Source organism: Anabaena sp. 54 (assembly GCF_017355725.1).
Lineage (GTDB): Bacteria > Cyanobacteriota > Cyanobacteriia > Cyanobacteriales > Nostocaceae > Dolichospermum > Dolichospermum heterosporum.
The window spans coordinates 1-41,962 of the sequence record NZ_JAAVWA010000039.1 but is presented as its reverse complement, the minus strand read 5'-3'; the positions used below and the strand labels follow the sequence as shown (position 1 = coordinate 41,962).

At 38.9% G+C, this 41,962-nt stretch carries 38 protein-coding genes; 25 read left to right on the top strand and 13 right to left on the bottom strand.

Annotated elements, in window-relative coordinates:
* A partial coding sequence (locus HEQ36_RS23295; RefSeq protein ID WP_290708560.1) for a Uma2 family endonuclease occupies positions 1-543 on the top strand: 543 nt, incomplete at its 5' end.
* Between the two features lie 100 nt (positions 544-643).
* Here HEQ36_RS23295 and HEQ36_RS23290 read toward each other — a convergent pair.
* Both HEQ36_RS23290 and HEQ36_RS23285 read right to left on the bottom strand, forming a co-directional pair.
* Complete coding sequence (locus HEQ36_RS23290) at positions 644-1,810, bottom strand: hypothetical protein (RefSeq protein WP_053537633.1); 1,167 nt, start codon at positions 1,808-1,810, stop codon at positions 644-646.
* A gap of 326 nt (positions 1,811-2,136) precedes the next feature.
* A complete protein-coding gene (locus HEQ36_RS23285; protein WP_071992818.1) occupies positions 2,137-2,328 on the bottom strand; it encodes a CbtB-domain containing protein in 192 nt (63 codons plus the stop codon).
* 328 nt (positions 2,329-2,656) lie between these two features.
* Here HEQ36_RS23285 and HEQ36_RS23280 point away from each other — a divergent pair, with 328 nt between their 5' ends.
* From HEQ36_RS23280 to HEQ36_RS23260, 5 genes are all read left to right on the top strand, one after another.
* The gene (locus HEQ36_RS23280) at positions 2,657-3,676 is read left to right on the top strand and encodes a multicopper oxidase domain-containing protein (RefSeq protein ID WP_053537632.1); all 1,020 of its coding nucleotides are present in this window, start codon (positions 2,657-2,659) and stop codon (positions 3,674-3,676) included.
* A 302-nt stretch (positions 3,677-3,978) separates the two neighbouring features.
* Entirely contained in the window at positions 3,979-5,181 is a 1,203-nt protein-coding gene (locus tag HEQ36_RS23275) for a 2-deoxy-scyllo-inosose synthase (RefSeq protein ID WP_168635802.1), read from the top strand.
* A gap of 339 nt (positions 5,182-5,520) precedes the next feature.
* Positions 5,521-6,732, top strand: coding sequence for an MFS transporter (locus HEQ36_RS23270; protein WP_233455451.1), 1,212 nt, complete (start codon positions 5,521-5,523; stop codon positions 6,730-6,732).
* A 96-nt stretch (positions 6,733-6,828) separates the two neighbouring features.
* Complete coding sequence (locus HEQ36_RS23265) at positions 6,829-7,644, top strand: sugar phosphate isomerase/epimerase (protein ID WP_053537629.1); 816 nt, start codon at positions 6,829-6,831, stop codon at positions 7,642-7,644.
* An 89-nt stretch (positions 7,645-7,733) separates the two neighbouring features.
* Complete coding sequence (locus HEQ36_RS23260) at positions 7,734-8,501, top strand: SDR family NAD(P)-dependent oxidoreductase (protein WP_053537628.1); 768 nt, start codon at positions 7,734-7,736, stop codon at positions 8,499-8,501.
* A gap of 44 nt (positions 8,502-8,545) precedes the next feature.
* Here the strand turns inward: HEQ36_RS23260 and HEQ36_RS23255 are convergent, their stop codons facing one another.
* Positions 8,546-8,683 (bottom strand): type II toxin-antitoxin system PemK/MazF family toxin, encoded by a 138-nt coding sequence (locus HEQ36_RS23255; RefSeq protein WP_234413266.1) that lies wholly within the window; start codon positions 8,681-8,683, stop codon positions 8,546-8,548.
* Positions 8,684-9,006: 323 nt separating this feature from the next.
* Here HEQ36_RS23255 and HEQ36_RS23250 point away from each other — a divergent pair, with 323 nt between their 5' ends.
* The 5 genes from HEQ36_RS23250 to clpP all read left to right on the top strand — a co-directional run bounded on the left by HEQ36_RS23250 (position 9,007) and on the right by clpP (position 13,663).
* Entirely contained in the window at positions 9,007-9,180 is a 174-nt protein-coding gene (locus HEQ36_RS23250) for a hypothetical protein (RefSeq protein ID WP_199924358.1), read from the top strand.
* Between the two features lie 266 nt (positions 9,181-9,446).
* Positions 9,447-10,475 (top strand): helix-hairpin-helix domain-containing protein, encoded by a 1,029-nt coding sequence (locus HEQ36_RS23245; RefSeq protein WP_053537627.1) that lies wholly within the window; start codon positions 9,447-9,449, stop codon positions 10,473-10,475.
* 180 nt (positions 10,476-10,655) lie between these two features.
* Positions 10,656-11,090 carry a ferritin-like domain-containing protein gene (locus HEQ36_RS23240; RefSeq protein ID WP_027403547.1) on the top strand — a complete coding sequence of 145 codons (435 nt, stop codon included), beginning with the start codon at positions 10,656-10,658 and terminating at the stop codon, positions 11,088-11,090.
* Between the two features lie 351 nt (positions 11,091-11,441).
* A complete protein-coding gene (locus HEQ36_RS23235; protein WP_053537626.1) occupies positions 11,442-12,410 on the top strand; it encodes an FTR1 family protein in 969 nt (322 codons plus the stop codon).
* Between the two features lie 647 nt (positions 12,411-13,057).
* Positions 13,058-13,663: an ATP-dependent Clp endopeptidase proteolytic subunit ClpP gene (gene clpP / locus HEQ36_RS23230; protein ID WP_027403550.1), complete on the top strand. Its 606-nt coding sequence runs from the start codon at positions 13,058-13,060 to the stop codon at positions 13,661-13,663.
* 117 nt (positions 13,664-13,780) lie between these two features.
* Here the strand turns inward: clpP and HEQ36_RS23225 are convergent, their stop codons facing one another.
* On the bottom strand, positions 13,781-14,488 hold the full coding sequence (locus HEQ36_RS23225; protein WP_053541150.1) for a hypothetical protein: 708 nt from the start codon (positions 14,486-14,488) through the stop codon (positions 13,781-13,783).
* A 1,433-nt stretch (positions 14,489-15,921) separates the two neighbouring features.
* Between HEQ36_RS23225 and HEQ36_RS23220 the strand changes: the two genes are divergently transcribed.
* Positions 15,922-18,276: a ribonuclease R family protein gene (locus HEQ36_RS23220; protein ID WP_053537625.1), complete on the top strand. Its 2,355-nt coding sequence runs from the start codon at positions 15,922-15,924 to the stop codon at positions 18,274-18,276.
* A gap of 101 nt (positions 18,277-18,377) precedes the next feature.
* Positions 18,378-18,998: a flavin prenyltransferase UbiX gene (locus HEQ36_RS23215; protein WP_053537624.1), complete on the top strand. Its 621-nt coding sequence runs from the start codon at positions 18,378-18,380 to the stop codon at positions 18,996-18,998.
* 190 nt (positions 18,999-19,188) lie between these two features.
* Here HEQ36_RS23215 and HEQ36_RS23210 read toward each other — a convergent pair whose 3' ends face one another.
* Positions 19,189-19,410, bottom strand: coding sequence for a hypothetical protein (locus HEQ36_RS23210; RefSeq protein ID WP_290708557.1), 222 nt, complete (start codon positions 19,408-19,410; stop codon positions 19,189-19,191).
* A 50-nt stretch (positions 19,411-19,460) separates the two neighbouring features.
* On the opposite strand from HEQ36_RS23210, the gene HEQ36_RS23205 reads away from it, so the two are divergent.
* The 3 genes from HEQ36_RS23205 (at position 19,461) to HEQ36_RS23195 (ending at position 22,252) form a co-directional block, all read left to right on the top strand.
* On the top strand, positions 19,461-20,096 hold the full coding sequence (locus HEQ36_RS23205) for a LapA family protein (RefSeq protein ID WP_168635179.1): 636 nt from the start codon (positions 19,461-19,463) through the stop codon (positions 20,094-20,096).
* Between the two features lie 52 nt (positions 20,097-20,148).
* Entirely contained in the window at positions 20,149-20,685 is a 537-nt protein-coding gene (locus tag HEQ36_RS23200; protein ID WP_168635180.1) for a shikimate kinase, read from the top strand.
* A gap of 400 nt (positions 20,686-21,085) precedes the next feature.
* The gene (locus HEQ36_RS23195; RefSeq protein WP_168635181.1) at positions 21,086-22,252 is read left to right on the top strand and encodes a hypothetical protein; all 1,167 of its coding nucleotides are present in this window, start codon (positions 21,086-21,088) and stop codon (positions 22,250-22,252) included.
* Here HEQ36_RS23195 and HEQ36_RS23190 read toward each other — a convergent pair.
* Entirely contained in the window at positions 22,249-24,582 is a 2,334-nt protein-coding gene (locus HEQ36_RS23190) for a putative PEP-binding protein (RefSeq protein ID WP_168635182.1), read from the bottom strand. The genes HEQ36_RS23195 and HEQ36_RS23190 overlap by 4 nt on opposite strands.
* Before the next feature lie 107 nt (positions 24,583-24,689).
* Between HEQ36_RS23190 and HEQ36_RS23185 the strand changes: the two genes are divergently transcribed.
* Positions 24,690-25,148 carry an MgtC/SapB family protein gene (locus HEQ36_RS23185; RefSeq protein ID WP_168635183.1) on the top strand — a complete coding sequence of 153 codons (459 nt, stop codon included), beginning with the start codon at positions 24,690-24,692 and terminating at the stop codon, positions 25,146-25,148.
* A 452-nt stretch (positions 25,149-25,600) separates the two neighbouring features.
* Here the strand turns inward: HEQ36_RS23185 and HEQ36_RS23180 are convergent, their stop codons facing one another.
* Positions 25,601-25,744, bottom strand: a complete 144-nt coding sequence (locus HEQ36_RS23180) for a hypothetical protein (protein WP_205748406.1) — start codon at positions 25,742-25,744, stop codon at positions 25,601-25,603.
* Between the two features lie 367 nt (positions 25,745-26,111).
* Between HEQ36_RS23180 and HEQ36_RS23175 the strand changes: the two genes are divergently transcribed.
* Together HEQ36_RS23175 and HEQ36_RS23170 are read left to right on the top strand one after the other, a co-directional pair.
* A complete protein-coding gene (locus HEQ36_RS23175; RefSeq protein ID WP_168635184.1) occupies positions 26,112-26,348 on the top strand; it encodes a type II toxin-antitoxin system Phd/YefM family antitoxin in 237 nt (78 codons plus the stop codon).
* Entirely contained in the window at positions 26,348-26,734 is a 387-nt protein-coding gene (locus HEQ36_RS23170; RefSeq protein WP_028090203.1) for a type II toxin-antitoxin system VapC family toxin, read from the top strand. The genes HEQ36_RS23175 and HEQ36_RS23170 overlap by 1 nt, the downstream gene beginning before the upstream one ends.
* Before the next feature lie 266 nt (positions 26,735-27,000).
* On the opposite strand, the gene recF is transcribed toward HEQ36_RS23170, so the two are convergent.
* From recF to HEQ36_RS23155, 3 genes are all read right to left on the bottom strand, one after another.
* Positions 27,001-28,116, bottom strand: coding sequence for a DNA replication/repair protein RecF (gene recF, locus HEQ36_RS23165; protein WP_168635185.1), 1,116 nt, complete (start codon positions 28,114-28,116; stop codon positions 27,001-27,003).
* Between the two features lie 115 nt (positions 28,117-28,231).
* Complete coding sequence (locus tag HEQ36_RS23160) at positions 28,232-28,666, bottom strand: hypothetical protein (RefSeq protein WP_015083152.1); 435 nt, start codon at positions 28,664-28,666, stop codon at positions 28,232-28,234.
* Between the two features lie 182 nt (positions 28,667-28,848).
* Positions 28,849-31,719 carry a cation-transporting P-type ATPase gene (locus tag HEQ36_RS23155; protein WP_168635186.1) on the bottom strand — a complete coding sequence of 957 codons (2,871 nt, stop codon included), beginning with the start codon at positions 31,717-31,719 and terminating at the stop codon, positions 28,849-28,851.
* A 192-nt stretch (positions 31,720-31,911) separates the two neighbouring features.
* On the opposite strand from HEQ36_RS23155, the gene HEQ36_RS23150 reads away from it, so the two are divergent.
* The 3 genes from HEQ36_RS23150 to HEQ36_RS23140 all read left to right on the top strand — a co-directional run bounded on the left by HEQ36_RS23150 (position 31,912) and on the right by HEQ36_RS23140 (position 34,722).
* Positions 31,912-33,594, top strand: a complete 1,683-nt coding sequence (locus tag HEQ36_RS23150) for a transglutaminase domain-containing protein (protein WP_205748451.1) — start codon at positions 31,912-31,914, stop codon at positions 33,592-33,594.
* Positions 33,595-34,058: 464 nt separating this feature from the next.
* Positions 34,059-34,310 (top strand): type II toxin-antitoxin system Phd/YefM family antitoxin, encoded by a 252-nt coding sequence (locus tag HEQ36_RS23145; RefSeq protein WP_168635187.1) that lies wholly within the window; start codon positions 34,059-34,061, stop codon positions 34,308-34,310.
* On the top strand, positions 34,303-34,722 hold the full coding sequence (locus tag HEQ36_RS23140; protein WP_168635522.1) for a putative toxin-antitoxin system toxin component, PIN family: 420 nt from the start codon (positions 34,303-34,305) through the stop codon (positions 34,720-34,722). Before HEQ36_RS23145 ends, HEQ36_RS23140 begins: the two co-directional genes overlap by 8 nt.
* A gap of 143 nt (positions 34,723-34,865) precedes the next feature.
* Here HEQ36_RS23140 and HEQ36_RS23135 read toward each other — a convergent pair whose 3' ends face one another.
* Positions 34,866-35,723: a hypothetical protein gene (locus HEQ36_RS23135; protein ID WP_027403533.1), complete on the bottom strand. Its 858-nt coding sequence runs from the start codon at positions 35,721-35,723 to the stop codon at positions 34,866-34,868.
* A 57-nt stretch (positions 35,724-35,780) separates the two neighbouring features.
* Positions 35,781-37,673, bottom strand: coding sequence for an ATP-binding protein (locus HEQ36_RS23130; RefSeq protein ID WP_168635188.1), 1,893 nt, complete (start codon positions 37,671-37,673; stop codon positions 35,781-35,783).
* Between the two features lie 344 nt (positions 37,674-38,017).
* On the opposite strand from HEQ36_RS23130, the gene HEQ36_RS23125 reads away from it, so the two are divergent.
* The 3 genes from HEQ36_RS23125 to HEQ36_RS23115 all read left to right on the top strand — a co-directional run bounded on the left by HEQ36_RS23125 (position 38,018) and on the right by HEQ36_RS23115 (position 40,581).
* A complete protein-coding gene (locus HEQ36_RS23125) occupies positions 38,018-38,701 on the top strand; it encodes a RibD family protein (RefSeq protein ID WP_053537606.1) in 684 nt (227 codons plus the stop codon).
* Between the two features lie 86 nt (positions 38,702-38,787).
* Positions 38,788-39,957: a GNAT family N-acetyltransferase gene (locus HEQ36_RS23120; protein ID WP_053537605.1), complete on the top strand. Its 1,170-nt coding sequence runs from the start codon at positions 38,788-38,790 to the stop codon at positions 39,955-39,957.
* Positions 39,958-40,191: 234 nt separating this feature from the next.
* Positions 40,192-40,581, top strand: a complete 390-nt coding sequence (locus tag HEQ36_RS23115; RefSeq protein ID WP_053537604.1) for a DUF4346 domain-containing protein — start codon at positions 40,192-40,194, stop codon at positions 40,579-40,581.
* A gap of 466 nt (positions 40,582-41,047) precedes the next feature.
* On the opposite strand, the gene HEQ36_RS23110 is transcribed toward HEQ36_RS23115, so the two are convergent.
* Positions 41,048-41,791 carry a TPM domain-containing protein gene (locus tag HEQ36_RS23110; RefSeq protein ID WP_053537603.1) on the bottom strand — a complete coding sequence of 248 codons (744 nt, stop codon included), beginning with the start codon at positions 41,789-41,791 and terminating at the stop codon, positions 41,048-41,050.
* Between the last annotated feature and the right edge of the window lie 171 nt (positions 41,792-41,962).

The following is a 41,962-nucleotide window of genomic DNA, read 5'->3' as shown; positions in this document are numbered from 1 at the left end:
CTGTGGACTGTTGATGAATACCACAGAATGGCTGAAGCAGGAATATTTGAACCAAGTGAACGGGTAGAATTATTAGAAGGGAAAATAATTTTGATGGTTGCTAAAGGAACAGCCCACCGTTCAGCAGTGGGAAGAACATATAAGTTGTTGGAAAATAGAATTGGTCATAAAGCTTGCATAGCTATTCAAGACCCTGTAAAATTAAATGAAAGGTCTGAACCAGAACCAGATATTGCTGTGGTGAAAATAGATCCGCTAGACTATGCAGATCATCATCCTACCCCAACAGAAATTTATTTAATTATCGAAGTTGCAGATAGCAGTTTAAAACTAGATACAGAAATCAAAGCTAAAGCTTATTCTCAAGCAGGAATTAAGGATTATTGGGTATTAGATGTAGTGAAACGCGAATTAATTGTATTTAGAAATCCTACAACAGAAGGTTATCAAAATCGAGAAATTATCACAGAACATCAAAACATATCTCCTTTAGATTTTCCTGATTTAGAAATTGTAGTTTCCCAGATGCTACCTCTTGTCTAAATAAGGATTTAAGGATTTACAGGATATTATAGCGGTATGTCACTCAACAGATAACCGCTATAGTTAAATTTAACTATTAATTCAACTCTTTTATATCTACTTAATTTCCCCTAACTGGCAATTCTTTCCGATGCTGAATTAACAACCCAATCGCCATACCCATACCCACAATAGCCGTAAAATAAAATAACCCAATCAACCGAATATACATTGGTGGTGCAATTCCCTCAACTTCCACAGATTGCGCTACCTTCACCGCTGGAAATTGACGTTGAGATTCAGCTAAAGAAATAGCTTCTACCTCTACCTTATGAGGTGAACCATCAAAAAATTGTTCTTGCCATATTAACCTCCCTTCTGAATTAGGAAATCCCTGATAAGCAAATACAGTTAAATTATCTTCCAATGCGATCGCTTTTACTCGCAATCCGACATCCTTAATAGCTGCCCCTGTCGTGCTATCCTTGACCTCAACCGCTAAATTTGCCAATCTCCCCACAGTCGCCAGTTTATCCCCTGTAATCCTCACTTCCATGCCCTGAGATTGGCTAATTGATGGGGCAATCTTCTCATTTTTGGGAGAATGTGCATCACCATGAGCCTCCGCAACTTCCGCCGTGATATTAATAAATAATAGCGTCACAATTGCCACTACAGTTAATGCACTTAACAACAACCGGACAGACTGCGGTGCAATTTCCCCCTCTTTGATTTCCTCTTGTCCACCAATTACCCAACCGCCTAACAATCCTAATGATAATAAAATCGCTGCAAGCACAACAAAATATTTATATTTAACAGGATTTTCTCTCACATTCAAATTCAAAGTTTGCTGATAACTAGCAAAAGCATTAGCAACTAAAGGAGAAACATTAACTTGAATTTGATAATTACCCCGAATTGGTAACATTTGCTCAAATTCTAATTTACCATTCGGTGCAGCCGCCTCCAGTTCTAATAATTCTGTTCCCTCAACAATTGGAAAATCTGTAGTTAAGAAAGGATTGCGGGGAGGTGTGGAAATCTGCAATTTAATTAAGGCATTTGTTAACAGTTTTCCGCCAGCATCAACAGCTTGTAATTTGAAAGTCACCGGAGATTGTTTCCTATCTGTACCAGCTTCAAAAGGCAGAATTTTTTCTAAAGGTGGATTTGTCGAAAGTAAAACTTGAGATTGGGACGTTTGAGAAACTCCCACCAAAGAATATAAAATTGATAAACAAATACAAGCAGAACTAACAACAGCAAACAGACGATATTTTCTCATAGGAAATTAGAATTTAACTGGGCGTTGCTGAACTGAGGTATGAAATTGAAAAATCAAAAAATGAAACTCTTACTCTCTGCGACTGGAGCGCCTCTGCGTGTTCGCGCAGCGTGCCGTAGGCATAATAAAATCATACTCTTAATCAGCAACGCCGAATATTTTAGATTTAGCAAATGAATTTGAGTCTAACTTATTATTTATCTGGGCGATTGTAAATCGCAGCTACACAGGATGAACCCTTAATTTTTCCTTAGTCCACGCAGGTGGACTTTGTTTGTGTAGAAGTGATTTCTAATCGCCCAATACGTTTAAAACTTTATGATAGTTTAATGACAAGCAACGCCCAAAGCATGGTGACGCGCTGAGTGTGCTGTGTTATGCGCTGGTGGATAGGTAGAGAAAAACACAGTCCAAATCAGCAAAGAAGATAACATCATGTAAAGACTTACCTGTACAGGCTTAGAAAGGGTAATGCCCGCAGTTTTTTGTAATACTGAAGTCCGAGAAAAAGCAGTCATTTGTGAACTCCTATAAATAGTTGCGCTACTTGGTGACAAAAAGATATTGTTAACATCAGCAGCTATTGTCAAAATCCTAGCACCTTATTCCATTTACTAGGCTGCAAGCATCATCTGTTCTCTAGTCAACGGTAAATCAACCAATATATCAGGAATACTTCTGAAAATTACTATAGCAAGATCCCCGACTTCTTAGAGAAGTCGGGGATCTGAATCCTGAAAATCATTTTTCCAAGTTATTGACAATGATTCTTAATTTTCATATTATACATAAAGCTAATTGCAAATTATTCGCAATTTCTCACATACGCATATTCCTATTAGTCTCATGTCTGACAACTTTACTTTCAGTAAAGATAAAATTTGGAGTCGTCGCCAACTGTTGCAAATAGGATTATCCGGCGCTGGAGTCCTAAGTGCAGCGACAATTTGGCAGATATTGAATACCAAAAATCATCCCAGTGTCAGAGTACCACCGATGGAAATGGCAGCATCTAATGGTGCTACTAACCCTATGCAGGTATTACGAGATTTTGATTATGGGACAATTAAGCAGGAAAATGGGCGCACAGTCCGCGAATTTCAGCTAACTGCTGGTACTTCCACCATTCAGCTTAATAGTGCTGTCTCTTACAACATTTGGGACTTAAACGGGCGGATTCCAGGACCGACACTCCGGGCTAAAGAAGGAGAAAGAATAAGAATACTTTTTCTCAATAATGCTGGACATTCCCATTCTTTACATTTTCATGGAGTTCATCCTGCTGAAATGGATGGAATAAGACCTGTAAGTAATGGTAGAGCAACCATATATGAATTTGATGCCGAACCCTATGGTGTTCATTTATATCACTGTCACGTCGCCCCGGTTACTCGCCACATTGCCAAGGGTTTATATGGGATGTTTATCATTGACCCGCCTAAGCCTCGCCCACCAGCAGATGAAATTGTTTTAATTATGTCTGGGTATGATGTAAATGATGATAACAAAAATGAATATTATGCTTTTAATGGTGTGCCACATCATTATATGCACCATCCCATTCAGATTTATCAAAATCAGCTAATTCGGGTCTATGTTTTGAATATTATTGAATTTGATCCTGCTGTGACGTTTCATCTGCACGCTAACTTCTTTGATGTTTATCGTTCCGGTATGACAATGACCCCCAGCGAGAAAACCGATGTTTTAACAATGGGTGTAGCAGAAAGGCACATTTTAGAGTTTGCTTTCCGCTATCCAGGTAAATATATGTTTCATCCTCATCAAGATGCGATCGCTGAAAGCGGGTGTATGGGACAGTTTGAAGTAATCGCAGAAAAGGATTCCCAAATGATTGGAGTGTAAAAAAAATGAAGAAAATTGGCGACGATTACATCAGTTAACCTGGGCAGTTACAATTTTTCTTTAAAACTAGACGGTTTAGTTTACTCACCCTCATAGCTTCTTCAGACTACCTCATTATCGGGATTATCGTTACAACAGTTCAGCGATAATAAAAATGTTATTGCGTGTTTAAACGAATTTGTTATGAAAAAATTTAATTAGTGAAAATAATTTGCAATTAGCTTGACGAAATATGCATGTAAGTGATACTAATATTATTGGCTGTTGATAAGAAAGATTATCAATAAGTTTACAGGTGCAAAGTGAGAACAGTAATCACAAAAAAACAAAACATGAATCATAATCAACCCTTCGATTTCGTACCAGGAAAAGTCATCACACTCAGTACTCATCTAGAAAAACCCAGCCCATTTTATTTTGGATATGGCATTCATCAAAGTTTTTTATCGGAACTAGAGAAATATAGTTTTGACAAAATATTTTTCTTTACGGAGCCACATCTATTTGAGAGTTACGGCAAAGAATTGTATGATCAAATAAGTGCAAAATATCCTTGTTCAGTTGAATTTGTACCTGCTGGTGAGAAATGTAAATACTTCCCTGTTCTGGAAGAAACCTGCGAAAAGCTAATTGCTAAAGGTGCATCCAAAAAATCTATTTTGTTAGCATTTGGTGGCGGAACAGTTGGTAATGTTGTCGGTTTAGCAGCTGGATTAATTTACCGTGGGATTCGTTTTGTTGAAATCCCTACAAGTATGACAGGTCAAACTGACAGTACATTAAGCAATAAACAGGCGGTTAATGGCGGCACGGGTAAGAATCATTTTGGTCTCTACCATGCACCCTTATTTATCTGGGCAGATACCAAATATCTCAAAACAGAACCTCCTTTTTCTCGACGTAGCGGCATAATTGAAGGTATCAAAAATGGGTTCATCTCCGATGAAAATTTTTTGGAATACTTAGAACAATCCCTCAATCCTGAGTTAGATTTTACGGACGCAAAATTAACGGAAATTGCCTATAAAATCATTCTCTCCAAATTACCAATTCTCCAGCAAGATCCCAGCGAAAAAGGTTATGCTATTACCCTTGAGTATGGTCATACATTTGGTCATGGTATTGAATGGTTGGAAAAAATATCTCACGGAGAAGCAGTTTCGTATGGCATGAAAATTGCCTCACATCTTGGCAAAGAACTTGGATTAATTTCACAAAAAGATGTGGAGCGTCATTACTATGTCATTGAAAAGAAACTAGGGTTTAACAATCCTTTCCCTGAAACAATCACAACTGAAAAACTCATGGATGCGATGATTGCAGACAATAAAAAAACAGGAGCAGCCCTGCGCTTTGTTTTATTGGAAGGAATCGGTCAATGTTATAACCCTGAAGGAGATTTTTTAGTGACAGTTGACAAAGAATTAGTAATAAAAGTTGTCGAAGATTTCATTCAGCAGGAGCGTCAGAGAAAGAGTGCTAAGACTTACGCATTTGCTGTATAGAACACAACACAATCTTATTTGGATGTGTAAGCCTTAACTACTCGAATCAAAAGTACCCTAATCATGATGCTGATCTCGGCTCTGGCAAGCTGGGATCGGCTTGGATACATTAGTCAATCATAACAAAGTTTGCACAAATTTAGTTTTTAGCTAGTTGATAATATTAGCTTCAATTGTCAGCAGATACGTAGGCAAGTTTCGACTAAGCTGTTGTGCATCGCAAATAAGCTACCCATTTTAAATGTCTAAAACCTTTGCTCTCTGGGATCGCTTTACTGAAGCAGAGGGTAGTTTTTCTCCTGCTTCCCTCGATCAACCACTCGTAGAGAGATCAAACTATTGAAAACATCAACAAATCGTGATCAACCGCCACAGAAACTCTATCAAGACCAAAATCTTCAAATTGTTATTGCTGTAACTTTAATGGCAGTTTTGGGTTCTAGCAGCATAGGTCCAGTATTACCAACCGTGGCAGAGGACTTTAAAATTTCTCCCGAACGCATTGGATTAGTCATATCAGCCTTTGTTTTACCGATCGCAATCGGTACTCCAGTCTGTGGGGTACTGGCGGATCGCTTTGGGAGGAAACAAATCTTAGTGCCTTCTCTGCTATTGTTTGCGATTGCAGGATCTGCCTGTGCAGTGGCTCCGAATTTTCGCACCCTGCTGGAGATGCGTTTTCTGCAAGGCATCGGTGCAGCCAGCTTAGAATCTCTAGCACTGACTATCATCAGCGATCTTTATACGGGCAAAATGCTGACATCTGCAATGGCATTCAATGGCAGCATGATCGGCATCAGTTTAGCAGTGTATCCCTTAATTAGTGGAGGATTGGCAGCACTAGGATGGCGGTATCCTTTTCTCCTACCTTTGACGGCTATTCCTGTAGCATTTTTGGTGTTATTTTCTCTAAAAATACCCAAGTTGCCAAAGCAAGAAGAGTTTCATCTTAAAGCTTATCTACAAAATATTGGACGCAGTATCAACAATCGTAAAGTGATTGGACTGCTGTTTGCAGTAATAGCCTTATTCATTCTCCTTTTCGGCGCCTACTTCACCTACATTCCCATCTTAGCCAGCAATGTTTTAGGTGCTTCTAATGTGGTAATTGGCATCATTTTGGCAAGTATGGCGCTTTCGCTGGCTTTTGTTTCTTCCCAACTGGGACTATTTGCCCAAAAGCTTTCAGAGCTAACACTGATCAAAGTCTCGTTTATTCTCTATGCACTGGCATTAGTTATTACCCCATCTATACAGAATGTCTGGCTGCTATTCATTCCCAGTTTGCTATTTGGAGCGGCTCATGGCATGGTGTTTCCGGCAACTCAGGCTTTATTGGGTGGATTGGCACCAAAGGAGTATCGAGGGGGATTTATGGCGGTGAATGCCACGTTATTGTCACTGGGACAGGCGTTGGGACCTCTTTTGGCAGGTGTTGCCTTTGGACTGTGGGGAATGCCGGGGGTTTTTTACTCTAGTGCCGTTTTTGCGATCGCTACATTGGTATTGCTCAGTGGGCTTTTTGCTAAAAACCGTAACAAAAGAAAATAAGAAAAAATGCTCTGTGAGAATCTTTTAAGTTTTCGATAGAGCCAAAAATATGTTGATGAAAACAAACTCTACATTGTAATTAAAAGTGAGATTACTATGAAAAGACAAATTGGTGTAACCACATGGATATTTGGTAATCTCAATCTTGTTGATACCGCAGAAATAATTGCTCAAATGGGATTTAATGGAGTGGAATTGTATGTAGATATTGATTCTGTTTCGGTGAAAGATGTCAAAAATATTTTTGCAAACGAAGGTTTAGAAATTTTTTCTCTCACACCTGGAAATGTAGATTTAGCCAGCAGCGATCAAAAAATTAGAAAATTTGCTATTGATTACTACAAAAAGTTAATTGATTACGGCGCTGAACTGGGTCAGCCAGTTATTACCTGTCATGAATACATCCAGAACCAAATGGGAAGTATTTATTCGGGGTCGATTGAGCTTTTAGTAGAATCATGTCGAGAGATTGCTCTTTATGCTTCACAAGCTAATCTCAAATTAGGCTTTGAACCTTTGAATCGTTATTTATGTCGTTTCATTCTCAAAAGTACTGATGTCCTTTCTCTGCTTGCCCAAATTAATACCTCGAATCTGACCATCGTTTTAGACGCTTTTCACATGAATCTTGAAGAAGACGATCCAGTTAAAGCCATAATACGATGCGGAGAGCAACTCAGCGCTTATCAAATAGCTGATTCTAATAGGAAAGGTATCGGGTTTGGACACATTGACTTTGAGCGGCATTTCGCAGCCCTTGATACTATTCAATATACTGGACCAATTGTGTTTGAATGTGCCGCTCCTCGACAAACACCAGGTTCCGATTCAGAAGACAACTTGGATGAACTCAAGTTACATCTCTCAGCTAGCAAAGACTGGCTGACTAATAGAAAACAAGCATTAGTATAACCTGAGTTTGCCAAGCTAAATTTGAGTAATTAAACATTTGTAGAGATGTTATAGGTAACGTCTCTAATAGATAAATACTGGAGAAAATCATGCATCCAATCTATCCCGATTTGAAAAATAAGCACGTTTTGATTACAGGTGGTAGTCAGGGTATTGGAGAAGCTTTAGCTCGAACCTTTGCAGAACAGTCAGCTGAGGTAACTATTTTAGATATAAACTACGACAAGGGGTTATTAATAGCTACAGAATGTGAACAATTAGGATGTAAAGTTAATGTATATTCTGTAGATTTAACTGATACCTCAGCACTAACTGCAACCTTGGCACAGGTTAAAAAAGAAAGACCTGTGGTGAATGTTTTAATTAATAACGCTGGTTATGATCCTAGATATCCCTTATTGGAAATGTCAGAGAACCAGTGGAACGACTTGTTTCAGTTAAATGTGGTGCATTATTTCGTGACTTGCCGTGAACTTTTGCCCGACATGATCGCTGTTGGTGGAGGTAGCATCATTATGACTAGTTCTCATGTAGTGTGGGTTGCTAAACCAGATATGATTGCCTACAACACAACTAAGGCAGCAATTATCGGTATGGTTCGCAGTCTGGCGACGGCAGTGGGGAAACACCATATCCGGGTGAATGCTGTAGCACCAGGTTGGATTATGACCGAAAGACAGATAGATCAATGGGTGACACCAGAAGCCAAACACAAAAATCTACACGAGCAACAATTGATTCCCATCGAACTTACACCAGATGAATTAGTGGGAACTTATCTGTTTCTGGCCTCGGACACCTCCAGAGCAATCACTCGTCAGACATTGGTTGTGGATGGTGGATATGCCCAAAGCTAAGATTTTAGATAGAAATATTTCTTTCAATCTCCCAAAATTGTAATTCACTCTAAAGAGAGATGTAATTTGAGCGCAGCATTCACTAATTCTATCAATTCTGTACTCAAACTACCCATAGCATCTCCTAAAATCCGCTGTTTAGAAATTGTGCGTACTTGCTGGGCTTGAACTTTAGAAACCACATTCCGCAGGTATTTTTTGAATTTTCGGAATTATCTATAACCCAATGATAATAAGGCTTTCAGACAATTACACGCAATTCTATATTAGGGCGATGCCTTCGGCGCGGCGTAGCCATCGCAGCTTTAGGTAGAGCTAGAATCAAGCTTATTGAGAATAATGTCAATAAATTAGTTGGTTTGAGATTAAATTCATTGAATACCGACCTAGATTGCAAAAAGCATGAAGTTGTTATTATGATTGGGTTTTAGCTGTTTTATGAAATTCTTTTTTTGACAAAATAACCTGCTGGGAAAAATATTTTGAGTATATTTACTCATGCTGAATGTGGGCTTTACAGCAATGGCAACAAGTTGTTAATACTTGGCAACAAGCTACAAGACTCATGCAAACTATTCCAGTTTCTAGTATTCATTATCCAGTTGCCCAAAAAAAGATGATTGAATATCAGCATAATTTGCATTATGCTCATAAAAACACGCTCTTTAGTAAAAAATAATATAAGTACATAGGCAAATAATTTAGAATCCTAGATAAATTATTTGATAAAACCTCTCATTTGTGATAGATCAAAAGTAAGAGGTTATTAAAAAAGCTATTAAGTAGGTGAACGTAAAATAACCAAAATGTGTAACGATATGTAAATCTACCCTTATGCGTTATTGTGGTTGAGTTTCAGCCATTTTACAAAACGGAATATATTTTGATTTTCCTCCGCCCACCTACTTAAGCTGGTTAGAACTATTCAATTTACCAGGAGTAAAAATGATCAAATTCCGTTATTTATTCTTATCTATCGCGGCTTGTGCGATGATTTCCCTGAGTTCTTGTACCAGCGACTCACCCACAGCAGATGTTAAATCAACACCAAGTACAGCCCAAGTTGCCGAAACCAGCGCCCATAGCGGTCATAGTGGTAAAGCTAAAATTAATATCAATAATGCAATTTTATCCCAATTAGATAAATTAGAAGCTACATTAGGAATTCCGGCTTTATCCAACAAAATCCAAGCTAATCGTCCCTACGCTAATCCAACGGATTTGGTCAGTAAAAAAGTGATTACTCAACCACAGTTTGACCAAATTAAAGACATGGTGACAGTTGAGGAAGTGGTACTTACAGGTGAAGCTAAAGATATTGACTACATGACCAAATTGGGGTTAATGAAAGGACATCTTTTAGTAGCCAAAGAACTACTAGATCAAAATCAACCCAAACAAGCTCAACCCCATATTGGACATCCAGTAGAAGAGATTTATATTGATATTGAAGAACAATTAGATGAGCGCAAAGTTAAAGAATTTAAAAGTAATTTGGTCAGTTTAACCGATTTAGTTAAATCTAATCCCAAGGATGCCAAAATAAAAACTAACTTTACCACTTCCGTGCAAGCTGTGGATAGTGCGATCGCCGCTTTACCAACCGAAGAACGTAGGAAACCCGAATTTGTTCTCCAAGTTATCAACGGTTTACTAGATGCTGCTAACTCAGAATATGGCGCAGCAATTGCCAACGGCAAAATTACCGCCCCCATTGAGTATCAAGATTCTCGTGGCTTTATAGTCTACTCTCAAGAACTATATAAAGGTATTTCTAGCCAAATGACTCAAGAACATCCTGAGTCGCACAAAGCCATAGATACAGCTTTTATGGAATTGGTGAAAGTTTGGCGTACTGCTATCCCTCCAGTCCAAGCAGTCAGCACTCCAGAAGATGTTACCAAGCTAGTAAAAATCATCGAGGAAAATACCCAAAAAGTGCGAACAAAAACCAGCACTAAAGCACAAAATTAGTATTTTCACACCATTGGAAGTCCAGAATAAGACGTTTAAAATGGTGAATAAGAGAGAAAATAGTTAAAAACCAAAAGTGAAACCAGTTTGGGGTTTTAAAACCTGAAAAAAGTATAACTGCTCACTAATAATTGGTATCTAAAAACTCTCCTCATGTAACTTTGCTCAACTTAACAACTAATGCAAGAACTCGACCACCAAAAGACCATTGATATTCTCAACTCCATCATGGAATTTGAACTAGCAGGGGTAGTTCGTTACACCCATTATTCCTTAATGGTGACAGGTCCTAATCGTATCCCCATTGTGGCATTCTTCAAAGCACAAGCCGCAGAATCTTTACTTCATGCTCAACAAGTAGGAGAAATTCTCACAGGCTTAGAAGGGCATCCTACGTTGAGAATTGCTCCAATGGAAGAAACTTTCAAGCATAATGTTAAGGACATATTACAAGAAAGTTTATCCCATGAAAAGAAAGCTTTGGATATGTACAAAACTCTTCTAGAAACCGTCAATAATGCCAGTATCTATTTAGAAGAATTTACTCGTGGTATGATCGGACAAGAAGAGATGCACAATCTCGAACTCAAGAAAATGTTACGCGATTTCAGCTAATAAAGCAGGAGTCAGGAGTCAGGAGTCAGAAGTTAGACCTTAGACGTTAGACGTTATAAATCACGAGAAGCAAAATCTACAACTAACAACTAAGAGGGTGTTTGAAAAGTTATGGTTGATGTATCAAATATTTTTTACCCCTCCCTAACCCTCCCCTTTACAAGGGGAGGGAACTGGATTTTTATTGTTTCCCCCCTTTACAAGGGGAAAGGGGGGGTAGCAATGTGATGAAAATTACGGAATACCACTTTTAAAACATCCTCTAACAACTGACAACTGACAACTGACAACTGACAACTAACAACTGACAACTGACAACTGACAACTGACAACTAACAACTGACTAATAAAATGAATTTTAGTACCGCTCTACCTACTTTTGTAATTACCCTCAGAGAAGGTGTGGAAGCCGCTCTAGTTGTGGGTATTGTCCTCGCATTATTAAAAAAAGCCAAACAATCTCGATTGAACCCTTGGGTTTATGCTGGTGTTATTGTTGGTATTATAGTTAGTGGCTTAATCGGTATTTTATTTACGGGGATCATTAAATTCTTAGGATCTATTAATCCTCAATATACCTCCGTTGTTGAGCCAACATTAGAAGGTATATTTAGTGTTTTAGCTATAGTTATGCTCAGTTGGATGCTTATCTGGATGACAAAACAAGCCAGATTTATGAAAGCACAAGTTGAGGGAGCAGTCACAGACGCATTAGGCAAAAACTCAAATGCTGCTTGGGGAGTTTTTAGTTTAATTTTAGTCGCTATTGTCCGCGAGGGATTTGAAACTGTTTTATTTGTTGCAGCCAATTTTCAACAAGGTTTATTACCAACTTTAGGCGCACTGGGTGGTTTAGCAACAGCCGCAGCTATTGGGGTTCTATTATTTAAATGGGGTGTGAAAATTAATATCCGCCAATTTTTCCAAATCATGGGCGTTTTATTAATATTAATTGTTTCTGGCTTAGTAGTCTCCGGGTTACAACACTTTGATGAAGCTATAGCCAATCTGTCCCTGAGTAGTCGTTCTTCAGAAAATCTTTGTTTCTATTATGAACACTTTACCAGAATTCATTCTTGCATCTTAGGTCCAATAGTTTGGAATACCGAAAAAATCTTATCTGATGAACAATTCCCCGGTATCATTCTCAAATCATTATTTGGTTATAGGGACAAAATATATATTGTTCAAGCTGTAGGATATTTAGTATTTCTTACCAGTATTGGTGGACTATATTTCCGCAGCATTACAGGTGGAAATAATCAATCTAGCAAAAACAGCAAAAATAAAGTTATGACTAGTACCGCCAGCAGGAATTAAAAATAAAAGACTGATAATCAGGGAACAGGGAAGAATTTGACCCTGTTCTCTGTTTCCTATATCTTGCATTTTACTCCGAAATATGAAAAGTCGAACTAATTATAGGCGCTGACATTTCTGAAATAGGTGAGACTACCTTGGGACGTATTGGAGTAGTATTACTCAATACGGCGATAAGTTGCAATAAAAATGTAATAAAGGCTGCTTGTATAAGTTTTTCTAGCATAATAACCCTCTTTTTATTTATATGGATGGGACTCCATAGGAAATTGTTATTCTCAATGCACTTTGTGTTATTGGTTTATCGAATTCGGTGAATATAACTTGAGAATATCGCAGAAATCTATTAAAGAATGTGATCTAGATCTCTCTTTATATGTACCTAACAACTGAGACGGTTATTTTTCAAAAAAGTGTCTTGTAACTACAAATTTATTTTTAAATTTACGGAAATAGACAATTCCAATACTCCAGGTACTCAATTACTGGAAACCGTATAAATACTGATATTTGCGTAAGATATATTTCTTCATAAAAAATCCTATCTGTTCTCTTTACCCAGTTTCTTTGAATGTTAATTGGCAATTTCAACACAATTAGCCTTTGTCACCGATAGAATAAATGAAAAATAGCTAAAAACACGCTAAATGATTCCTATCGTTATTGAACAATCGGGTCGAGGCGAACGTGCCTTTGATATCTATTCACGGCTGTTGCGTGAGCGGATTATTTTTTTGGGAGAACAGGTTGATAGCAATCTGGCCAACTTGATTGTTGCCCAACTGTTGTTTTTAGATTCTGAGGATGCGGAGAAGGACATATATATGTACATTAATTCTCCTGGTGGTTCAGTAACAGCGGGCATGGGTATTTTTGATACAATGAAGCATATCCGCCCCGATGTCTGTACAATTTGTACTGGATTAGCCGCAAGTATGGGAGCTTTTCTCCTTAGCGCGGGTACAAAGGGTAAGCGGATGAGTTTACCCCATTCACGGATTATGATTCACCAACCTCTCGGTGGCGCACAAGGACAGGCGACTGATATAGCAATTCAAGCCCGCGAAATTTTGTATCACAAGCAGCGGCTGAATGAATATCTTGCTGAACATACTGGGCAACCTTTTGAGCGAATTTCTGAAGATACAGAACGTGATTTCTTCATGTCTCCTGCTGAAGCTAGGGACTATGGATTGATTGACCAAGTAATTGACCGTCATGCTGCTGGTAGTCGTCCTGTAGCTTTAGTTTAGTCATTGGTCATTAGTCATTGGTCATTGGATAACTTCCTCCTAACTCCTGACTTCTGACTCCTGACTCCTGACTCCTGACTCCGAACTCCGAACTCCGAACTCAGGTGACTCCTGATGCTAAAATCCCGCAATGGGGTCTGGTTGGGATTTGAGGTAAGTGAGAAAATTTCGTAGTTCTTCTTCACTTAGGAGAGAACGTCCTCGTTTGCTGTAGGTTTTGACTAGATAATCTTTTCCTTGTTCTGGTGTCCAGCCTAATCGCTCGATTTCTACGTCTGTTTGGGCAATAACATCAGATAAGTTGACTGGTTCATTGCGTCTTTTGTTTTTACCAATGGCTGACTGGACACCAGTATCTTCGTAAGGTGTGTAACTCCGAGGGGTGAACGGTGTAACATTACTCGGAGGGACTTCTGCTAAGGGTCGAGATTCTGGTTCTTGATGTGGGAATATTTCTGGTTTTGTAACTTGAGTATCAATTTGCTCTTCTAGAAAGGGTGGTGTATATATTGCAGTGTTGGTGTTGCTGACCGGAGGAAGGGGTGGCGATTCCTGTAGAGCAGGTTTGATTGGTGGTGGAGTTACTGATGGTGAAGCTGATTTTGTGGCTTCTACTGGGAGGTTTTTGATGCCTAGAACTGTGAATGCTCTATCTCTAGCTTGGTCTTCTGCTGCTTCTACTGTTTCTGCTCCTGCCATACCCGTTGCCTTGGTGATGCCTTCGAGTTGTATACTGACACGGACGATATATTTCCCTTGAAAAATTTCTATTAGTTCTGAGATAATACTGCCGTTGGGGTACAAGTTCTGGAATTGTGCCAACATAATGCTTTCAACCATTTTTATCTAAATTTTCCTAATAACGTCAGTTCTTAATTAGGGAACAGGGAACAGGGAACAGGGAACAGGGAACAGGGAATGAGTCAAGAATTTTTCTCCATTACCAATTACCAATTATACTCAACACGGCTTAATAATTTGATTCTGTGGGTAGGGGTAAAGCAAAAGCTTATTGGTGTCAACTTAACGTAAAACATCTATCCCGCAAAGAACTCAAGTCGTCTCGTTCCCAGTCTCTGACTGGGAATGAATTCTAGAAGGCTCTGCCTTCAATGATATTAGAGGCAGAGCCTCATCAACTGCATTCCTAGTCAGAGACTAGGAACGAGATGTGGTAGGGATTTGAGCTTAAGTTGACACCAATGAAGCTCTTGCTTTACCCCTACAAATCTAGGTTTTTCGTAATTTTGTAAAAGTCCATGTCTCAACCGTGTTTAGCATACCAATTACCAATCCCCTAGACAAAACCCTATATTTCAATATAAAGTCTTACTGAGAACTAAGCACTCACAATTTTAAATATGTTCTGATACTAGCAGTTGTTCAACACAAATTGTTGTCTATCTTTAAAATGCTATACTAATTACCCAATTAGATATCTAGAAGTATTTTTAAAGAAGTGCGCTCTAAATCTACAATGATAAAGATAAGGTTTGCCCTCGTTGCCTGTGTTTTACTGCTTACCTGATTGTTACCAATCCTACATAAGCGAGAATTGGATTTTTCAGCGGTTTCTGCCAGTGAAGACATGGCTAACGCCACGCTATGTTATCAGATGCTAATGGCGTGAGATTACCTTATATCTAAACCATCAAACACCTATGGTTAAACCAGTTTGTAGTTTGTGGGTGGTATAGAGAGTTCTTCAAACCAAGTCTCTCACTCATCCATGATCTAATTACTTAGTGTTTAATTATTGAGTATCAGGAGTGCATGGTGAAGATTGTTTAGATCAGGTCAAGGGTCACGCAAGCAAACTCTGAGATTGTCGTGCAGTGAGAAGTCACTCGATTTTGGATTGACGATTTTGGACTTCGACTTCGCTCAGTCGAACGATTTTGGATTGACTCCACCAAACAAGTGTAGAAGCTCGAAAACTTTGGATTTGGGATTTACGTTAGCGAAGCGTACGCAGCGCAGCGAGTATTTTTCCGTCCTGAAAGACGGAAACCCATACTAAATTTTTTTAATCTAAAATCTAAAATCTAAAATCTAAAATTTCCGGTCAACGCAGGGGCTTCCTCTGACAATGACTATGGCTAATGCCACGCTGCGCTATGAGCGGACTTGCCTTTTCTACGAAACACTACCCAAGGGCAAAATTCGTACAGCAGCAAGTGTCTGTAGACCGTGAGGGGATACAGTAAAGAGCCAGATTCGACAACAAATGATGTTTTGACCAAAGGTCGGTTCACTGCATGGAATTTTCAATCGCTACACTTCTTGCCAATTTCACAGATGATAAATTGGTGGCTCGTAAAGTCCTAGAAAAGAAATTGGGTTGTGAGGATGAAGAAAGTCTAGAAAAACTCCAAATTACTTTGGATGTGTTGGAAAAAATTGGGCTTTTGGTGAAGGAACGGGGGAAATATCGCCGCGTTACGGAAGAGGGATTGATTGAGGCGAAACTACGTTGTTCTAGTAAGGGCTTTTGTTTTGCAATTCAAGATAGCGAAGGCTCAGAGGATATTTACATCCGCGAAAGTCATTTGAGTAATGCCTGGAATGGCGATCGCGTTTTGGTTAGAGTCCTTAAGGAAGGTAGTCGCCGGCGATCGCCTGAAGGTGAGGTGAAGTTGATTATGGAGCGGTCTAATCATACTTTACTCGCCAGAATTAAGCAGGTGGAGGAAGGGTTTCGGGCTGTTCCTTTGGATGACAGATTGCTGTTTGAACTGAAACTACAACTCAACAGTATGAAGTTGGAAGAGGCTATTGACCATTTAGCTCACGTAGAAATTCTCCGCTATCCGTTGGCACAATACCCTCCCTTGGGTCGAGTGGTACAAATTCTGGGTAGTGATGCTGAAGCGGCAGCGGATATAGATTTGGTCACTTGTAAACATGATTTATCCCGAACTTTTCCCGATTCGATCCTCGATGCGGCGGCGAAGTTACCCAAGAGACTCCTGAAAGCAGACCTGAAAAATCGTCTGGATTTACGTGATGTTTTTACCTTCACTATTAAGAGTACCAACGGTGATGAGTCGGTGGTAGAAAATGCCTTTAGTGTCGAAAAAATTAGTGCTGACAATTGGCGATTAATTTTTCACATTACGGATGTTTCCCACTATATTCAAGCGGATGAAGCTTTGGACAGGGAAGCACTCAAGCGTGGTAAGTCAGTGTATCTAGGAGAGTTATTATTGCCGATGTTACCAGCAGCGGTGACAGAACGGTGTTCTTTAGTCCCTGGGAGCGATCGCTTGGCTCTTTCCTTGATCATCACCATTAACCCTCAATCAGGAGAAGTGGAGGAGTGGGAAATTCAACCTAGTGTGATTAATGTAGATGTAGCCGTTAGTCAAGGGGAGACAGAAAGCATTCTCGCTGGTGAAAGCACCAAAGTGGCAGCCGCAGTCCAGGAGAAATTGCCAGATTTGCAGACTTTAGCTAATGCTATTAAACAGGTACGTCTACAGCGCGGTAGTTTACAGTTGAATCTCCCACCTAGTCATAACCCCTATTATGATGAGGGATCAATGGGATCTGTGGTACTGAATGACTTACCTGGGCGATCGCTGATTACAGAGTTGGTAATATTAGTGAATCAACTCATGGCTGATCACCTCAGTGCCTTGGGGATTCCTAGTTTATGGCGAGTTCAAGGCACACCTGATCCCGAAGATGTTCAGGAAATGCTCAAACTAGCTGTTAATTTAGGTGTGGAATTGGGACTAGATCCAGAATTGGAAATCCAACCCCTAGATTATCAACACTTGACCGGTGCTTTTGCCGATTCCCCCTCGGAACAAGTTCTCACCTATTTATTACAAGATACCCTCAAGCCTTCCGTCTACAGCACCACCAAAGGTTCTCATTTTGGACTGGCTTTATCCCAATATGTCCACATCACCGCCCCCTTACGTCGTTATCCAGACATCTTCTTACAACGGGCGTATCATCACTTAATAGAACATGGGCGCGATCGCCGGAATACCCGCGTCAAAGATCGGATTAACCTGCGCCATTCCAATTGTCACGAAGAAATTAATTGGAACGTTCTCCCCCCAGAACTCCACCAAGAAATCCAAAGTGACTTAGCCAGAGTCATTGTGCAAATTAATGACCGGGAAAAAGAAGTCCAAGAAGCTGAAGCAGATTTAGCCGGACTCCAAAAAGCTTCCTTAATGAAACAACGCATTGGCGAAGTCTTTCCCGGCGTAATTACCGGAGTTCAATCCTACGGCTTCTTTGTCGAAATTGAAGTCCCAGTAGAATCGCCCACAGAAACCAATCTCGCTAATACCTTACGGGTAGAAGGACTGGTTCACGTCAGTTCCCTCAAAGACGATTGGTACGAATATCGAGCCAGACAACAGGCTTTATTTGGGCGGAAAAATCGAGCTTCCTACCGATTAGGTGATAGCTGTATGGTACAAGTCAAAAGTGTTGATTACTACCGTCAACAAATTGATCTTGTCACCGTTGGTGCTGATGGTTTACCAAAAAGTATGGGCGCAAATGGTAACAATGAAGATGAAGATACAGGAGACATTTATTCACCCAATAAAACCGACCCTTTTGATCAAGAACCCTATGATGAGGAATAGTCAGTTGTTCTTTGTCAGTTGTCAGTTGTCCATTGCTCTTAAATACTGATCACTGACCACCAACCACTGACCACTGACTAATGACCACTGACTAATGACTAATGACCAATAACACAAAACCTTTAATCCTGGGCGTAACAGGTGCATCCGGTCTGATTTACGCTGTTCGCGCCCTCAAATTTCTCTTGGCAGCAGAATATCAGATTGAACTGGTAGCCTCTAAATCAACTTACATAGTTTGGCAAGCAGAACAGGAAATCCGAATGCCAGCAGAACCAGATAAACAAGAGCAATTTTGGCGACAACAAGCCGGAGTTCCCGAACAGGGGAAACTTCGGTGTCATCCTTGGAGTGATGTTGGTGCTGGTATTGCCAGCGGTTCTTTCAGAACTTTGGGGATGGTCATTATGCCTTGTAGTATGAGTACAGTTGCCAAACTGGCTGGGGGACTCAGTTCTGATTTACTAGAACGAGCCGCAGATGTCCAAATTAAAGAAGGACGTAAACTGGTAATTGTCCCCAGAGAAACTCCTTTTAGCTTAATTCACCTGCGGAACTTAACGACCTTAGCGGAAACTGGCGTGAGAATAGTACCTGCTATTCCTGCTTGGTATCACAACCCTCAAACCATTGAGGATTTAGTTGATTTTGTGGTTGCTCGCGCCCTAGATCAACTAGATATTGATTGTGTACCGATTCAGCGTTGGCAAGGTCATCTATAGCAATCAAAAATTAATCATTAAAAATGGAAAGACTAAATTTTTAATTTTTAATTCTATTTAAGTAGATGAACCGAAAAATTTAAAGGTATGTGAAGAAAATTCAGAGGGAACAGGGAACGGGCAACAGGGAACAGGGAAAACTCATGTTTAAAAACATGAGATTGAAATAATGACACTGTTTTTTTTCGTGCTACGCATCTTTTAAAAACATCTTTTTTCTTGACTGAGCTTTAAACTCAGAACTAAAGTTTCCTGTTCCCTGTTCCCTGTTCCCTGTTCCCTGTTCCCTTTCTTTGTAAAATCGCCCAAAACTCTCTTCCTGTTCCCTGTTCCCTGTTCCCTGTTCCCTTGCCCCAACGACAATTTTTAACGCCAACCTACTTAACTCGTTTGTGGCAATAGCTATTTTCATCTGTTTTCCCCTGGTGTATTCTCAAATTTTGCTGCAATTTTGAATTCGTTATGGCTGTAATTCGCTTAATTATCTTGGTGACGGCAATGCTGGGACTAATAATAATATTAGTTCAAAATTTGTCGCCCTCACTTCCACTAATATTTTTGGGAATGCGAACTCAAGCATTACCATTAGCATTGTGGATTTTATTGAGCATAACTGCTGGTATTTTTACATCTTTAATAATTACTAAATTATTAAAATTTACCACTGATTTAAATTTACAAGCACAACAACCTATCCCTAAATCAATTCCGACTTCACCCCGTGTCAGAGAAAATACGCCTCCTCCTAAAAGTCCGTCACCGACCGTTACTCAAGCTGATGATGAATTTGATGATTGGGACACAAATCGGAATCAAGATGATTGGGATGATAGCGAAACTTCAGAATCAGCACAAGCAACTTCTACAAGTCCACAAACTTCTAATTCCCGCGCCAGTTCTGTTTATTCCTATAGTTCTCAATCCCCGAAAAATACTGCTGTAGGTAAAACTGAATCAGTTTATGATGCTGATTATCGGGTCATTATTCCTCCTTATCAAGAATCAGGAAAAAATCAGGTAACGGATGATGATGACTGGGATTTTTTTGAAGATGATGATTTTGAGGATGATGAAGAAAATAAACCACAAAAACGCTAATCTAAGCTTAAATCATAAATAGTAATTTTAATTTTACAGGAGAAAAATACTGATGATTGATATCTTAAAAGGAGTTAACCTCTACTTAATTGGCATGATGGGTGTTGGTAAAACAACAGTAGGAAAGTTACTAGCAGAGGAAATTGGTTATAGATTTGTAGATACAGACGAAGTGATAGTCAAAGCCGCGGGTAAATCTATCAACGAAATATTTGCCGAAAATGGTGAAGCAGAGTTTCGTCAACTGGAGGGTGATGTCTTAGCTCAAGTTTGTGCCTATACTAAGTTGGTTGTAGCTACTGGTGGGGGTATTGTCATACGGCAACAGAATTGGAGTTACCTCCATCATGGTTTGATAATTTGGTTAGATGCACCAATACAAATAATCTTACAGCGATTGGCGGCAGACGATACTAGACCACTTTTACAAGATGCTGATATGGAAAGTAAATTGCGATCGCTTTTGGAACAACGTCAGCCAATGTACTCCCAAGCTGATTTACATATTACTATTAGCGCGACCGAAACACCAGAAGAAATTGCCACACGCATCCTAGCCACAATTCCCAGTATTCTCAAACAGCAATAATTCTTTCTACACCCATTTATAACCCACTTGAATATCAGATCCCCGACTTCTTAGAGAAGTCGGGGATCTGACTCTTGCAATGTATACCTACGGCACGCTACGCTATCACAAATCAAATACGAATTGCTATAAGTAGTGAGACAGAATTAATTACACAATGTCATTGCATTAGCGAAGCGTGGCGTTAGCCATATGGAACGAAGTGAAATGAAGCAATTCCAAGGGTTGTGATTGCTTCCCTTCCCTCGCAATGACTGTAAATATTTTTGTCCAATTACTTATATCTATAAAAAGGAATAGAAAGCAGTTAATTTCTTGTCAAAAGCAAGATGCAGAATTTCCACATCAGGAGTTGAATTGAATCTAGATTCTATCATTATCCTCGACGGGGATGAAATCTATGACTATATTTTCTCTTGATGAACTCAAAAATTTAGTCCAAAATCCTGAGTATCCATGCGTTTCTCTGTATCTACCTATGGAAAAACTAGGCGGAGAAACACGACAAAATCCAATTCGGTTTAAAAATTTAATTCGAGAAGCTGAAAATCGCTTAGATGACATAGGGTTACGCCATGCTGAAACTATAAATTTGCTCAAGCCAGCAATGGAATTAGACAATACTGATTTTTGGGAAATTCAAAATCAGGGATTAGTAATTTTTATTTCCCCAAATCTATTTCGTTACTATTGTTTACCTATTTCCTTTCCCAAATTAGTGGTTGTGGGCAAAAATTTCCACATTAAACCCTTACTAAATTTGATTAATAATGATGGACAATTCTACATTTTGGCTTTAAGTCAAAAGAATGTTCAGTTTTACTCAGGAACGCGCTACCAACTCCATGAGGTAGAAGTAGAAAATATGCCTCGTAATTTGGAAGAAACTCTTTTAGAAGATGAATTTCAAAAAGGTGTACAGCATAGAGTTGGTATAGCTAGAGGTGCGACTTCCGCCGCTCAACAGCCTGGTTCTGTCCATGGACAAGGTAGTCCAGATCGAGAGAAACATGAAGAAGATATTTTACAATTTTGTTATGCTGTTGATAGTGCATTACATGAAAAATTACGAGGTAAAAAATCACCTTTAATATTAGCAGGCGTGGAGTATTTATTACCAATTTACCGACAGGCTAATACTTATCAATATTTAGTAGAAACAGGTATTACTGGCAATGTAGAACTTCTCAAAACCCAAGAATTAAATCAGGCAGCTTGGGAAATTGTTGCCCCTTTATTTCAGCAAGAATATGAAGATCTAATGGCTGTTTATCTGCAACTAGCTGGGGAAGAAAGTAACAAAATTGCCAATGATATCAAAACAATTGTTCCCGCTGCATATTATCAAAGAGTTGATACTTTATTTGTGCCTGAAAAAGAATATATATGGGGTAAATTTGATTTACCAACTGCTACGGTTGAGTTACATCCAGAACCGGCACCTGAGGATGAAGATATGTTAGATTTTGCCGTGATTCACACCATGTTAAATGGTGGTAAAGTATATAGTCTAGAGCCAGAAGCAATGCCTAGTGGAGTCAAAGTGGCGGCTATTTGCCGATATTAATTTTTTGAGTCGTTAAGTTGTCGCCGTGCTGCTGCTAAAATTAATCTTTGTTCAGCACGAGCGATCGCTTGATAAGTCCTTTCCACTGCTTCCGGTTCTACAGAAATAGAACTAATCCCCCATTCTATTAATTTATCAATCATTTCTGGATAAAGTACCGGAGCTTGACCACAGATAGAACAGGAAATACCCCCAGCTTGAGACATCTTAATTAATTGAGATATTGCACCCATCAGTGCTGGATGACTTTCATCAAGATATTTCGAGCCTATTCCTGGTTTTCCCTGTTCTCGATCTATTCCTAACAATAATTGTGTTAAATCATTTGTGCCAATGGAAATACCCATCACACCAGCTTTAATATATTCAGGTAATAGAAATAATACACTAGGAACTTCTGCCATCATCCATAATTGAAACTGGGATATTTGCATTAACCCAGCTTGTTCAACCTTGTGACGACAAAATACAAATTCTTCAACACTGCGGACAAAAGGTAATAGCAAATTAATATTTCTATAGCCAGATGCTTGAACTATCGCTAAAGCTTGTAATTCTAATTCAAAAACAGCCGGATTTTGTATATAGCTGAAAATACCCCGATCACTGATAGTTGATGACTTTGATAATGGGGGATCTGTACTCAATGATGGCAAATCATGAGGTAGCCAATCTAAAGACCGATAAAAAATCGGTCTGGGTGAAAAAGCACGGGCAAACTGCATAATTTGCTTAGATAATAACTCCAATAATTCCGCTTTTCTTCCGGCTTTCAACCATTCTTGAGGATGTTTTTTCTCCAGAATATTTAACATCATTAATTCTGAACGCAATAATCCCACCCCATCCACAGGTAAACCTTTTACTTGTTTAATTAATCGTTCTTGACTCAGATTTATGAGTAACTTAGTCGCAATTATGGGTAAATTGATTGGCTGATAATTGACAATTTTTTCCTCTTTAATTAATCCTTCTATCTCCTCACTAGGAAAATTTTCTTCATCACCTGTGAGCCGATATACTTCTCCCTTATCACCATCTATTAATAATTTTTCACCTGCTTGTAAAATAGTTGTTGCACCAGTGGCACTCACCACCGCAGGAATGCCCAACTCTCTGGCTAAAATCGCCCCATGACTAGTTAATCCCCCTTGTTCTGTAATAATCCCCGCAACTCCTTGTAGTAAGGGCAAACAATCAGGAGTAATCATTGGGGCGATGAGAATTATGCCTTGAGGAACTTGGATTACTTTTTGTGATGAACTAAAAATATGGGCATTAGCAATAATTCTCCCTCTGGCTGCCCCAACGCCTTGAATAAATTGCACACTCTTATTTACAGATTGGGGAACAGTGACTTCTGTAATATAGAGTTTTGTGGCTAAAGATTCTTTGGCAACTGTCCATTTCATAGTTAAAGTTGCACCTAATTCACTGACTATTTGATTGCCTACAGTAATTAATTCTTGCAAAAATTCTTCTGGCAAAGCATATTCTTGTTGTTGAGATTCTTCTAAAATATAAGCTAATAAAAAATCAGTATCTAATGTTGGTTGCAGTTGTTCATCTGTAAAAGCATTACCATGATTAAGACGATACGCCAACATCTTATTACCCAATTGTCTTTCTACGACTGCGCCGGTTTTTGGTTCTATGTAGTAAACATCTGGTAATACTTCACCGTTGGTAATTGCTAGTCCTAAACCCCAAGTAGCTTCAATATCCCATGCCGATGATTTAGTATTGATTACACCAGAAGCGATCGCATTGTCAACTGGTTGCACTAACACCCCTAAATTAATGCTTGGTAGACTAATCCCCGCACTGTGCCAATATAATAAACTTCTCGCGCGGAATAACTGACTCCAAAGCAGCTTTAAAGCCTCACCGATTTCCTCTTCTTCACAAGGACAAAATACTGGTTCTAATAACCCAGACACATTGTTCATTTCTTGGTTATTTGATATTGCCAAACTGGGACGCAAAATTAAACTGCTTCTTTGCCATTGTCTCGCAGCTTGAAAAATTGTCCTCACCCAATGAGGTGGCACAGTCGCTGAGATAATTTCCTGACGTAAGCGCCCGGCTACCTGTTGCAGTTGTCGCCAATTATGTACATCTAAATGTAGAGAAGAATAGGGTAAATCAGCAATTAACGACTCTGAACTGTTGAGAGTTTCCAGGAATTGCCGTAAAACATCCGCTTCTACCACAAAACCAGGCAGAACAGGATAGCCCTGCTGTTTAATCTTACTTAAATAAAACGCCTGAACGCCAACCTTGGGGCGGTCTTGTAGTTTAATTTGGTCAAGCCAATAGAGTTTATCCACTCAATTTATTAAATAATATTTATTACATACTTTTTGTTACTATATTACCAATTAGTCCGAACAATTGCCCCGATTTCATTTATTAAATTATTTACCACCGAAAAAAATTGATCAATCCTTATTATATTGCCAGTAGTGACTGGCTAAACACCGGTCTTCGTCTGTGTTTCGCCTTGTTTATTGGGGCTATAATTGGCTTAGAACGACAACTAAAAAACAAACCGGCAGGTTTAAGAACCCATATGTTAGTAAGTTTGGGTTCAGCCGTATTTACTCTCATCACTATCCAAACAGGTGGTACACAACTTAGTGCTGATTCTATTAGTCGCGTAGTTCAAGGTATTGCGGCTGGAGTCGGTTTTTTGGGGGCTGGGGAAATTTTGCGTGAATCTTCCCAAACATCAAAATCACCGGAAATTCACGGATTAACTTCTGCTGCTGCAATTTGGGTAGCTGCTGCTTTGGGAATTGCTGCTGGGTGTGGTTTATGGCAATTAGGATTAATGGGTGCTGTTTTAACTGTAATTATTCTACACATCTTTAAAAGATTAGAAAAATTTAATTAAGTAGGTGAACAGAAAAATTTATATGACATTAATTGCCTTTTTCACCCAGATTAGGACAGCTGATAATTAACAATTGTACCCCACCATCAGCTGTATTAATAGCCAATACAGGAGGGCGCTGATCAAATTTAGCTTCTGAAGGCATAGATGGAAACACATAAACCCAACCATTACTTTCAATTAATAGCCGCCAAACAGTAGATTGATCTGTATCATCATTTATTCCCTTAAAAGTCTGGTTGAACTGTTCTAAGCTGTTACGCAGCTAAATTTGACAACCATAATTTACTTGAACTTTGTGGTGCGGGCATCTTGCCCGCTAGAATTATACAAACTAAATACACAACAGCTTACATCCCCAAAAATACGAGATTCTTTCAGGGAGGGATTTGTGAATAGATTATCTAAATTACGTCCCAAAGGAAGTTTATCTTTAGCACTAACAAGACTAACTATAGGTCTTGTAGAAGTATTATTAATCTTTCATTAATAATTTGGTGACGGGAGATAACTACTTCATATACAGCACTTCCCGGTGTTATGAGGTACATATCTAGCGGGCAAGATGCCCGCACCACAAGAGTTTCATGATTCAACTTTGTACCTCATCAGAGTGGAAAACGCTGTATAACCCACATTCCGCACCATTAACTGTCACAATCGGTTATTACGGAATTTACTTCACCTATCCAAAATCATCTTGAAGCTACCCTGACGCGCTATGTTTTTTTGTTATGGTTTTGGACGTTAATTAAAATCTAAGAATAGTATTTTTTCTCTAAAGCATATTTAAACGGTGACTCAATTTAATTTATCTTTTACTTAATAAAATACGCCGTACTGATTATTACTATCTTCTATGGTTTTTTCGGTTTATATCAGTTTTCAAATAGCTTGTTTAAGTTGTTCTGAATTATTATTTTCATCTTATAATTAGATTTTAATCTCTTTGTTTTTTTGTCTATGAAGAATGCAACAGTTCAAGAAGCAAGAGCATATCTTCTCGAATTAATAGAGTCAGTGTTAGAGGGTGAAGATGTGGTCATTAGTCGAGAGGGTAAACCGTTGGTGCGTTTGATCCGCTATGAAGCGGAACCTGAGCCGCGGACTCCTGGGGCTTGGGAAGGGCGCGTTTGGATGGCTGATGATTTTGATGATGAGTCAGAGGAGATTAACGCTATGTTTTATGGAAAAGGTTAATGGGGTTTTTATTAGATACCCATGTTTTATTGTGGTGGTTAGCAAATGACCCAAAGTTGTCGGCAGATGTGCGAGAAATTATTAGAAATCCAGTCAATGATAGTTTTGTCAGCGCAGCAACAATATGGGAAATAGCGATTAAAACTTCGTTAGGAAAGTTGAAGCAACCCGATGATTTGTTGGCGGTGCTTCGGGATAATCGGTTTCAAGTTTTGGATATTTCGGCAGAGCATTGTTTGAATGTGGGTAGTTTGCCTTGGCATCATAAAGACCCGTTTGATAGGATGTTAATTTCTCAAGCTTTGGTGGAAGGTTTAACAATAATTACGGTAGACCAAAAGTTTAAATTTTATGATGTGCCATTATTTTCTGACGATTTCGGGTAGTTGAAAATCTCCAATGTTTGCAAAGTGTTTTTCTATTATAGGACTCCTATTTGATTTTTGAACAGAACTCGGTACATACTGAAATCCTTCTTCCCTGTTCCCTGTTCCCTGTTCCCTAACTCAACGGAAAATTCAGGAATCAAACCGGATTCCTATATAATAATAATTTCTATTTAGCTTCAAAAAATTCTGGAGACCAAGGGGGGTATAGCCTTAGCGCGGTTGGGGTGTATTTATTGAGATTGGGAATTGCTATAAAATTGGTATCAGTTGTCAATTTTTCCCGCACTTACAGATAGAATCTGGGAAGATTTCAACCATTGAGAGTCAAAAGCGCTCAAATGAGTGGTAGTAATTAAGGTTTGAAAGCGGTCTTGAATAGCATCAAGTAATTGATTTTGGCGAGATGGATCTAATTCGGCTAAAACATCATCTAATAATAATAAGGGTGGTTCATTAATAACTTCTTCAATTAATTGTAATTCTGCTAATTTCAAAGCTAAAACTAATGTTCTTTGTTGACCTTGAGAACCATATTGACGGGCAGGAGTTTGATTAATAATTAATTCTATTTCATCGCGGTGGGGTCCAACTAACGTTATCCCTCGATGTGATTCTGCAACTGCTCTTTGTTGAAGTTTAGTAAAAAAGGCTGCTTGTAATTCTTGAGGAGAGGTTTTTTCTAAGGGAATATTAGCAGCATAATTGATTTGCAGAATTTCGGATGCTCCACTAATACTAGCGTGCCATGCAGAAGCTATAGGAGCTAATCGTTGAATAGCTCTATTTCTTCTCATAATCACCTTTGTACCAGCAGTTACTAATTGTGCATCCCAGATAGCTAATTCTGATTGTAGAGATTTTTCTGGTGTATTTAGATAAAGTTTTAAAAAAGCATTGCGTTGGCGTAAAACTTGGTGATATTGGTGCAAAATGTGAGCATAAACTGGTTCTAATTGAATTAAGAGTGTATCTAGCCAGTTGCGACGAATTTCAGGACTACCACGCACCAATTCTAAATCTAAACTAGAAAACTCTACTGCATTGAGAACACCGAGAAAGTCCATTTGTCTGGGGACTATTTGCCCATTTATGGCGACGGTGCGACGCGTTTGACGACGGAAGGTGAGAGTTAAATCGCTATGGCTATGAATCCGGTCTAGGGTGGCATGAATTTGGGCGGTAGATTCACCTTCCTTAATTAAATCACGATCGCGTGCCATCCGGTGCGATCGCAATGTTGCCAATAACTCCACAGCCTCTAACAAGTTCGATTTTCCTTGAGCATTATTACCTACCAAAATTGTTTTAGCAGCGGTAAATTCAACTTTTTGGTTTTGGTAATTCCGAAATTGTTTGAGGTGTAAAGTTTTTAAGTACATAATAGCTGAAGAGTCAAGATCCCCGACTTCTATAATAAGTTATTCTTGAGATGAGAAAATTATTTTCAGAAGTCGGGGATATTTTGGGAATTTTTCGGGAGATGAGAAATTTTTTTTAAGATCCTGTTACCAAACTTACTTGGTATTTTTTAGAATCACTTTTCATACATATAAAGTCATTTAATGGGTCGTATGTATCAAAATTCCTGAGATTTTCCTCTTTGTTTATATCATTCTCCAAATATGCTAGGGCTAATGTGGAAGTAACATAAATATTTCCATGTTGTTTGAAAGCTTGGACTAATTCAGATTCGGGAGGATAGTCTTTTAATAAATGTTCAGCGAGATACCCTGTGACAATTATGCCTTTCAAGCCCGTTTCTTTGTACCCTTCCTTAGCGATCATCAACGATATACTATCACCATCGAGATGAGATAAATTATCGTAATCCTCAAAAAACGGGCAAAAAACTTTCATAAGATTTCTGACAGGATTTTTAACTTTCCCGTAGTTGGGATCTTGCTGTTTTCTGCGTTTGGATTCACCCATGATATCTATCTCCTAATTAATTCTAGAATTGTCCCTGCACCCAAAGGGTTTTCTTATCTCGTCGAAGTTGATTTTTAGATACATATTGATGACTAATTGGTAATAAATATCAGAATCAGGATAAAAAAATACAAAGATAATGAAATGAAATCCTGTAAATCCTGATTCTGACAATTTACCAATTAAACACTTTTTTTGCCCATCAAGCGGAAGAATATCTTCTCACCTTCAATCCAGACAAACATTAAAGCACTAAAACCGATACAAATTGCTAATTCTTCTAAACTCAGTGCATGAGTACCAAAGAAACTTTGCAGGGGTGGAACATAAATTAACATCAATTGCAAAATCGTGGTGACAATGACTGACCCCAAGACAAAGGGATTAGAAAAGGGATTCATTTCGATGGTAAGTCTATTATTAGAACGAATGGCGATCGCATGACCCATTTGCGCTAGACATAATGAAGTAAATACCATTGTCTTCCAAGTATCTTCATGTCCTTGATACCCGGCTGCATGAGAATGATGGTAAGCCCATTCCATGAGGATAATTGTAATCACAGCGAAAACAATCCCAATGCGAATCATGTAAGAACCTAAACCCCTAGCAAAAATGCTTTCACGGGGACTAAAGGGGGGACGTTCCATAACATCAGGTTCTGGTGGTTCTACAGCTAATGCTAAAGCTGGTAAACCGTCTGTTACCAAATTCATCCAGAGAATTTGCAAAGGACTCAAGGGAACACCCCCTAATCCCAACAATGGCGCAGCCGCAATGGTGAGAACTTCCCCAATATTACTACCCAAGATGTATTTAATAAAGCGGCGAATATTGGTATAAACAACTCTACCTTCCTTCGTGGCAGCAACTATGGTGGCGAAGTTATCATCTAGGAGGATCATGTCGCTGGCTTCTTTGCTCACATCTGTACCTGTGATGCCCATGGCAATGCCTATATCAGCCTGTTTGAGGGCGGGAGCGTCATTTACCCCATCGCCTGTCATAGCTACAAATCGCCCGCGACGTTGCAAGGCTTGGACAATTCTTAATTTGTGTTCAGGGGAGACTCTAGCGTAAATACTCACTAAGTCAACCTGTGTTTCTAATTCTTGGTCACTGAGAAGTTGTAATTCCTTACCAGTGAGGACTCTATCACCCTCTTGGGCAATTCCCAAATCAATAGCGATCGCCTGAGCAGTTAATTGATGGTCGCCAGTAATCATAATCGGACGGATTCCCGCGTGGCGACATTCTTGCACAGCCGCCCTCACTTCTGGACGAGGCGCGTCTAGCATTCCCACCAACCCCAACCAGACCAAATCTACCTCAGATGTATCATGAGAACCATCTGGGGGAATTTCAGCCAAAGGTTTATAAGCAAAACCTAACACCCGCAAACCTTTACCCGCCATTTGGTCATTAGCTAGCAAAATTTGGCTGCGGTGTTCGTCATTGATAGGAATTGAGTGATTACCTAAATGGATTTTTGTACACCGTTCCAAAGTTAATTCTGGTGAACCCTTGGTAAACATCAGATATTGTTCCGATTCCACAAAACCAGCAATGGCTGGGTCAATGGCGGTTAAAGAAGTATCACCAGTAGCTACAGCTTCTAGTTGACAAATCACACTCATGCGCTTCCGTTCAGAAGAAAAGGGAAATTCAGAAACACGAGGTAATTTACTACTCCATTGGTCTTGTTCAATTCCGGCTTTTCCTGCCAAGGTAACTAAAGCCCCTTCTGTGGGGTCGCCTAAAATTGCCCATACTCCTTGTTGTTGTTGCAAAACAGCATCATTACAAACAGCACAGGGAACAAGCAAGGCGGAAATTTCCGGGACTTCATCTAAACTGGCTTTTTCACCATTTAATTGAAAATCGCCAATGGGAGTATAACCTTCTCCAGTGACGCGAAAGGTAGAATTATTGGTGTACACCGACTGTACCACCATTTTATTTTGAGTTAGAGTTCCGGTTTTATCAGAACAAATAGTAGTTACAGAACCAAGAGTCTCTACGGCTGGGAGTTTGCGAATTAAAGCGTGATGCTTGACCATACGCTGAGTTCCCAAAGCCAGAGTCACAGTGATTACCGCAGGTAAACCTTCAGGAACTACCGCCACCGCCATACTTAAAGAAACTTCCACTAATTCTTGTAAATTCTTCCAACCTATTCCTTTAGTTAGATCATGAATAAGTCCACCACCAACTACTATGGCTACAAGAATCAAAGAACCACTGACGAGAACATTACCCAATTGGGTCATGCGTTGCTGTAAAGGCGTAGGTTCACCGTCCACAGATTGCAACATGGCGGCAATTTTGCCTAGTTCTGTTCGCATTCCGGTGTGAGTTACCAGTACCTTCGCCCGACCTTGGACAACTTCCGTACCTTGAAAAACTGAATTGAGGCGATCGCCTAATGGTGCATCTTCTGGTAGTGTAAGTATGGCTTGCTTATTGACAGCTTCGGCTTCACCTGTAAGAGCCGATTCTCGCACTTGCAAATTAGACTGTTCTATTAAGCGACCATCCGCAGCTATTTGTACACCCGCTTCCAGCAGCATCACATCCCCCGGTACTAGCTCCTTAGCCGCCACATCCCCCAGTTTACCGTCACGCAGGACTCGCACTGAGGGAGAAGACAGTTTTTTCAAGGCTGCTAGAGCTTTTTCGGCCCGGCTTTCTTGCACATAGCCCAAAATACCATTGAGGATAACTATAGCCATAATGGCAATTGTGTCTTTAAATGGCACTTCACCGGGTTTTAATGTCCCCCCAGTCAAAGCCACTAAATCCAAAAAGCCAGAAATAAGGGCAACGGCAATCAGCATCAATAACATGATATTGGTAAACTGATCTAGCAGAATTTGCCAAGGACTACGACCTCCATTTTCTTCGAGTTCATTGAGTCCATACTTCTGACGACGCTGTTCAACTTCTTGGGAGGTTAAGCCGCTGTTTGCGTCACTATCAAGCATTTCTAAAGCTTTTTCAACTTCCAAACCATGCCAGAGGTGGGTAGATTCAGGTAAAGAATGAGCAGACATCGTGTAGGTTACAGGAAATGGTTACAAAACTCGATCATAATTTAGTGATGTCCGAAAATGTGGAATTGGTTAATTGTCAGTTGTCAGTTGTCAGTTGTCAGTTGCAAAAGAATATTTCTCTCCCCTGCTCCCTCTTGCCTTTTCCCTCTTGCCTCTTGCTTCTTCCCTAATAAATAATAATTCATGATTAATATGCTCAATGATATAAGTTTTCCACTACCCAGTTTGACGGTGAACCAGATGTTTGGGCAAAAAATAATCAGACCAGTTACTGCTGCTACTCTCTACGGTATTGCTTCCATTAAAGATAGACTTATTGCTATTGATACGGTTAAAGGTCATTTATTAGAAATTGACCCCCTTACCGATAACAGCAAAATTATCAATCCCCACCAAGTCCGTGAATTTCAAGAAGTTACTGGTTTAGCTGTGTGGGAGGATGATCTGTGGGTGACTCGTGGGAACAGTGTCTATTTATGTAAATTGGCATCTTTAGGGTTAGAGCATTTTGTGACTTTACCCTATCCTGCTGATGGTGTTGCCGTTTGGGACTCTACCGTTTATGTTAGTTGCCAAAGACTTGGCTATATTTTGATTTTTGACCGTGATACCCGCAAGGAAATCACTAGATTCTATGCCCCTGGTGTCGGTATCCAAAATTTAGCAGTTAGTAAAGAAACTTTGTGGGTATGCGATCGCACTGAACAAACAGTTTACTCTATGGATAGGGCAACTGGAGAAATCCGTTTCAGTGTTCTCACCCCTTTTGATTCTCCTACAGGTATCGCCGTTTACGGACAGGATGAAACAGGCAAAGATCGTATTTATGTGGCCTACTCCAGCGAAGAACCTTATATTCGGGATAATCCCAACGCTGACCCTTGTTTTGAATTAACCTACCGCGATCGCACATTTATTCATTCTCTACAATATCATTACCAAGAGGATAAACGCTACGCCCTCTCTAATGGCTATCTGATAGAAATGTCTTATGTTGAAGAAATTTCCCCCCTTGATGAAATTTATTTAGCCGATATAGAATGGCGCATAGCCCTACCCTCAGAAACCCAACGGCAAAAAGTCCAACAAGTTGAACCCATTGGTTTACCATTTAGAGAAGAAATCATTGACGGACAAAGAGTAGCCGTATTTAAATTTGATGCCCTTGCCCCCGGTGAACGTCACATATTTGGCTGGAAGGCATTAGTAGAAGTACGCGGCATTAAACATCGCATCACTCCTAGAGACGTGGAAGATATTCCAGAACTGTCACCAGAATTAAAAACCCGCTATCTAGTAGATGATGACGATTTAGCAATGGATACCGATATTGTTATCCGTGCAGCCCGCACAGCAGTTGGTTCGGAAACTAACATATTACGGAAAATGTACAGTATCCGTAACTATGTCTATGATCAATTGTCCTATGCCATTAAACCCCATATTGACTCACCCGATATTGCCTTAGAACGAGGTACTGGTTCTTGTGGAGAATATGTAGGTGTATTACTAGCACTTTGTCGCCTTAATGGTATTCCTTGTCGTACAGTTGGCAGATATAAATGTCCAGTCTATGCTGAACACCAGGGCGTTCCTCTCCAACCCGATTTTAATCATGTTTGGTTAGAATTCTATATTCCGGGGATTGGTTGGTTGCCAATGGAATCTAATCCTGATGATCTCGAAGAAGGTGGACCATACCCTACACGGTTCTTTATGGGCTTATGCTGGTACCACATCGAAATTGGTAAAGGCATCACCTTTGAAATCTTAAGCAGAAATGGCATCCGCTTAACAAAAGAAGAGGTTTCACTGGGTGACTTAGCTATTAACCATATTCGCTTCACAATTCTGAAGGAATTACCACCTTTTTAATTTTTGATTGAGGAACGAAACCCAACGCAAAATGTATAAATGTTGGGTTTCCTTGCGTCCGAGTCCGCCTCAGAATGAATTTTGATAGCCTTTGACACTAATTCTTACTCATTTTTTCTTTTGCTGCTATTGGTGGATACTTAGCAACTTCTATTAATAATTGTCCTGCGTTAAAATTTGTATGAATATTCAAGATAAAACTGTAGATAGTCGCAACCTAACGCAAAACGGGTAAGTGAATATAGCAATTCCCATTCAAGTGAGGTACAAGAGTTAATAATCAAACGCAGATGGACGCAGATAAACGCAGATCATTTTGTACTTCATTAGACTAGGAAATGCTATATAAACCTTTACCTGAATCAGGATTTACAGGATGTTTATTTTTAATCTTAGAAATGGGAATTTATTTAATCACGTCGAATAACCAGTTTGAGTTATGATAAAAAGAAATGAGGTATATTATGATTTATTTATCTGCCACAGAAGCAAAACAAAATTTTACAGAATTTTTAGATAAAGCTCAAAAAGAACCAATAACCATTCAGCGTCAGGAACAAGATTTAGTTGTAGTGCTATCTGTCTTAGAGTATCAAAGATTAACTAAATTGCTAAAAAATGAGTTTCAGGGATTTTGTGATCAAGTTGGTCAAAATGCCGAAATAAAAGGTATGACAGAAGAAAAGCTCAAAGAAATTCTTGAAAGTGATGATTGAGCAAAGAATTGTTATTGACACTAATTGTTTTGTGAGTCGGTTACTAACTCCCAAATCTATCACTTCTCAAGCAGTTCGTTATGCTTTTGATTTCCATCAAATTCTTGTTTCTGCGGACACACTTACAGAATTAGAAATGGTTCTCTCTAGGAAGAAATTTAATAATTATGTCAGTTTTGAAGAGCGGCAAAAATTTATTTTATATCTAAAAAATCTGGCTGAGATAGTTGATATTACCAATCATGTACAAGTTTGTCGAGATCCAAAAGACGATAAATTTCTCTCACTTGCTATTGCCGGTAATGCCAATATTATTATTACCGGAGATGAAGATTTATTAGTGCTTAAATGCTATCAAAACATTCCTATTTTATCACCAAAGGATTTTTTATCACAAGCGGATCAAAGTTAAAAATAACGGTTCTATCGCTCCCTTGTGGAAGAGAATATTAATTTAATTTTTGTAGGTTGGGTTGACGTATGTTACCCAACATTGTTCAAAATCATTAAAATTGTTTTTGGGTTGCGCTGTTGCTTAACCCAACCTACGATTTTCTATTCTACATTTACCCAAAAATCTGCGGTTTTGATTTGTCCATTGCGATTAAATTGCATCCACATTTTATATGTTCCTGGTTTGGGAAATTTAGTATGAAATTCAACCTTTCCGTCAGCAGGATCTTTCATTGCGTGTGCATGGATATAATCAGATGCAGTGAGGGGAGACGAACTTTTAATAATTACTAAATGTCCTTTTTCCCCCAAATAAGGCTGTAAATCTTGAATTGGTTGATTTTTATTGTCTTTTAAATCGAAACTTAAAGTTACTTCTTGACCAGCTTGAATATTTTTTTCAGAAATATTCAGATTAACCTGAGTATCTGAGATAGTTTTAGTCTTGCTGAACTTTTCTAAATTTTTTGGTAAGGGAACTGAACCGGGAATTGTGATATTCATTAATGAGACATTTTCCTTATTTCCAGCAGGTTTATAATCACTAAAAAGTGTATAATTACCTGATTCTGGAAAATTTGCAGTCACTTCAAAGCGACCATTTTCTTTATATTCGGGATGAATATGAGCAAAAGATCGTAAATCATCACTAATAATAATTAAGTGCATGATTTTTTCCTGGAAAATGTCAAACTTATTAACAGGTTTACCAGACACATCTTGAATATCAATAACTAAGTTAATCGGTTGATTTGGTGATAAACTTTTCGGAGCAGTTAATTTAACCTTAGTAGTTATTTGTGAATTATCCCCATGATTCATATTTCCCATAGAATGTCCCTCATGATTCATCATCATACTAGGTGAAACCTGTGTTTCCGTAGACTTAGTATTTGATGAACAACCAGGAGTTAGTAATAAAGCTGTCACCACAAAAATACCTGAAAAAAGTCGCTTCATTTTAGGAAGGTTGTAATTTGAAATTCATCGTTTGCCGAACATTTCCGAGAGCCAGAATTAACTCCTAACTCCATTTTTGACTACATCTTTTTTGTCTGGATTAGGTAATAAAGCCAGATCAATCAAAGGTAATTTAATAATTACTGTTGTTCCTTGGTTTAACCCCAAACTCTCTAAGGTGATTTTACCACCCATGAGTTCAATTAAATTCCGAGAAATTGCTAAACCCAATCCAGTTCCTTCAAACTTGCGCGTAGTTGTACCGTCAACCATGACAAAAGGACGGAATAGTTTACCTTGTTCTCCTGGGTCAATACCAATTCCTGTATCTTTTATGAAAACTAAAACATAATGCTGATGCTGATAAATATTTGTGGTAATTTGAATACTCCCTTCATCAGTGAATTTAGTGGCATTACCAATAATATTAATTAGCACTTGTTTAAGTTTAATGGCATCAGATTTTATAGGAATAGGTTTATCACCTATATTACAAATTAATTGCAGTCCCTTATGTTGGACATTAACTGATTGTAAGTTAATTACCTCTAATAATAATTGTCGTAAATCCAGCGGTACTGTAGTTACGGAAAGTTTACCAGCTTCTATTTTAGAAATATCTAGTAAATCATTAATTATCTTTAATAAATGAATTGCTGTATCATCAGCTTTTTTAAGAAATTCTAATTCTTCTTCTCTACTGTCGCATAAATCATCACGGACTAACCGTACACAATTAATAATAATATTCAAGGGATTTCTTAACTCATGGGAAGTTGTGGCTAAAAATTGGCTTTTTATTTGGTTAGCTGATTTAGCTTCTTTCCAAGCAATTTCTAATTCTTCCGCCCAATCTTTGAGTCTTTCTACCATTTGATCTAATGCTTGTGCTAATTGGTTAAACTCCCGAATCTTGAAGTTGCGTGGAATGGGTTGTGCTGCGTGGTGACTATGAAGATTAACAGCATAGTCGCGGAGTTCTTCAACAGGACCGGCTAAATAAGGAACTAAATAAAATGATGCTAATAAACTTGCACCAATTAAACCAACTGTTAAAACAATCAGAATTAGTTTAATTTCTTCTAAACCAAATAGGGCATTTTCTACACTTGTAACTGCTAGGACAATCCATCTTTGTGATGGTCTTGTGGTGATAGGTTTAGTAGTAGCTGTAAAACCTGTAACTAGTTCCTCTCCTTCAACAAAGGATAAATTACTAGAATTATTACTTCCACCTAAAGCATTTTTAACTATGGCTTGTATTCTTTCCACATCGGCATAATTTTTAATATTAGTACCGATTCTTTCTGGCAATGGGTGGGCTAAAACTCTACCATCTTCAGCAATGACTACTAAAAGACCCGTCAATGAGCCTGGATGATTGGGATTTTGTTGATACAATGTAGTTTTAATGCTTAATCGGTAAGCTAAATTACCACGTTGATTAGCAATAGGAATTGATAAAAATAACTGGAGTTGATTTTGTTTGTCTCTTTTACCAGTTTTTCCAGATTGAGATGGTAATATGAATTGAATATCAACATCATCACTGGTGGCAGATAAGCCGGATGGGGTAATTTCTTGAATACCACAACTACTGGCTATTATTTCACCTTTTTTAATGTGGGTGAATTGGAGACAATTAATTTTGGTTGGCAGTTGTTTGTGTAGCTGTTTAAGAAATTGTTCAATTTGGAAAGGTGAACCAGATTTAATTACTTGTGTCTGACTGGCTGTAATTAAATCGGAGCGCAAGGCGGCAATATCATCACTAATTTTTTCTCGTTTGTTAACCGCACTTTCTGTTAAATTTTGTCGGGCAGTATTTAACAGACTAGAACGGGCTTTATTGAGGGCAACCATTTCTCCTACTAATAAAACTGGGACAAATACCAGTAGTATTCTTGTTACTAAAATTTGTCGAAATGACGATTGACGAGATTTAGCCATTGTTTGTCTCACTTCGCATCTTTAAACGACAATTACAAAGATATGAAATTACACTAACCAAAGGAGACATTTTATTAGTTGATGATAAGTTTACTATTAGTTTAAATTTCTTATGGAAATAAGAGATAACAGGTAAGAATTAAAAAATTAAAAAATTAAAAAATTAAAAAATTAACTAATTCTTACTCTCGTTTAAGGACAAATATAATATAACAAAATTCATAAAATGTAGATTAAATAGTGAGTGCTGTTGCATATTAATGGTATAAAAGTTATCAATCTTGTCTTATTGTGATAAATTGTGAGAAAATATATCTACCAAGCAGAAATATCAGAGCAATGCAATGATGCAACATCGTCCTCATACCACAGTAGTTTTAGCCATGAGTGCCGATGGCAAAATAGCAGATTTTAGGCGATCGCCTGCTCGATTTGGCTCAATGGCTGATAAAATACACCTGGGGAAACAAATTGCTGCATCTGATGCCGTTTTATTTGGTGCTGGTACTCTTCGTGCCTACGGTACAACAATGACCATTACAGACGCAATACTCTTGCAACAAAGAAAAATAGCGAATCAGCACCCCCAGCCAGTTCATATAGTGATTTCCCGTTCAGGCAACCTGAATCCGGACATTAAATTTTTTCAACAACCGGTGAGACGATGGTTACTCACAACCTCTCTGGGTGCTTATTTTTGGCAAGAAAGATCAGAGTTTGAAGAAGTTTTAGTCTTTGAAACTCCTAGCCAAGAAATTGACATTTTGGCGGCTTTAGAATATTTCACAAGTTTACAAATTACCCGTTTAGCTATTTTGGGAGGAGGACAATTAGTAGCATCTTTCCTAGAATCTAATTTAATTGATGAAATCTGGTTAACTATTTGTCCACTGATTTTAGGTGGTAATATTGCGCCTTCACCTGTTGAGGGGACAGGATTTTTATCTGATCTTGCTCCTAAGTTACAATTATTAGAAGTATCCACCGTAGAGCAGGAAGTATTTTTACACTATAGAATAATCCCGTAGGGGCGCTGGGCCTGCGCCCAGACCAGAAATGTGGTGCGCCCAAGCATGAGTCAAAAGTAAATCTAAAATTACTGGACAAATACACAATGATCAAAGAACACAAACCCCATTATTCTCTTGTTTGGACGCACACAATCGCTGATGTTCCCCAAGCAGACTGGGATGCTTTAGCGATGCCGTTAAAAACGCCTTTTTTAGAATGGGATTGGTTGCACAATTTGGAAATATCTCAAAGTGTTACAGCCAATACTGGTTGGTTGCCAAATCACTTGATTTTGTGGCGAGATAGAACTTTAATTGCCGCTGCTCCTTTATATTTAAAAGGACATAGCCAAGGGGAATTTGTTTTTGATCATCAATGGGCAGAATTAGCTTCTCGGTTGGGAATAGAGTATTATCCAAAGTTGCTGGGAATGACTCCATTTACCCCGACTGAAGGCTATCGCTTTTTAATTGCTGCGGGAGAAAATGAGGAAGAAATTACAGCTTTAATGCTCCATGAAATTGATAGTTTTTGTGTGAAACATCGGATTTCTGGTTGTCATTTTCTCTATGTTGATCCCCAATGGCGACCGATTTTAGAAAGTCAGGGTTTTACAACTTGGCTACATCATAGTTATATTTGGGAAAATGCTAATTTTCAAACTTTTGATGATTATTTAACTGGATTTAATGCTAATCAAAGACGGAATATTAAACGGGAACGTAAAGCTGTAGAAAAGGCAGGTTTAAGATTGCAAGCATTAACGGGTGAGGAAATTCCTAACTCTATGTTTCCGTTAATGTATGACTTTTATGCTGATACCTGTGATAAATTTGGTTGGTGGGGAAGTAAGTATTTAACCAAGAACTTTTTCGAACAGTTGCACCATAATTATCGGCATCGGGTGGTATTTTTTGCGGCTTATAATCAAGAAGATCCAGGTCAACCAGTGGGGATGTCCTTTTGTTTATTTAAAGAAGACAAACTATATGGGCGTTATTGGGGGAGTTTTCAAGACATAGATTGCTTACATTTTGATGCTTGTTATTATGCACCAATTGAATGGGCGATCGCTCATGGTATCCAAAATTTTGACCCCGGTGCTGGTGGTAAACATAAAAAACGCCGGGGGTTCCCTGCTACACCGAATTACAGCCTGCATCGCTTTTATAACCACCGTTTAGGGCAAATTATCCTGCCTTGGGTGCGGGAAGTTAATCAACTAGAACAAAAAGAAATGGATGCCATTAATGCAGAGTTACCTTTCAAATAAGGAAATAGATCAAAATAGATCCCCGACTTCTCAAAGAAGTCGGGGATCTAGATAAGTAGGTGAACACAATAAAACCAAACTGTGTAAAGAAATGTAAAATCGCCCAAACCCTCTTCACTCTTGCCTCTTGCCTCTTGCCTTTTGCCTTGCCATAACGACAATTTTCAACGCTCACCTACTTATTGTATATTGATGTAATCTGAAAATACTCTTTCTATAAATTTACTTTTGACAATGCCTAAGGATTTACTACTCGAAGATTTGACAGCAATTGATTATAAACTTTCTCACCGTCATATTGATCTTGACCCCAACGGCTATTTTATTATTTACATAGACCAAAAGGAAGGATTAATTTATGCCAAGCACTTCACTAATGTGATTAACGAACGTGGTTTAGCCGTAAATCCTGAAACAGGTGAAGTGATTCCTGTTCGCGGTAAAGTGGAAAGAAGCCACACAACTGTATTTAGCGCACGTACAGCCAAAGAACTCTGTATCAAGATTTTTGAAGAAACTCCAAATTGTCCTGTGACTTTATTAGATCATGCAGCTTATTTAGGTAGGGAATTTGTTCGCGCTGAAATGGCTTTAGTGTCAGGCAAAGAGTACATTCAAGATTAAATAGAGTACGCAATTGACACTCCCCGGTCTAAAGGACACGGGGATTCTTAAGACTAAACGAGTCGTTTTTCATCCCCTGTCTGTACCACGAAAGACGGAACTGGAGTTCCTATTTCTCAGGGGCTTTCAAACTTCCCAGTCTTTCTTGTAATAAGAGACTTCCAAGAAATAAATTATCCTAAGAAACGAACCACAGAGGCACAGAGTACACAGAGAGAGAATTTCTGCATCAGTTTTGGGACATTTTTTTATTTGGAAGTCTCTAATGTAAGTTGCTAGTTAGGTAAATTGTCAGAATCAGGATGTCCAGGATTAAAGGATGAACAGGATGAAACCAGAGCTTTGATTACCAATTACCTATTACCAATTCAATTACCCATTACCAGCCTCAACTAGATAACTAGCAACTTGAGTTAATAAGGACAAGAAACTTACAAATCAAAAAACACCCCCAGTCCCCAGTCCCCTATTCCTCAGATTCCTGAGAGGGTGGTTTTTGAAACACCAGATAAATGTAGTATGTAGCCATTGGGATGACAGTGGCAGCAATTAATAGCCCAACCACCCAAGCAGTAGCATTACCCTGATCTGTTTCTCCAGCTTTGGTGAAAGTTCCTTCTACCTGGACTGTTTCCTTAATTTCTGGTGGACCGGGATCTGGTTGACCAGATAACACAGCAACCAGGCGATCGCTCACATCCAAAAATCCTTGGTTGTATTTATTACCCTCACGTAATGCTGTACCTAATGTTTCTTCAACCACACTCTGGGCAATAGAGTCAGTTAATAATGACTTCACATTATCCCCACTCAGTAAAGTCATTTTATTAGTAACAGTATCAACCAGTAATAATACTTGATTGGTTTGCTCTGCCGCTGTTGGAAACCATTTACTAAATAATCCCTTGGCAAAACTTTCCGGTGTTTCTCCGTAGTCGAGGCTGTGAATAGTGACAATTCTGGCTTGATTGCCAGTTTTTTGAGCCAAATCCTGGAAAGCCTTGCTAATCTGACCTTCATTCAATCTGCTAATCACATCACCTTGATCTAAAATCCAAGTATCTGCCGTTAAACTGGGTATTTGGTATACACCAGTAGCAGCAGCAGGTAAAATAAACAGTGAAGTCGCCATCATCATCATCAATACAGGGAAAATGAGACGAATAACGTATTTTTGGTTACTAAATAATTGCTTGAGTAACTGTTGCATGGGATGAATTCTTAAACAGACTTGCAATCAAAATACTACATAATTAGGGAATAGGGAATAGGGGCGGGGAGTGGGGAGTGGGGAGTGGGGAGTGGGGGGAGTTGGGGGAGTTGGGGGAGTTGGGGGAGTTGGGGGAGTTGGGGGAGTTGGGGGAGTTGGGGGAGTTGGGGG

Coding starts and splice junctions, on each gene's coding strand:
- HEQ36_RS23290 (WP_053537633.1), bottom strand. CDS start 1,810: ATGAGAAAATATCGTCTGTTTGCTGTTGTTAGTTCTGCTTGTATTTGT.
- HEQ36_RS23285 (WP_071992818.1), bottom strand. CDS start 2,328: ATGACTGCTTTTTCTCGGACTTCAGTATTACAAAAAACTGCGGGCATT.
- HEQ36_RS23280 (WP_053537632.1), top strand. CDS start 2,657: ATGTCTGACAACTTTACTTTCAGTAAAGATAAAATTTGGAGTCGTCGC.
- HEQ36_RS23265 (WP_053537629.1), top strand. CDS start 6,829: ATGAAAAGACAAATTGGTGTAACCACATGGATATTTGGTAATCTCAAT.
- HEQ36_RS23260 (WP_053537628.1), top strand. CDS start 7,734: ATGCATCCAATCTATCCCGATTTGAAAAATAAGCACGTTTTGATTACA.
- HEQ36_RS23250 (WP_199924358.1), top strand. CDS start 9,007: ATGTGGGCTTTACAGCAATGGCAACAAGTTGTTAATACTTGGCAACAA.
- HEQ36_RS23245 (WP_053537627.1), top strand. CDS start 9,447: ATGATCAAATTCCGTTATTTATTCTTATCTATCGCGGCTTGTGCGATG.
- HEQ36_RS23240 (WP_027403547.1), top strand. CDS start 10,656: ATGCAAGAACTCGACCACCAAAAGACCATTGATATTCTCAACTCCATC.
- HEQ36_RS23235 (WP_053537626.1), top strand. CDS start 11,442: ATGAATTTTAGTACCGCTCTACCTACTTTTGTAATTACCCTCAGAGAA.
- clpP (WP_027403550.1), top strand. CDS start 13,058: ATGATTCCTATCGTTATTGAACAATCGGGTCGAGGCGAACGTGCCTTT.
- HEQ36_RS23225 (WP_053541150.1), bottom strand. CDS start 14,488: ATGTTGGCACAATTCCAGAACTTGTACCCCAACGGCAGTATTATCTCA.
- HEQ36_RS23220 (WP_053537625.1), top strand. CDS start 15,922: ATGGAATTTTCAATCGCTACACTTCTTGCCAATTTCACAGATGATAAA.
- HEQ36_RS23215 (WP_053537624.1), top strand. CDS start 18,378: ATGACCAATAACACAAAACCTTTAATCCTGGGCGTAACAGGTGCATCC.
- HEQ36_RS23210 (WP_290708557.1), bottom strand. CDS start 19,410: ATGAAAATAGCTATTGCCACAAACGAGTTAAGTAGGTTGGCGTTAAAA.
- HEQ36_RS23205 (WP_168635179.1), top strand. CDS start 19,461: ATGGCTGTAATTCGCTTAATTATCTTGGTGACGGCAATGCTGGGACTA.
- HEQ36_RS23200 (WP_168635180.1), top strand. CDS start 20,149: ATGATTGATATCTTAAAAGGAGTTAACCTCTACTTAATTGGCATGATG.
- HEQ36_RS23195 (WP_168635181.1), top strand. CDS start 21,086: ATGACTATATTTTCTCTTGATGAACTCAAAAATTTAGTCCAAAATCCT.
- HEQ36_RS23175 (WP_168635184.1), top strand. CDS start 26,112: ATGAAGAATGCAACAGTTCAAGAAGCAAGAGCATATCTTCTCGAATTA.
- HEQ36_RS23170 (WP_028090203.1), top strand. CDS start 26,348: ATGGGGTTTTTATTAGATACCCATGTTTTATTGTGGTGGTTAGCAAAT.
- recF (WP_168635185.1), bottom strand. CDS start 28,116: ATGTACTTAAAAACTTTACACCTCAAACAATTTCGGAATTACCAAAAC.
- HEQ36_RS23160 (WP_015083152.1), bottom strand. CDS start 28,666: ATGGGTGAATCCAAACGCAGAAAACAGCAAGATCCCAACTACGGGAAA.
- HEQ36_RS23155 (WP_168635186.1), bottom strand. CDS start 31,719: ATGTCTGCTCATTCTTTACCTGAATCTACCCACCTCTGGCATGGTTTG.
- HEQ36_RS23150 (WP_205748451.1), top strand. CDS start 31,912: ATGCTCAATGATATAAGTTTTCCACTACCCAGTTTGACGGTGAACCAG.
- HEQ36_RS23145 (WP_168635187.1), top strand. CDS start 34,059: ATGATTTATTTATCTGCCACAGAAGCAAAACAAAATTTTACAGAATTT.
- HEQ36_RS23140 (WP_168635522.1), top strand. CDS start 34,303: ATGATTGAGCAAAGAATTGTTATTGACACTAATTGTTTTGTGAGTCGG.
- HEQ36_RS23135 (WP_027403533.1), bottom strand. CDS start 35,723: ATGAAGCGACTTTTTTCAGGTATTTTTGTGGTGACAGCTTTATTACTA.
- HEQ36_RS23130 (WP_168635188.1), bottom strand. CDS start 37,673: ATGGCTAAATCTCGTCAATCGTCATTTCGACAAATTTTAGTAACAAGA.
- HEQ36_RS23125 (WP_053537606.1), top strand. CDS start 38,018: ATGATGCAACATCGTCCTCATACCACAGTAGTTTTAGCCATGAGTGCC.
- HEQ36_RS23120 (WP_053537605.1), top strand. CDS start 38,788: ATGATCAAAGAACACAAACCCCATTATTCTCTTGTTTGGACGCACACA.
- HEQ36_RS23115 (WP_053537604.1), top strand. CDS start 40,192: ATGCCTAAGGATTTACTACTCGAAGATTTGACAGCAATTGATTATAAA.
- HEQ36_RS23110 (WP_053537603.1), bottom strand. CDS start 41,791: ATGCAACAGTTACTCAAGCAATTATTTAGTAACCAAAAATACGTTATT.